Source organism: Microvirga sp. HBU67558 (assembly GCF_018069605.1).
In the GTDB taxonomy this organism is placed as follows: Bacteria; Pseudomonadota; Alphaproteobacteria; order Rhizobiales; family Beijerinckiaceae; genus Microvirga; species Microvirga terrae.
Genome location: NZ_JAGPUP010000563.1, coordinates 228,898 through 286,215, shown reverse-complemented (window position 1 = coordinate 286,215; position 57,318 = coordinate 228,898). Strand labels below are relative to the sequence as shown.

Sequence of the window (57,318 nt, the reverse complement as noted above, 5' to 3'; positions counted from 1 at the left end):
CTGGAGCAGGATCCCCATGGCGGCCGAGGACGCCACGATTCCCTTCGTGCCCATGCCGGCTTCGGTGAGCCCGAGATGGATCGCGTAGTCGGACCGGCGGGCGAGATCCTGATACACGGCGATCAGGTCCTGCACGGCCGAGACCTTGGCCGACAGGATGATCCGGTCGCGCCCGAGGCCGATTTCCTCCGCACGGGCGGCGGAGAGCAGGGCCGACTGGATCATGGCCTCGCGGGTAACCCAGCGCATGTCGCGCGGGTGCGCCGAGGCCGCGTTCTCGTTCATCAGGTGCGTCAGCAGCTCCTGGTCGAGGGACCCCCAGTTGGCCCCGATCCGCACCGCCTTGCCGTGCCGAATCGCCTGCTCGACGATGGCGCCGAATTGCCGGTCCTTCTTTTCCCGGAAGCCAACATTGCCCGGATTGATGCGGTACTTGGCCAGCGCCTCGGCACAGGCCGGATGATCCGCGAGGAGCTGGTGGCCGATATAGTGGAAATCGCCCACGAGCGGCACGTCGACGCCGAGCCGGTCGAGCCGCTCGCGGATCTTCGGCACGGCCGCGGCCGCCTCGTCCCGATCGACGGTGATGCGCACGATCTCCGAGCCCGCGCGGGCCAGCGCCGCCACCTGGGCGACGGTCGCGTCCACGTCCGCCGTATCCGTGTTGGTCATCGACTGGACCACGACCGGCGCGCCGCCGCCGACCATGACGGATCCGACGCGCACGCCCACCGTGCGGTGGCGCGGGGCGGGGCCGGCAAGGCTTTCGAAGGCGGGCTGAGAGGGCGAGATGAGGGACATGCTGCATTCCACGACGGCAGCTCCAGGCTGCCGCCGTTTAGCTGATGCCAAACACCCGCTTCGTCAAGCGCGGCTTAATGGAGCGGAGAAAGCCGACTCAGTGGACGTCCTGACATCTGGTGCAGCGACCGGTGATCTCCAGAACCTTCGTGCGGGGCTGGTAGCCCTGTTCCCGCAGGACCTTGAGCACGGTCTCGGCCACGTCCGGAGACGCGATTTCGTTCACGTCCCCGCATCCTTCGCAGATCAGAAACGCCGTCGTGCGTGTGCCGGCGACGGTCCCCGAGCTGGCGATGTAGGCGTTGCGGCTTGCGAGCCGATGCACCAGATCCTGCTCGATGAGGAAGTCCAGCGCGCGATAGATGGTGATGGGGGCCATGCGCCGACCCTGGGAGCCGAGCAGGTCCACCAGATCGTAGGCGCCGAGCGGCCCGTCGACCCCATGGAGAGCTTCGAGCACCCGGCGGCGGATCGGAGTGAGCCGCGCGCCCTTCGATCGGCAGACCGCTTCCGACTGGGCGATGGCGCGCGCCGTTCTTTCCGAGCCGATCGGAGCATCCGCGTGGGAAAGTCTGTGGTGAAGTGATAATGCATGGGCCATTGGATCACCCTTGGCTAAATGACTAAAGTTTGGCGCCCCCGCCATCTCCGCGTCCGGTCTGAGGGCGCGAAGCCACCTGATTCATATAGGTTATAACACTACATGAACGAAGTGGAAAATAGCTCCCGTTTCTGCAAGGAGTCGATGCAGAATTGCAAAGGGGCAAGCTAGGGCTGCCGGAAGCGCCAGACGCTGGACCGCTTGACGTCGGCATCCTCGAGGGTTCGGGTGACCGGCACTTGGTAAACCGCCAGGTTCTCCAGGCGATCCTTGGGAAGATAGCTGCGTCCCGGGTCGCCGATCAGGACCGCGGCGCCTCTCCGGGTCAGAGAGAACAGCCAGTCGGTCACCCGCTCGGCGAGGTCGCGCTCGTAGCAGATGTCCCCGGCGAGCACCGTGTCCCAGCCCCGATCCTGGCCGACGACGTCCTCCTGGAGCGGCATGATCGACGGAACGCCGTTGGCCGCAGCGTTGATGCCGATGGCCGCGACCGCGAAGGCATCGATGTCGCAGGCCGTCACCTCGGCGGCGCCGGCCTTCATGGCCGCGATGGCGACGAGGCCCGAGCCTGAGGCGAAATCCAGGATGCGCCGACCGCGGACGGTTTGCGGATGATCGAGGATGTAGCGGGCAAGGGCCTGTCCGCCCGCCCAGGCGAAGGCCCAGAAGGGCGGCGGCAGGCCGATCTCGCCCAGTTCCTCCTCGGTCTTCTGCCAGAGGTCCGTCGCTTCGTCGGCCACGTGCAGGACGATCTCGGGCGCGTGCGGCACGGGGCGGAGCCGGGTCTCGGACCGGATGAAGGCGGCGGGGTCGGAGATCATGAGGCCAGCATCGAGCGGTAGAGCCGTTTGACGCTCTCGATGACATCCCGTTCCGTGAAGCCGTCGAGGACGCGGGCGCGCGCCGCCTCGCCCATGCGGGCGACGAGGTCGGGCCTGCGGGACAAGGCGGCGAGCGTCTCCGCCAGGCCGGGCGCGTCGTCGGTGGGAACGATGCGGCCCTCGACCCCGTCGCGCACCAGGGTCCGGCAGCCGGGAACATCGGTCGTCACGATGGCGCGGCCGCAGGCGGCCGCCTCCAGAAGCGTCCGGGGCAGCCCCTCGCCGCCGCGCGAGGGCAGGCACGCTACGTGATGCGCGCGCCAGACGGCTGCCACGTCCCTGGTGGCCCCGTGCCATGAGATGCCGGGCTCGGCGCTCCAGGCCTTAAGGGTCTCTTCCGGAATCGCCTTCGGGTTCGAGGGATCCGGAGCGCCGTAGAGGGAGAGTTCGACGGCCACACCCTCTGCCCGTGCCTGGCGGACCGCCTCCACGGCCACGTCGATGCCCTTGGACCAGAGCATGCGGGCCACCACGGCGACCTTGAGCGGCGGCTGCGCGGGCAGGGGAGTGGGACGAAATTGGTCCGGATCGATGCCAGCCCCGCCAAGTATGGTGACGCGCTCGCTCGTGGGATCGAGGCCGAGGAGCTTGGGATCGTCCGTATTCTCGAAGACATAACGGGTCCGGCCGGTCTCGAGCCCGCGCACGAGCAGGCGCACGGCGCGCTGCGAGAGGCGCGCGACCCTGTCCGTCCGAGCACCGAGGAAGCCCGAGCCGGTCAGCGCATAGACCCGGCGCCCAATGCCCGCCAGGGCGGCCGCGAAGCCTCCGACCAGGATTCCCTTGAGGGCGATGCAATGAACGAGGTCCGCCTTCTCGGCCTTGAGGATCGCGGCGAGCTGTCCGGCCGCATAGCCGGCCGCCATCGGGTTCAGGCTGCGTCGCTCGGCTTCGAGCGGGATCACTTTCGCCCCCGCGGCCTCGATCGCCTCCCGGTGCGAGCGCACGCGCGTCACGACCGCGACGTGGAGCCCGAGTTCGCGGGCCGCCCTGGCCATGGGCAGGAAATGGGAGGCGAAGAACCAGTCCTCGGTGATCACGAAGACGATCTTGCGGCCTTGGACGTCAGGCAGGGACAAGGAAGACAAGGGACAATCCGGATGAAGGGGCTGCGCCCTTCTAACCTCCACCAGGGGCAAAAGGGAACTCCCCCGTCCGGGGCCCGTTGCCGTCATCTTGAACCATGGGAGACAACCGACATGCCGGAATGGCTGCCGACCGTCCTGGCCACGATCGCGGGCATCCTCTCGACCTCGAGCTTCGTTCCCCAGGTGGTGAAGGCGTGGCGGGAGCGGGACACACGGGCCATCTCGAAGCACATGTACATGGTCACGGTGACGGCCTTCGTCCTGTGGTCGGCCTACGGGTTCATGATCGGCAGTTGGCCCATGATGGTCTTCAACCTGCTGAGCCTGATCCTCAGCGCCATCATTCTGGCCTTCAAGATCCGGAACGACCGGGGCAAATCGCCCGGGGCGAGGTCGCCCAGGGAACCCGGGATGGCGCGGACCGGTTGACGTTCTGCTTTTTCAAAAGGCCTCCCATGACGGAACAGAACGCCACCGCCGAAAACGTCGTCGACCCGCGTGACGCCGCCGAGGCCGCGGGGCTGCGATACGTGTCCGACGAGGAGCCCGGCATCCGGCGCAAGAAATCCGGCAAGGGCTTCGCCTATACCGGACCCGACGGCAAGACGATCGGCGACACGTCGATCCTGGAGCGCATCAAGTCGCTGGCGATCCCGCCCGCCTACACGGACGTGTGGATCTGCGCGAAGGCGAACGGCCACATCCAGGCGACGGGCCGCGACGCCAAGGGCCGCAAGCAGTACCGCTACCATCCGGCCTTCCGGGAGGTCCGCGAGAGCACGAAATACGAGCACATGCTGGAGTTCGCCCGCGGGTTGCCGGCCATCCGAACGACCATCGACGAGCATATGAGCCTGCGCGGCCTGCCGCGCGAGAAGGTGCTGGCCACGGTGGTGCATCTGCTCGAGAACACGCTCATCCGCGTGGGCAATTCCGATTACGTCAAGCAGAACAAGAGCTATGGCCTCACCACCCTGCGCGACCCGCATGTGAAGGTGGACGGCGGCGAATTGCGCTTTCAGTTCAAGGGCAAGAGCGGCAAGACGTGGCGCCTGCAGGTCAAGGACCGGCGCATCGCCAAGATCGTCAAGGCCTGCCAGGATCTGCCCGGGCAGGATCTGTTTCAGTACCTCGACGAGAACGGCGAGCAGCAATCGGTCACCTCGGCCGACGTGAACGCCTATCTGAAGGAGATCACGGGAAGCGAGATCACGGCCAAGGATTTTCGGACTTGGGCCGGTACCGTTCTGGCGGCCCTCGCTCTGGCCGAATTCGAGGCGTTCGACAGCGACGCGAAGGCCAAGAAGAACATCCGGGCGGCCATCGAGAAGGTCTCCGCCCGCCTCGGCAACACGCCAAGCATCTGCCGCAAATGCTACGTGCATCCGGAAGTCTTCTCCTCCTATCTCGACGGAGGCCTCCTTCTGGATATCAAGGAAGAAATCGAAACCGAGCTGCGCGAGGATCTCGCCAGCCTCAAGCCCGAGGAGGCGGCCGTCCTGGCGCTGCTGGAGCAGCGCATCTCCCGGGAGGTCGAGAAGCAGCCGGAGAGGCAGCCCGCCAAGAAGCGCCGCAGCCCGTCGCCCAGGAAATCGGACAAGGCTCAGCCCGAGATGCGGGTTTGAGACGCTGATTGGTTCATCGTCTTCCCGGAACGGGCGAAGCAGCAGCCTGGGATCGGATGCAGGATCCGACGCGTCCTGGCCTTCTTCAGGTCGAGATCGTGAGCAGGTCGATGGGACCGGGTTTAGCCTCCAACGTCATGGCCGGGCTCGTCCCGGCCATCCCGATCCTGTGAGGCGCTAAGCCCTTCCAATCGAGATCACCGGCACAGGGCCGGTGATGACAGGGATGAAGGGTGGCGCATCCTCGGCCGAAGCCTTGACGCATCTCGCCTCCCGTGGTCCATCGCACCCGCATCGAACGGACGAGACTGTGATGGCACGTTGGACCATGGGGGTTGCCCTTGCGGCTTGCCTGGCATGCTTCGTGGCGGGCGAAACGGCGCCGGCCCGCGCGCAGGCAACCGAGCCCCAAAGCTGGCCCGAGATCAAGTGCGCCCGCTACAGGAAGGCGTGGTCGGACGCCCTTGCCCACCGGGGCACGAAGGGTCTGGGCCGGGACTTCCTCGAGCGCCATGAGGCCTTCCTGGCCTCGGGCTGCACGACGAAGGGCGATGTCTGCCCGCGCTCGGCGGAGGAACTCGACCTCGCCAACATGATGGTCGTGGCCGCCATGAATGCCGGAACGGCGAGCACGTTCCCGCCCTTCGCCTGCCGCAAGTGAGGGGCAGGCGGCCCTCTGCCGGCCCGTCCGGTGGTCGAACATTTTCCTGCCTGTCCCGTTAGGGCTTCGCCACTTTCATTCCAGCGAGGCCTCCGATGCGCATCCATCATCTCAATTGCGGCTGCATGTGTCCTGTCGGCGGACGGCTGTGGGATGGCGTCAGTCGGGGCCTGACGGGACGGCTGATCTGCCATTGCCTCCTGGTCGAGACCGACAACAGCGGGCTCGTCCTCGTCGATACGGGCTTCGGCTCCCGGGACGTGGAGGATCCCTACGGGCGGATCAGCCCGCTCTTCATCCACACGAACCGTATCCAGCTGGAGCATCGCTATACGGCGCTGGAACAGGTGAAGAGCCTCGGCTTCTCGCCCCGTGACGTGCGCCACATCGTGCTGACCCATCTCGATTTCGACCATGCCGGCGGCCTCGAGGACTTTCCGGACGCCGTCGTTCATGTCCTGCGCGCGGAGGTGGAGGAGGCCGAGGTGAGGCACGGCTTCATCCACCGGCGCCGCTACAGTCCTGGGCAATGGGACGAGGTGCGGGACTGGCGGTTCTACGATCCGACCGGGGAGCGCTGGTTCGGGTTCAGTTCCGTGCGAGATCTTCAGGGATTGCCGCCGGAGATCCTGATGATCCCCCTGCCGGGCCACACGATGGGCCATGCCGGGATCGCCATCGACACGCCGGAGGGATGGCTGCTCAATGCGGGCGACGCCTATTTCTACCGGCACGAGATGGACGCCGACCCGTCCTGCACGCCGGGTCTCGCGGCTTATCAGCGGCTGATGGAAGAGAACCGGCCGCTGCGCCTTCAGAACCAGGAGCGGCTGCGGGATCTCGCCAATGACGGGCGCAGCGACGTCAAGATCTTCTGCAGCCATGATCCGATCGAGTTCGAGGCCCTGCAGCGCCTGAGCACCGGATGGCGCCCGCTCCAGGCGGAATATGCTCCACCCTTGCGGGCTCATTGGGCCGTACTCCCCTGGTCCCTGCCTGCCGCCGCCCTAAAAGCAGGCAGGTAGGCCCACGAGGGGAAGCGGACATGGAATTCGACGCTCTGATGCTTTCGCGCATCCAGTTCGCGTTCACGATCGCCTTCCACATCATCTTTCCGGCTTTCACCATCGGTCTCGCCAGCTGGCTCGCGGCGCTCGAATTCAACTGGCTTCGCACGGGAAACCCGCTCTACCGCACGCTCTTCCGTTTCTGGGTGAAGGTGTTCGCGGTTTCCTTCGGCCTCGGCGTCGTATCCGGCATCGTCATGAGCTATCAGTTCGGCACGAACTGGTCGCGCTTCTCCGAATTCACCGGCAACGTGCTCGGTCCGGTCATCGCCTACGAGGTCATCACGGCCTTCTTCCTGGAGGCGGCCTTTCTCGGGATCATGCTCTTCGGCTGGGAGAGGGTCGGTGACCGGCTCCATTTCTTCGCCACCTGCATGGTGGCCCTGGGAACACTGATCTCCGCTTTCTGGATCCTGTCGGCCAATTCCTGGATGCAGACGCCCGACGGGTTCGCCATCGAGAACGGCAAGGCGGTACCGGTCGACTGGTTCAGGGTGGTGTTCAATCCGTCCTTCCCCCTGCGCTATGCCCATATGGTCATGGGCTGCTACCTGACGACGGCGTTCGCGGTCGCCGGCATGTCCGCCTGGATGCTGCTGCGCCATCCGCACGACGCCCCGGCGGCGAAGCTCGCGGGGTCGCGACGCTCCCTGTCCATGGCGTTGTGGTTCGCGACCATCTTCGTGCCGATCCAGATCGTCATCGGCGATCTTCACGGCCTCGGCGTGCTCAAGTACCAGCCGACGAAACTGGCCGCCATCGAGGGCAACTGGGACCGCATGGCGAACATGCCGCTTCGCCTCTTCGCCATTCCCGACGAGGTCGCGGAGACCAACCATTACGAGATCGGCATTCCGAAAATCGGCAGCTGGGTTCTCACGCATGCCTTCGACGGCGTCGTGCCCGGCCTGAAGGAGGTTCCCCGGGACGAGCGCCCGCCCGTCTGGCCGGTCTTTTTCTCCTTCCGCATCATGGTCGGCATCGGGTTCGCGATGCTCGGGATCGGCCTGTGGAGCCTGTATCTGCGCTGGAAGGGCACGCTGTTCAGCAACAGGCTGTTCCTGACCGCCGCCATGATCATGACGCCCTCGGGCTTCGGCGCCGTGCTCTTCGGCTGGTTCACCGCCGAGATCGGGCGCCAGCCCTGGGTGGTCTACGGGCATCTGCGGACGGCGGACGCGGTGTCGCCCATCGCGGCCGGCGCGGTGACCGCATCGCTCCTCACCTTCGTCGTCGTCTACGCCTTCGTGTTCGGCTTCGGCTCCTATTATCTCGCCAAGCTCCTGCGGCGCGGGCCCGATCCCGTCGAAGACATCCGCGGGGACGATCTCGACAAGAAGCCGAAGCGTCCGTTCTCGGTGCCGGACGAAGGGCTCGAAAGGCGCTCTGGACACCGTGCACAGCCAGCGGAATAGGAGGACGAGGCATGTTCGGCTTCGGGATGGACCATGAAGGACTGGCCTTCTGGCTGCCGCTGATCTGGTCGGGGCTCATCGCCGTAGCGGTGGCCATGTACGTGATCGTCGACGGGTTCGATCTCGGCGTCGGGATCCTGTTCAAGGCGGCGCGCAGCGAGAACTGGCGCGACCGCATGATGTTTTCGGTCGCGCCGATCTGGGACGGCAACGAGACCTGGCTCATTCTCGGCGGCGGCGGTCTGTTCGCCGTGTTCCATATCGCCTATGCGGTCCTCATGCCGGCCCTGTACGTGCCGATCATCCTCATGCTGATCGCGCTGATCTTCCGCGGCGTCGCCTTCGAATTCCGCTTCAAGGCGGATCGTTCGAAATTCCTCTGGGACAACGCCTTTTTCTTCGGTTCCCTGCTGGCGACCTTCTTCCAGGGCATGGTGCTGGGCGCCTTCGTTCAGGGATTTTCCACCGACGGGCGCCAGTTCACCGGCGGCACCTTCGATTTCCTCACGCCGTTCAGCGTGCTCACCGGCCTCAGCCTGATCTTCGGCTACGGGCTTCTCGGCGCGACCTGGTGCGTGATGAAGACCACGGGCGAACTGGAGATCTGGGCCCGGCGCATGGCGGTGCGCTTCCTCGTCGCCACGGTCGTCGCCATGGCGGCCGTGTCCGTGTGGGTGCCGTTCCTCGGACGGCAGATCGAGACGCGCTGGTTCTCATGGCCCAACATCGCGTTTCTCGCGCCGATTCCCCTGGTGACGGCCTATGTGGCCTACAGGCTCCTGCGCGATCTGGAGGAGGGACGCCATGTGCGCCCGTTCTTCCTGACGGTCGGTCTGTTCCTGCTCGGCTATCTCGGCCTCGGTGTCAGCCTCTTCCCGTACATCGTGCCGCCGAGCCTCACGATCTGGGACACGGCCAACACGGTGAACTCCCAGCTCTTCGCCCTGGTGGGCTTCGCGATCGTGCTGCCGATGACCTTCGCGTACACGGCCTATGCCTATTACGTCTTCCGCGGCAAGGTGGCGGACGAGATCTCCGGCGGCGGCTACGGCTATCACTGATGCGGCCCGAGACGCACCGTCCGCCGGAGCGGCGTTCGAAGCGCCTGCTCTGGTTCGTGGCCCTATATGGGGCAAGCCTCGCGGTGTTCGCGGGGCTCGTCTACGGGCTGAGAGCAATCATCCCACATTAGCGATAGGTGCCGATGAACCCCTTGTCGGTCACCACGACCCAACGGGCGCCCCGGCGCTCGATGCCCTCGATGCGGCCGACACCCGGGAGGATGCCGCCCGGCATGACCTCGTAGAGGCGTCGATTGCGGTTCTCGACCAGGGCCGCGCCGTCATAGACCTCGCGCAGGACCCATCCGTCGACCGGTTCGCTCCTCGCCGGCTTGGGAGCCGGGGATTCCGGCTTCAGCGCGACCGCTTCCGGCTTCGGGGCAGGGGCTTCCTCCTTGAGGGCCGCTTCCGTGACCGGAGGCGTCGTCGGCGCTGCCGGCTTCGCGCTCAAACCGGCCAGGGTGGTCAGGATCTGGCTCTCCATCCGGTCGAGCCGATCCTCGAGACCGGACATCTTCGTGGCGGGCTCCTGCAGGCTGGCGGTGAGGCGCTCGATCCTATCCGTGAGCTTCGTCTGCTCGGACGCGGAGGAGGTCGACGCGGTGTGCTCGACGTCCTTGAACGCGACCACCGTCTCCCGCAGGGCGTCGAGATCCGTGCTCAGCCGGGCGAGGATTTCCTGGCTGCGGGCCGTCTCGGCCTCGAGCCTGGCAACGGCATCCCGGTTGGCCAGGGTTCCCACGTAGGAGGCCGACCACCCGGCTCCGACGAGCACGAGGGCCACGGCGGCCTGGGTCAGGAAGCGGACCGGGGAGGATTTGGTGCCGGGCGGGACGTTCTCCCGGACCGGTACCTCGGGAGAGGAAGGTTTCGGGCGAAGCTTCGCGCTTCTGATGGCTTCTTCCAGGACCGCGCTGGCCGTGGGGTCGATCCGGGCGTCGCCGGCGGACGATGCGCCGGTCCGTTTCGCGGCTTCGCTGCCGTCCTGAGAACGTATGTTGATGTCCATATTCCGACCTCATTTCCAGGTCAGAGACCGTTAACCCTAAAAGTTTACCAAAGCGTTATCCTTGGCGTTAAGTCATTGCATTGCATAACCTCTCCGAACGAAGAGGGGCGTAAAATTCGCAGGCCGGTCTCGAAGTTTTTGTTGACAGTGTTACATATAATAGGGTTACAAAAGGTGTCGTTACGGAACGCGACCACCTTAGGGGCATCTCGATACCCATAAGAGTGCTGAGAAACCTGGCCTTCCAGGCCTAACTATAACGAGATACTCTTGTGGGGCCACAGCCCGACATCGCAGCCATCGTCAGATGGCAAACGTTGTGGTAAGGTATAACCTTACGCGGCGGCTCTACAATCATGATGGCGCCGGGTCACTGGTCCGCCTACTGGAAAGACAACATGAAGCAGGCATCGAGAAATCGGGAAGAAAGCACAGAGGTCCAAGACGCTCTGAAGTCCTGCCTTCCCTCCTTCACCGGGGTTGCCGCCTTCTCGGCAGTGGTCAACCTTCTGGCTCTCACGGGCTCCATCTACATGCTCCAGGTCTATGACCGGGTGCTGTCGAGCCGAAGCATTCCCACCTTGATCGGTCTCTCGCTGATCACGCTGGCGGCCTTCGCCCTCTCGGGCGGCCTCGACATGCTGCGCGGCCGGATGCTCGCCCGCATCGGGGCCCGTTTCGACGAGCTGCTGTCGCACCGCGTCTTCGACCTCGTGGCCACGATGCCGCTGAAGGGAGCCAAGCAGGCCGAGAGCATGCAGCCGATCCGGGATCTCGACACGATCCGCGGCTTCCTGTCGAGCCTCGGCCCCACGGCCCTGTTCGACATGCCCTTCATGCCGATCTTCCTCATCGGCTGCTTCATGATCCATCCCGGCATCGGCGTCATGTCGGTGGTCGGCGGCGTCGTCATCATCATCCTGACCCTGTACACGGACGCCAAGAGCAAGGCTCCCTCCTACGAGGTGACCAAGAGCGGCGCCGAGCGTCACGCCATGGCCGAGACCAGCCGCCGCAACGCGGAGGCCATCCGGGCCAACGGCATGCTGGGCTTCCTGGCCAAGCGCTACGACGAGGTGCATGTCCGCCACGTCAATGACGGCCTGCTCGCCAGCGAATCCTCGGCCGGCATCAGCGCCTTCGCCAAGGTATTCCGCATGGTGCTCCAGTCGGCCATCCTCGGCCTCGGCGCCTATTACGTGATCCAGGGCCAGATGTCGGGCGGTCTGATGATCGCCGGCTCGATCCTGATGTCCCGCGCCCTGGCTCCCATCGAGATCGCGGTCGCCCACTGGAAGGGCTTCACCGCCTCCCGCCAGGCCTACCGCCGCCTGCAGCACATCATGACCCTGGTGCCCGCCCAGGGCCAGCGCATGCCGCTGCCGGCCCCGAAGGCCGCCCTGTCGGTGGAGGAGGTCTATATCGGGGCTCCCGGCGCCTCGCTGCCGATCGTCCAGGCCGCCACGCTCCAGCTCCAGGCCGGCCAGGGCCTCGGCCTCATCGGGCCGAGCGCCTCCGGCAAATCGACCCTCGCCCGTGCCCTCGTGGGCGTGTGGCCGACCCTGCGCGGCGAAATCCGCCTCGACGGCGCGGCTCTCGACCAGTGGGAGCCGGATGCGCTCGGCCGCCACATCGGCTACCTGCCGCAGGACGTGGAACTGTTCGAAGGCACCATTGCCGAGAACATCTCCCGCTTCCAGCCCGATGCGAAGCCGCAGGACGTGATCGCGGCCGCCCAGACGGCTGGTGCGCATGAGCTCGTCCTCAACCTGCCCGACGGCTACGACACCCGGATCGGCGAGGGCGGAGCCTCCCTGTCGGGCGGCCAGCGCCAGCGCGTGGCCCTCGCCCGGGCCCTCTACGGCAACCCGTTCCTGGTCGTGCTCGACGAGCCGAACGCCAGCCTCGACGGCGCCGGCGACGAGGCCCTGAACCAGGCCATCCTGTCGGTGCGCAAGCGCGGCGGCGTCGTCGTGGTCATCACCCACCGCCCGGCCGCTCTCGGCCAGGTCGATCAGGTCGCCATCATGGAAGAGGGCCGCATCAAGGCCGCGGGGCCGCGCGACGAGGTTCTGCAGTCCGTCATGAAACGCAATGCGACGCCGGCACCCGCTCCGGTGCGGCCGCAGCAGGCCCCGGCCGCCCAGGCGGCGAACCTGCGAGAGGTTGGTTAAATGTTGGTCGTTCAAGCTCCCAAAAAACCCTCCGTCCACCAGCGGATCCTGCGTCAGTCCACCATCGGCGGCGTGGCGATGATCGCCCTCTTCGGCGGGACGATCGGCCTCTGGGCCGCGACCTCGACCCTGTCCGGCGCCGTGGTGGCCGGCGGCCAGTTCGTGGTCGACACCAGCGTCAAGAAGGTCCAGCACTCGACCGGCGGCATCGTCGGCGAGCTGAAGGTCAAGGAGGGCGACCGGGTCGCCCAGGGGGATCTCCTGATCCGCCTGGACGAGACGATGACCCGGGCCAACCTGCAGGTGGTGGCCAAGCAGCTCGACGAGTATCTCGGCCGTCAGGCCCGCCTCGAGGCGGAACGCGACGGCGCGACCGAGGTCAAGACGCCCGAGGAATTCGCCAACCGGTTCAACGATCCGGCCGTCCAGAAGATCATGTCCTCCGAGCGCACGCTGTTCACGGCGCGCGGCGCCTCCCGCGACGCGCAGAAGGACCAGCTCAGGAAGCGCATCGCCCAGTCCCAGGACGAGATCGTGGGATTGAAGGCGCAGCAGACCGCGAAGGCCCGCGAGGCGGATCTGATCGTGGCCGAACTGAAGGGCGTTCGTGATCTCTACGACCGGAACCTGGTCCCGATCACGCGCCTGAATGCGCTCGAGCGCGACGCCGCCAGCATCGAGGGCCAGCGCGGCCAGCTCATCGCGGCGGTCGCCCAGGCCGAGAGCCGCATCGCCGAGACCCAGTTCCAGATCATCCAGATCGACGAGCAGATGCGCGCCGAGGCCATGCAGGAGCTCCGCGAGATCCAGGGCAAGATCGCCGAGTACACCGAGCGGCGCGTGGCCGCCGAGGATCAGCTGAAGCGCATCGACATCCGCGCGCCCAGTGACGGCTTTGTCCACCAGCTCAACATCCACACGATCGGCGGCGTGATCTCGCCGGCCGAGCCGGTGATGAACATCGTGCCGGTGAACGACAAGCTCGAGCTCGAGGCCAAGGTGCTGCCCAATGAGATCGACCAGGTGAAGATCGGCCAGAAGGCGACCGTGAAGGTTCATGCCTCCAACGCCCGCATGGTTCCGGACCTGCACGGGGCGGTCCAGCGGATCTCGGCCGACGTGTCCCGCGATCAGCAGACCGGCGCGACCTTCTACACGATCCGGATCGAGCTGCCGCAGGACGAGGTCAAGAAGCTCGAGAACATCCATCTCATCGCCGGCATGCAGGCGGAGGTCTTCGTCGAGGTGAACCAGCGCACCCCGTTCGAATATTTCTTCAAGCCGATGCAGGAGCAGATCGCCCGCGCGTTCCGCGAGCACTGATCCCGCCTGTCCTGAAACGCCGATAGACCGCGGCCGGTGGCGACAGCACCGGCCGCGGTTTGCGTTTGAAGCATGCCTCGAACACCGTTCCTGTTCCGCTCAAGCCTGGAAAGTTCCGCCTTCGAGCCCATAACAGGGGCGAAGGCCGCGCACGCCTGCGGTCTTCCATCGAACCCGACGTCCGGCGGCCGGCCTGGCAGCCCGTCCCGAGGGACCCGATGGCACTGTCGAACATCTTGAGGAAGCTAGAGTTTTGAGGATCATCTTCCGCTTTGGCGGTATCGCAATGCTTGTCGCGGCCATCGTCATCCTGGCCGTGCTGCCCTTTGCTACATCCTTCGTGGAACAATGGTCGCGCCGCGATGTCGAGCTGCGATCCCGTCTCGTGTTCAATTCCGTCCGGGACCAGATCAGCGGGCTGCTCGCCCGGAATGACACGCAGCAGGCCGGCATCCTGTTCGAGCGCATCGCCTCGGACGAGCGCGTTCTCGCCATCGGCTATTGCGACGGGCAGGAGCTGCGCTTCCCCACCAGCAACATGCCGCCGTCCTTCTCCTGCGCCGAGGCGTCCCGATCCGATGCGGAAAGCTTTTCCGTGGTCCGGAACCAGGATCACAACGTCCTGGTCAGCTCCTTTCCCCTCAATGCCCCGAACCGTCCGGGCCATCTCGTGGTCCTGCACGACCTGAGCTATGCCGACCAGCGCGGTGGCGAGGCGAGAAACTATCTCTTCCTCGCCCTGGCCGGTGTCGCCTTCGGGGCCGCGGCGCTCGCCGCCATGATCGCGGCCATCATCATGCGCCGGTGGCTCGCTTCCATCCGGCAGGCCCTGGAGAGCGCCCGAACCGGCAATGCCAACCCGCCCGTCGAGGAGAACATCATCCCGCTGGGACAGGAGATCCGCGACGTCCTCCAGGAGCTCGAAGCCTCGCGGCGGACCATCGACGCGGCCCATACGGACTGGAGCCCGGAGACCTTGCGGGCGGCCCTGTCCAACGAGCTGTCCGGCTCCGAGGTCATCGTGGTGTCCAATCGCGAGCCCTACATCCATAACCGCACCGAGGGCGGCGAGATCTCCCTGCAAATCCCGGCGAGCGGCCTCGTGTCGGCCCTGGAGCCGGTGGTGCGCGCCTGCGGCGGCACCTGGGTCGCCCACGGCAGCGGAACGGCCGACCGGGAAACCGTCGACGCCAATGACCGGGTCCCCGTTCCCCCGAACCACCCGTCCTATACCCTGCGCCGCGTCTGGCTCTCGGAAGAGGAGCAGGACGGCTATTATTACGGCGCGGCCAACGAGGGCCTCTGGCCCCTGTGCCACATCGCCTTCGTGCGGCCGATCTTCCGGGAGGCGGACTGGCAGTTCTACCGGTCCGTCAACGAGAAGTTCGCAGACGCGATCGTGGCCGAGGCCAAGCGCGAGGACCCGATCATCCTCGTGCAGGATTACCATTTCGCGCTGCTGCCCAGGATGATCCGCGACCGGCTGCCCCGGGCGACCATCGTGACCTTCTGGCACATCCCCTGGCCGAACGCGGAAACCTTCGGCATCTGTCCCTGGCGGGAGGAGATCATCGACGGGCTCCTGGGCTCGTCGATCCTCGGCTTCCACACCCAGGCCCACTGCAACAATTTCCTGGATGCGGTCGATTCCTACGTGGAGAGCCGCATCGACCGGGAGAAGGACTCGGTGTTCTTCGGCGGCGAGGAAACCCTGATCCGGCCCTATCCGATCTCCATCGAATGGCCTCCCACCGCCATGGAAGGGCAAAAGCCCGTGGAGGAATGCCGCAGGATCGTGCGTGAGCGTCTGGGGTTGTCCCAGGACATGCGCATCGGCGTCGGCATCGAGCGCTTCGACTACACGAAGGGCATCATCGACCGCATGCAGGCCATCGACGCGCTCCTGACCGAACATCCGGAATGGCACGGAAATTTTGCTTTCGTTCAGGTGGCGGCGCCTACCAGGAGCAAGCTGTCCAACTACCGCCAACTCCAGGAAGAGGCCGAAGCCTTGGCGCGCGAGATCAACGAGAAACACGGCAGCGACGACTACGAACCGATCAAACTCCTCATTCGCCATCACGAACCCGACCAGGTCTTCGAACTCTTCAGGGCGGCGGATCTGTGCATCGTGTCGAGCCTGCACGACGGCATGAATCTCGTGGCCAAGGAATTCGTGGCCGCGCGGGACGACGAGCAGGGCGTGCTGATCCTGTCGGCTTTCGCCGGCGCGTCCCGCGAATTGTCCGAGGCGCTGATCGTCAATCCCTACAATGCCCACGCCATGGGAGAGGCCATCAACCGCGCGCTCACCATGCCTCAGCCCGAACAGCGCGAGCGGATGCGGCTGATGCGCGATCAGGTCAAGGAGCGCAATGTCTATCGCTGGGCAGGCCAGATGCTGCTGGCCGCCTCCCGCCTGCGCAAGCAGCAGCGGATCCGGCGACTGATCGCGAAGGGACGGAGGCTTGCGCCAGCCAATGCGTGAGGCTCCTGCAGGACAAGGCCCGATGCCCGACATGAACGAGCGTTACGCCCTCTTTCTCGATTTCGACGGAACGCTGGTAGACATCGTCGAGCGCCCGGATGCGGTCCGGGTGGACCCGTCTCTTCCCGCCGTCCTGACCACGCTTCAGGAGCGGCTCGGCGGGGCGCTCGCCATCATCAGCGGCCGTCCCGTCGAGTTCCTCGACGGACGCTTCGTGCCCCACGCTTTCGACATGGCCGGACTTCATGGGCTCGAGCACCGGATCGCCGGGAAAATGTCCATGTGCGATCCCGACGAGCATCCGGCCCTGCGCGCGACGGTCGAGCGCCTGAGCGCGATCGTGTCAGGCAAGGAGGGCGTCCTCATCGAGGACAAGGGCTGCTCGGTCGCGGTTCACTGGCGCCTCGCTCCCCACGAGAAGGACTTCGCTATCGCCACCGCCCACGCGGCCGTGGAGGCGCTTGGCGCGGATTACCGTGTTCAACACGGGAAAGCTGTGGCAGAAATCCTTCCCTCGGCGGCGGGGAAGGGCAAGGTGATCGAACGATTCCTTCAGGAAGCTCCCTACAGGGGGCGGCGCCCGATCTTCGTCGGCGATGACCTGACCGACGAGAACGGATTCAAGACCGTGAATGCGCAGGGCGGCCTGTCAGTGCGCATCGGTGCTGGAGATACCATTGCCAAGGTTCGCCTTGGAACGCCTGCGGATCTGCGACATTGCCTGTCCACGTGGGCTTTCGAGGGAACCCTGCCTTTCAAAGGGGATGATTGCTGACATGAGTTCGCTTGATCTTGCCGTTATCGGCAACTGCACGATCTCGGCCCTGGTGGACCGCCGTGCCCAGATCGTCTGGAGCTGCTTTCCGCGCTTCGATGGCGATCCGGTCTTCTCCGCCCTGCTCGACAGCCCCGAGGGCCAGACCGATGCGGAGCAGAAAGGCGTCTTCGCCATCGACATGGTGGGCATGGTGTCGTGCGAGCAGACCTATCTCGAGAACACGGCGGTTCTCGTGTCCAGGATGACCGATTCCTTCGGCAACATCCTCGAGGTGACGGACTTCGCCCCGCGTTTCAAGCATTACGACCGCACATTCCGGCCGCCGATGCTCATCCGCCGGGTCTACCCGGTGAAGGGCCGCCCGCGCATCCGCGTGCGGCTGCGCCCCCATTACGACTGGGGCGGCTGCCCGCCGAGCCTGACCCGCGGCAGCAACCATCTGCGCTTCGTCGGCCCGGCCTATTCGCTGCGGCTCACCACCGACGCCTCCGTGTCCTACGTGCAGGACGAGCGCCCCTTTGTGGTGGACCGGCCCCTGTCGTTCTTTTTCGGCGAGGACGAGCCGCTGCGGTCCGAGACGGATTCCACAGCCCGCGCGTTCCTCGACAGCACGGTGGATTTCTGGCGCGACTGGGTGCGCTCGCTCTCCATCCCCTTCGACTGGCAGGAGGCAGTGATCCGCGCGGCGATCACGCTCAAGCTGTGCAATTACGAGGAGACGGGCGCCATCGTGGCGGCACTCACCACCTCGGTGCCGGAAGCGCCGCACACCAAGCGCAACTGGGATTACCGCTATTGCTGGCTACGGGACGCGTATTTCGTCATCCAGGCCCTGAACCGGCTCGGCACCACCAAGACGATGGAGGAATACCTCACCTACATCACCAACATCGTCGACGACATGGAGGCCATTCCCGACCAGAAGGACATGCCGCCGCTCTTCAGCATCACGCGCTCGCCGGACCTGGAGGAGCGCGAGGCGACGGCGCTCGCCGGCTACCGCGGCATGGGGCCGGTGCGCGTCGGCAACGCGGCCTATACGCAGATCCAGAACGACGCCTATGGCAGCATCGTCCTGGCGTCCGTTCACGCGTTCCTGGACAAGCGCCTGATCCGCACCGGCAACCGGGCCCTGTTCTCCCATCTGGAGAAGCTGGGGCAGCGCGCCCTCGAGGTCTTCGACCAGCCCGATGCCGGCCCGTGGGAGCTGCGCACCAAGGCGGCCGTGCACACGTTTCCGAGCGTGATGTGCTGGGCCGCCTGCGACCGCCTCATCAAGATCGCCGAGGCCATGGGCCGCGAGGACCGGGCCGCGTTCTGGCGCGAGAACGCAGACCATATGCACCGGGTGATCAACGAGCGCGCCTACAATCCCGAGAAGGGCACCTTCGTGTCGTCCTTCGACGGCGAGGATCTCGACGCCACGCTCCTGCTGCTCGCCGAGCTCGATTTCGTGAAGCCGGACGATCCGCGCTTCATCGCCACCGTGGAGGCCGTGGGCTCGAAGCTGCGGCGCGGCGATCTTCTGCTGCGTTATGATGTGGAAGACGATTTCGGCCTCATGCATACGGCTTTCATGATCTGCGGCTTCTGGTACGTGGATGCCCTGAACGTCATCGGGCGCAAGGACGAGGCGAAGGAACTGTTCGAGCACATTCTGAGTTTGCGCAATTCGTTCGGACTCTTCTCCGAGGATGCGGATTTCACGACCGGAGAGCTGTGGGGGAACTTCCCTCAGACCTATTCCATGGTGGGTCTCATCAACTCCGCGGTTCGCCTGAGCCGGAGCTGGGAAGAGGCGTTCTGATCATCGGGATCGGGCGCGTGACGCGGAAAGGACGATAGGTTTCGATGTTCGCATTTCCTGTTCTGCTCGGGGATATCGGCGGAACCAATGCCCGCTTCGCCATGCTGCCGGCGCCGGGTGCCGCCGTCCGGCTGCTGCCCAGGACCCTGACGGCGCAGACCCCGGACCCCGTGGGGGCGATCAGGATCGCGCTCGAGGCCTATGACGGGCCGGCGCCCCGCTCCGCCATCATCGCGGTGGCGACCCGGGTGGATGCGCCCGCGATCCGTCTCACCAACGCCCATTGGGTGATCGACGCGCAGGCCATCGGCCGGGCGCTCGAGCTCGAGCGGGTGACCCTCGTCAACGACTACACGCCCGTCGCCGCCTCGGTGACGGTGCTCGACGAGGCCAGGGGCGATCTTGCGCCGATCGGCAGCTTCCCTGCGCCCAAGCCCGGCGCGCAGGTCGTGCTCGGACCCGGAACGGGCCTCGGGGCGGGGGCGCTCGTTCCCGTGGAGGACCGCCTGGCGATCCTCGCCACCGAGGCGGGCCACATGGAGTTCGGGCCGACGAACGCCGAGGAGACCGCGATCTGGCCGCATCTGGAGCAGGTCGGCGGGCGGGTCTCGGGAGAGGTCGTGCTGTCCGGTCCCGGCCTGTTTCGCATCGCCAAGGCGCTCGCCGCCCATCGCGGCGTCGATTGCCCCTTCACGATTCCCAACGACGTCCTGGCGGCAGCCCGCGAGGGCGATGCGCTCGCCAAAGACGCGCTGGCGCATTTCGCGCGCTTCCTCGGGCGCTTTGCGGGCGATCTGGCGCTGACCTTCGAATCCTCCGGCGGCGTCTTCATCGCGGGCGGCATCGCGCCCCGCATGGTCGACATCCTCCAGGCGGGCGATTTCCGCGAGGCCTTCGACCGCAAGGCTCCGCACGACGACTGGGCCCGGAAGGTGCCGGTCTACGCCATCGTCAATCCGGAGCCGGCCCTGGAGGGGTTGGCCGCCATCGTGTCGAATCCGCAGCGTTTCGTCTTCCAATCGCAGGGGTGGCAGGCTACCTGACGGGGTCAACCCGACCCATGGGGCCGTGTCGCCCTATGGCCGCCACCGATTGTCGAGTCATGAAAACAGAACAGATTGCCCTGTCCCCCCTGGCGCCCGGAGCGGACCTGTCGCTGACGGTCCAGCGCTTCGGCCCCGCGGGTGCCCGGCCCCGCATCTATGTCCAGGCTTCGCTCCATGCGGACGAGATCCCCGGCATGATTGCCGCCCATCACCTGCGCGAGCGCCTCGGCGCACTCGAGGCCGAGGGCCGGATCAGGGGCGAGATCATCCTGGTGCCGTCCGCCAATCCCATCGGCCTCGCTCAAAGGGTCATGGGCGACCATATCGGCCGCTTCCACCTGGCCGACGGGGTCAACTTCAACCGCGGCTATCCTCACCTCGTGCCCAATGTGGCCGAGCGGGTCGAGGGCAGGCTCACGCAGGACGGGGAGGCGAATGTCCGCGTGATCCGGGAGGCCCTGCGGGCCGAGCTCGAAGCCTGGCGGCCGTCGAACGCCGCCGAGGTCATGAAGAAGACCCTGCTGGGGCTCGCGCAGGAAGCCGACATCGTGCTCGACCTGCACTGCGATTCGGAAGCCGTGGTGCATCTCTATACCCACGGCCGCTCGGAGGAGGAGTTCGCCCCACTCTCGGCGCTGCTTGGCGCCCACGCCTATCTCCTTGCCGACGTCTCGGGCGACGAGCCGTTCGACGAGGCCTGCAGCCGGCCCTGGGCGGAACTGGCCGAGCGCTTCCCCGATCATCCGATTCCGTTCGCCTGCCACTCGACGACCCTCGAGTTCCGGGGCGAGCGGGACGTCACCCATGAGACGGGTCGGGCCGATGCGGCCGCGCTGATCGACTACCTGACCCTGCGCGGCGCCATTGCCGGCGAGGCTCCCGTCGTGCCCGAGGCGCTCTGCCGGCCGACGCCGCTCGCCGCTTCCGAGCCCGTCCAGGCCCCGGCCAACGGCATCCTGGTGTTCCGGACCGAGGTCGGCACGACTGTGGAGGAGGGCGAGGTGATCGCCGAGGTCATCGATCCGCTGACCGGGGCCGTGACCCCGGCCAAGGCTCCGACCGCCGGGGTGATGTTCGCCCGCATCGCCGTGCGCTTCGTGACCCAGGGCATGCGGCTCGCCAAGGTGGCCGGCACCACGGCGAAGCGCACGGGCAAGCTGCTCGGGGCTTAGTATCTCAAGGGCTGACGAAAACGCATTGTCGTCATCACCGGCTTCGTGCCGGTGATCCCGATCGGAAGAGCGCCGCGCCTCACCGGATCGGGATGGCCGGGACAGGCCCGGCCGTGACGTGAAGGGGAATTGCTGATCGGACCCCCGCTGAGCCAGACCCGAGACAAAAAGAAAGGCCGCCCCGAGAGGCGGCCTTTCCATTGTCGGTTCCACGGCCCGTTAGAGCCGGCCATAGGCATCGGACCCAAAAGTGGACCCCACTTTTGGGATCCATTCGATGCCCCTTCTTCAAGGGCGCATCGTTGGGTGCGGAAAACCGGATTCCACTTTTCCGCTACGATGCGTGTGCGTTACGCACCGATCTCGACAGAGGCCAAGATCCAGGTCACGGCAACCGGGGACCGTAGGGTATGACAATGAGACACTGGATCACCTCCTTTCGCTGTTGACGGGAAACCCCCATATGGGGTCAGAAGAGCCCAGCGAAAGGGCGGGGCGCTGCGGCGTTCTGTCCCTTAACCGTCATTCCCAGAGAATTCTTTGAACGCCATGACCGATCTTCCGGCCCCCGTGGGCCGCCGCCGCACCTTTGCGATCATCTCCCACCCGGACGCGGGCAAGACCACCTTGACCGAAAAGCTGCTGCTCTTCGGCGGCGCGATCCAGCTCGCCGGCGAGGTGAAGGCCAAGAAGAACCGCGTCTCGACCCGGTCCGACTGGATGGGGATCGAGAAGGAACGCGGCATCTCGGTGGTGACCTCGGTCATGACCTTCGAATACGGCGGCTGCGTCTTCAACCTGCTCGACACGCCGGGCCACGAGGACTTCTCGGAGGACACCTACCGGACCCTGACGGCGGTCGATTCGGCCATCATGGTGATCGACGCCGCCAAGGGCATCGAGGCGCGCACCCGCAAGCTCTTCGAGGTCTGCCGGATGCGCGACATCCCGATCGTGACCTTCATCAACAAGATGGACCGCGAGGCGCGCAATCCTTTCGATCTGCTCGACGAGATCGAGAAGACGCTGGCCCTCGACACGTCGCCCGTCACCTGGCCGATCAGCCAGGGCCGGAGCTTCGCCGGCACCTTCGACCTGCACCGCAACATGGTCCGGCGCATCGATACGGACGAGGAGCCGACCGCCGTGTCCGGTCCGGACGATCCGAAGCTCGTGACTCTGCTGCCGCCGGAAGAAGCCGATGCATGGCAGGAGGAGGTGATGCTGGCCCAGGAGGCCTGCAAGCCCTTCGACCTGCAGGCCTTCCGCGAGGGACATCTGACGCCCGTGTTCTTCGGCAGCGCCTTGCGCAATTTCGGCGTCCGCGACCTGATCGACGCGCTGGCTGCTTACGCGCCCCCGCCTCGCGGCCAGGAGGCCGACAAGCGCCTCGTCGAGGCGGGCGAGGGCCGCATGACCGGCTTCGTGTTCAAGATCCAGGCCAACATGGATCCGAACCACCGCGACCGCATCGCGTTCATGCGCATCTGCTCGGGCAAGCTCCAGCGCGGCATGAAGGCGAAGCTCGTGCGCACGGGCAAGCCCATGAGCCTGAACTCGCCGCAATTCTTCTTCGCCCAGGACCGCGCCATCGCGGACGAGGCCTGGGCCGGCGACGTGGTCGGCATTCCCAACCACGGAACCCTGCGCATCGGCGACACGCTGACCGAGGGTGAGGACATCGTCTTCCGCGGCGTGCCGAGCTTCGCGCCGGAGATCCTGCGCCGCATCAAGCTGCAGGACGCCATGAAGGCGAAGAAGCTGCGAGAGGCGCTGCAGCAGATGGCGGAAGAAGGCGTGGTGCAGCTCTTCGTGCCGCAGGACGGCTCCGGGGCCATCGTGGGCGTGGTCGGCGCGCTCCAGCTCGACGTGCTGAAAGAGCGTCTGGGCGCCGAATACGGCCTGCCGATCGACTACGAGCCAACCCGCTTCTCCATCTGCCGCTGGATCACGGCGGACGATCCGAAAGAGCTCGACAAGTTCATCGACAGCCATCTCTCGTCGATGGCGCGGGACCTCGACGATGCGCCGGTCTTCATGGCGCCGAACATGTTCAACCTCCAGTACGAGGTCGACCGCTACAAGGCGATCCAGTTCTCGGACGTGAAGGACTATCAGAAGAAGGCGGCCTGAGGGACGAAACCTCGCCGCGGTCGTTCCCGCCCATGCGGGGCGACATCCCCCGTGTCATGGCCGGACTCGTGCCGGCCATCCCGGTTGCTTGAAGCGCGGCGCTTCTCATCATCGAGATCACCGGGACAAGCCCGGTGATGACTGAGGGGAGGCGAACGGGAAACGCGCGTGCCTACGCCGCCAGCTTGCGCTCGGCGTAAAGCTCCTGCACCTGCACGATGTTCTCGATGGACGGCAGGCTCGCCTCGTTGCCCAGGTGCTGGATGGCATGGGCCGAGGCCGCGCGGGCGAAGATGAAGTGCTCGCGCCAGGGCAGGTCGGGGCGGGCCATGGCGGAATACACGTAGGCGCCGTGGAAGATGTCGCCGGCCCCGTTGGTGTCCACCACCTTGTCGCCTGGCACGTTGAGCGCCGGCAGGACGCTCTCCTGGCCGGTCTCGTCGTACCAGACGAGGCCGCGCTCGCCGAGGGTCACGCCGCCGATCCGGCAGCCGCGGCCCTTGAGGTAGTCCAGCATTCCGGACGGGCTCAGGTCCATTTGCTCGCAGAGGCGCTCGGCCACGATGGCCACGTCGATGAATTCCAGGAGCTCGTGGGTGTTGGAGCGCAGGCCGCCGCCGTCGAGGGAGGTGAGGATGCCGGCTTCGCGGCAGATCTTGGCATAGTGCATGGCCGCGTCGGCCTGGTGGCCGTCGAGATGCAGGGCCTTGCAGCCCTGGAGGTTCAGGGGCGGCACCGGGTGCAGGTAATGGTCGTCGCGGCAGCGCACGATGGCGCGCTTGCCGCCCCGCGGCATGATGAAGGACAGGGACGATTCGTGGACCTTCCGGTGATGGACCGAGATGCCGTATTTCGCCGCCATGTCGATGAACATGCGGCCGAGCCAGTCGTCGGCAATCGAGGTCAGGAGATCGGGCGGCAGCCCGAGCTTGGCGCACGCGAAGGCGGCCGTGACCGCGTTGCCGCCGAACGAGATCGCATAATCCCGCGCCACGGTCTTCTCGTCGCCGGTCGGAAGCTCGTCCGCCAGGAAGGTCACGTCGATATAGGTCTGGCCCACGAAGAGAGCATGCATCGGAGATACGTCTTGGATCTGATTTCGCCGCTGAAGTCTTGGACGAGCGGGGCTGATTAGGCAAGCTCTTCCGGGTTGCGCAGAGCAGGGCAGGCTGGTGGAGCTGGACCGCAAAGGGATGACGCTCGCCTTCCACGTCATCACCGGCCTTGTGCCGGTGATCCCGCTTTGGTGAAGCGCGCCGCTTTTCATCATCGGGATGGCCGGGACGAGCCCGGCCATGACGGGTGGCGGTCATTCCCGGGGTGACAAGGTGAAGGGTCGGGACGTGAGCCAGCCCCTGGGAACCCGTCACATCCGGTTGAGCGTGGCCGCGAGCCGGGCTGCCGTGAGCGCCGCGTCGAGGTCGGTCGCGATGAACTCGACGGGCGCCACGAGCTGCTTCCTGAAGGCCGCGGCCAGGACGGGGTGGAGCCGGGCGGAGCCCCCCACCAGGGCCACCGGCCGGGGACCCAGGCGCCGGATGAGGGCATTGGCCAGGCGGGCCAGTTCCTCGCCGGCGTCCTGCAGGATGTGGAGCGCGGTGCCGTCGCCGGCCTGGGCGGCCTCGCCCACGGCCCGGGCCAGCGAGCCGATCTTGCCGCGGTCGCCGCCATAGACGAAGGAGCGCACGAGGTTCCAGTCCGTGCCGCCCAGCGCCTTCGCGAGGCACGTGCCGAGCAGGGTCGTCCAGCCGGCGCCGGGGTTTTCCTCCTCGGTGCGCAGGATCGCCTTGAGAGCCTCGCGGGCGATCCAGAAGCCGGAGCCGCCGTCGTCGATCAGGTTGCCGCGCCCGCCGACCCGGATGACCTCCTTGTCCTCCGACAGGTAATAGCCGATGGAGCCGGTGCCGCTATAGACCAGGATGCCTTCGCCGAGCGCGAAATAGGACAGGTAGGCGATCCACATGTCCTCCGCGACGAAGACCTTGTCGGAGGGCAACTCGAAGGTTTCCGCGAACAGGGCCCGCATGGTCGCTTCCGCGGGTGTGTCGCGGGTCAGCCCCGTGATGCCCGCGATGATGCCGAGCGGCCGGCCCTGCTTCATCACGGCCTGGGCCATGTCGAGGACGATCTGCCGGGCACGCTCCTCGGCGGCGGCGGAGAAGAGGTGGCCGGTCAGGGGAGCGACCGAACCCTGGGCCATGCAGCGGCCGCCTGCATCCGCCAGCCGCCAGCGCGTGGCGGTGCCGCCCGCGTCGATGCCAAGCCCCAGCCCCATGACCCTTCGCCTCTTGTTTCGGCCACCCATCCGGTTGGCCGCTCTGCCGTCCTCGTCGGTCAGGACGATTCCTTATCAGGAGGACGTGGAGAAGTCTGCCAGGGCTTTGCGCAGATTGCCACCATGTCGCTCGAGCGCATCGCGCGCTTCCGCGACGCCCGCCCCCAGGGCGATCAGGACGGCCGTCTTCAGGTCGCCGTCCGCCTGCCGGATCGCCTCGACGGCGGTGGCGTCGTCGCAATCGGTGATCTGCGAGACCATGATCTCGCTGCGGCGGCGCAGCTTGGCGTTCGTCGCGCGCATGTTGACCATGAGGCCGCGATAGACCCGGTCGAGCCGCACCATGATCAGGGTGGAGAGCAGGTTGAGGATGATCTTCTGTGCCGTGCCGGCCTTCATGCGGGTGGAGCCGGCGATCACCTCCTCGCCCGTATCGGCGAGGATCGGGTGGGAGCAGGCCTCGAGGATCGGCGTGTCCGGATTGTTCGAGATGCCGATGGTCTGCGCCCCGCGGGAGGCGGCCTCCTTCAGGGCCGCGATGGTGAAGGGCGTCCGGCCGCTCGCCGCGACGCCGATCACCACGTCGTCGGGACCGACATCGTTGCCGCGGATCCCGGCGATGCCTTCCTCGACCGAATCCTCGGCGTTCTCGACCGCCTGCATGATGGCGCCCGTGCCGCCGGCGATCAGGTAGACCACGCGGTCGTCGGGCCAGTTGAAGGTCGGCGGCAGTTCCGTCCCGTCCTGGACGCCGATGCGGCCCGAGGTGCCGGCCCCCGCATAGACGAGCCGCCCGCCGCGGCGCAGGCGCCTGACCGCTTCTTCCGCGGCTGCCGCGATCGCCGGCAGGGACGGCCGGACGGCGGACACCGCCGAGAGCTGGCCCTCATAGAAGGCCGCAAGGATGTCGAGGCTGGGCCAGGTGTCGAGATCCTGGTAGCGGGTACTGAAATGTTCTGTCGCCATTCTGCCAACTTTCTTCCAGACCAGTATAGGACCAGTTGATGGCCGCAACAATGGTCCGCAGAGGGTTCAGGCAAGGGAGGCGGTCAGGTTTCTGTTGGCATCCTTAAAGCGGCTCCCGTTGGTCGAACAACGCGATCACCTGCTCGCCCGTTGCACGGCGCAGGCCGAGGATGCCGCTGTCCTTGTGCCGGCTCGGATGGACCCGGTTGGTGAGAAGCGACCAGGCGAGACCGCGCCTGAAATCGAGCCACAGGCCGGTGCCGGTGAAGCCCGTATGGCCAATCGTGTCGGACGAGCAGGCATCGCCCCCGTGCCAGCCGGGATAGAAGCCCTCCCAGCCCGTTGTGCGCTTCTCCGATTCGCGGGTGCGGATCGCCGCCATGGAGGCAGGCGAAAGGCCGGAGCCGTCGAGGAGCCCATGGGCGAAATCGAGCACTCCGTCGATGGTGCCGAACAATCCCGCATGGCCCGAGGCGCCGCCGAGCGCGAAGGCGTTCTCGTCATGCACCTCGCCGCGGATGACGCGCCCGCGCCACGTGTCCCGCTCCGTCGCCGCGCAGAGCGCCGGATCGGGCCGGAACGAGAATCGTTCGGGAAGCAGCTGATCGATGAGCGCCCGGCCGGTGATGCGCTCGATGGCGATGCCGAGCAGCATGAAGTTGATGTCGGAATAGACCGGTGGTCCGGGCTGCCAGACGCGCTGCAGGATGAAAGCCCGCAGGGTGTTCGGATCCTGGCCGTAGGTGTAGAGCGGCTCGACGGCCGGCAGATGCGTCTGGTGCGCCAGGCATTGCCGGAACGTCAGGCGCCGCTCGGCGGCGTTCATGTCGTACTGGCGCAGATCCGGAATGACCGTCACGAGCGGATCGTCGAGCGCGATCCTGCCGGCCTCGACCAGCTGCAGAATGCGCGTCGTCGTGAAGATCACCTTGGTGAGCGAGGCGAGGTCGAACCAGGTGTCCCGTGAAACGCTCTCGCGCTCCGGCTCGATCTGCGCATGGCCGGCCCATCGCACGGCGCGTTCGCCATCGGCCGTCACGATGCCGAGCACGGCTCCGGGAATGGCGCCGCTCTCGACGGACGCGGCGGCAGGCGCGAAGGCCCGGTTGATCAATGTGTCGAGCGCCATGGCGGGATCACGCGGCGCGGTGCAGTTCGCCGCCCGGCATGGGATGTGGCACCCCCGTCGTGGTCGGAAGGCTCAGCGGAAGACCGAGCGTAGAGCGCACCGCGAGATAGCCGAAGGCCTGCGCTTCGAGGAAGTCCCCGTCCCAGCCGACGCTCTCGACCGGATCGACCGCGACGCGCAGCTCCTCGTGCAGGCGCTTCATGAAATGCGCGTTGCGGCGCCCGCCGCCGGTGACGAGCCAGCGCTGCGGCGCGCGCGGAACGTGGCGCAGGGACGCGACGACCGACTGGATCGTGAACTCCGCGAGCGTCGCGGCGCCGTCCGCGTCGGACAGGGCTTCTACGCCCTTGGCGCGGGCATGGAAATCCTGGCGATCGAGGGATTTCGGGGCCGGGCGGTCGAAGAACGGGTTGCTCATGAACGCCGCGACGAGCGCCGCATCCGCCCGGCCGGAGGCCGCCAGCTGCCCGTTCTCGTCGAAGCCCAGGCCGCGCCGGCGCAGGACGAAATCGTCGAGGAGCGCGCTCGCCGGGCCCGTGTCGAAGGCGATCACCGTGTCGCCGTCGATATAGGTGACGTTCCCGACGCCACCGAGATTGAGGATCATGACCGGCTGGGGGAGCCGGCTCGCCAGGGCGCGGTGATAGAGCGGCACGAAGGGCGCGCCTTCGCCGCCCGAGGCCACGTCCGCGTGGCGGAATCGGTAGACGGTGTCGATGCCCAGCCCCGACGCCACCCTGTCGCCGAGGCCGAGCTGGCGCGTGAAGCGCACCTCCGGCCGGTGATAGACCGTCTGGCCATGGAAGCCGACGAGGCTCACTTCGCCGGCGGGGATTCCGGTCTCCGCCATGAAGCGCCGGATCGCCGCGATATGGGCGTCCGTCACCGCCTGCTCGAGATCCTCGAGCGGCTCGCTCTGCGCCCGCGCCGGCTCGGCGATCAGCGCCTGGAGGGTTCGCCTCAAATCGTCCGGGTACGAGAAGGTCCGGCCGGGGCCGGGCCTCACGATCGCATCGCCGTCCGTCTCCACGACGGAAACGTCGATCCCGTCCATGGACGTGCCGCTGATCACGCCGATGGCTTTGACGATGGGGCGCTGCGACATGGACGGCTCCGAGGCTGGTCTGGTTGTGCGCGAACCATAGCACAGGCGCTGAACTGGTCCAGAGTGGTATGAGATTGGACCATGACAGGGTCCCGTCGATGGCCTATAAATCCCTGCGGCTTCCAAGGGAGACAGAACGACAATGGTCAGGTCAGCACTGCGCACCGCTCTGGGTGCAGGTTTCATGGTGGCGGCGATGGCCTCCGCCTCGGCTCAGGTCCTCGAGATCGGGGTGGATAACGGCCCCACGGGGCTCGATCCGCATCTCATCACCGCCTTCCCGAGCTTCATGGTGGTGAACGGCACCATCTACGAGGGACTGACCGCCATCGACAAGGACCTGAAGATCGTCCCCGGTCTCGCGGAATCCTGGACCGTCGCGCCGGACGGCAAGACCTACACCTTCAAGCTGCGCCCGGGCGTCAAATTCCATGACGGCTCGGCCATGGAGGCCGAGGACGTGGCGTCCACGATCAAGCGCGTGCTGAGCAAGGACATCGCGTCGCCCCTGGCGAGCCGCCTGTCCGCCGTCGAGAGCGCCAGCGCGGTCGACGCCGCGACCGTGGAGCTGAAGCTCAAGGAGCCGTCCGCCGCGCTCCTGAGCTCGCTCGCCACCATCGCGGTCGTGCCGAGCGCCATGGAGGCGAACAAGGACGCCCTGCAGAAGGCGCCGGTCGGCACCGGCCCGTACAAGTTCCAGGAATGGCAGCCCAACGGCTTCATTCTGCTGACCAAGAACGAGGCCTATTGGGACAAGGGCCTGCCGAAGCTCGCTGGCCTCAAGTTCAACATCGTGCCGGAATCGGCCACCCGCCAGGTTGGCCTGAGCAACGGGCAATACGCGCTTCTGCCCAACATCGACGCGGCGACCGCGCTGCAGCTCAAGGGCAAGCCGAACGTGAAGCTCTCCGAGACGATGGATCTCGCCTACACGCTCGTCGGCATGAACGTGTCGAAGCCGCCCTTCGATAACCCGAAGGTGCGCGAGGCGGTCAACTACGCCATCAACCGCCAGGAGATCGTGGACGCGGCCTTGTTCGGCGCCGGCGTTCCCGGCGGCCCGCTGTCGCCGGCGCTCAAGTCCTGGGCGGTCGATGTGAACCAGTTCGCCTGCTACAAGCCCGACCCGGCCAAGGCGCAGGCGCTCCTCAAGGAGGCGGGCGTCGCTGTGCCGGTCGCCGTCACCATGAAGGTCCTGCCGCGCCAGGACGTCAAGGACATCGCCCAGGTGGTGCAGGAGCAGCTGAACAAGGCCGGCTTCAAGGTCGAGCTGGTCAACCAGGAGCAGGGCCAGTTCATCCAGGATTGGCGCAACAGCAACTTCGACCTGTTTGCGTCGATCAATGCCGGACAGCCCGATCCGGACGACTACTTCTACCGCACCTTCCGCACGGGCGGCTCGACCAACGTGTTCAAGTATTCGGATGCGGAGATCGACGGGCTGCTCGATCAGGCCCGCACCCAGCAGGATCAGGCGGCCCGCAAGGCGGCCTACGACAAGGTGCAGCAGAAGCTCGCCTGCTCGGGCCCGGTGGCGCACCTGACCTACGGCATCCTGTTCTCGGCCATGAACGGCAAGCTGCAGGGCTTCGACACGATGCCGAACCGCTCGCTCCTCATGCTGCGCAACGCGTCCTACTGAACACCATCGATCATCCCGGCGGCGTCTTCGTGCGGCGCCGGGATCGTTTTTCGAAGAGCCCGCCCGCATGAACCGCGTCCTGCTCGCACGCCTCGTCGACCTCGTCATCGTCCTCTTCGGGGTGTCGATCATCGTGTTCCTGATGATCCGGATGATCCCCGGCGACGCGGTCGCGATCATGCTCGGGGCGAACACCGAGATCACGCCCGAGCGCATGGCGGAGCTCAACCGCCGCGTCGGTCTCGACCGCCCCATCGTCGAGCAGTATCTGGTCTGGGCCGGATCGGCCCTTCGCGGCGATTTCGGGACCTCCCTGTGGACAGGCCGGCCGGTCTCGACCGAGATCCTGCTGCATCTGTGGCCGACTCTCGAGCTCACGTTCCTGTCGCTCGTCATCGGTGCGGTGCTGGCCGTGCCGGTCGGCTGCCTGATGGCGCAGACCCGCGGCGGCGCGGCCGATGTGGCCATGCGCATCACGGCCATCGCCGGCCTGACGATCCCGTCCTTCTGGCTCGGGATCGTGCTGATCCTGCTTCTGTCCACCTGGGCGCCGGGCTTCGCGTCGTTGGGCTATGTGCCGTTCTCCGAGGATCCCGTCGGCAATCTCCAGCGCATGGCGCTGCCCGCCTTTGCGCTCGCCCTGCCGATCCTCGCCAACCTGTCGCGCCTCGTGCGCTCGGCCATGCTCGACGCGCTCGGGCAGGATTACGTCCGCACCGCCCGGGCCAAGGGCCTGCCGGAGCGGCGCGTCGTCTACAAGCATGCCTTGCGCAACGCCCTGATCCCGTTCCTCACCAGCGTCGGCATCATGACCGGCTATCTGCTCGGCGGCGCCATCGTGGTCGAACAGGTCTTCGCCATTCCCGGCCTCGGCCGCCTGATCCTCGGGGCCATCGCCGAGCGCAACTATCCGCTGATCCAGGCCACGATCCTCGTGGTGACGGCGGGCTTCGTCCTGGTGAACTTCCTGGTCGATTTCCTCTACATCGTCGTCGATCCCCGGGTGAGGGCCTGATCCGTGTCGCGTCTCGCCAAGAACAAGCTTCTCGCCTTCGCGGTCGCCTTGGTGGCGATCCAGCTCATCCTTGCTCTCGGGGCGCCGCTCTTCGCACCCTATGATCCCATGGCGCAGAGCGTCGCCAGGCGCCTGCGGGCGCCGTCCTGGCTGAACTGGTTCGGCACCGACCAGCTCGGCCGGGACGTGCTGACGCGCATCCTCTACGGCTATCGCACCTCGCTCATCGCCTGCCTGCTTGCCGTCGGCATCGCGCTCCTCGCCGGCGGCGCGCTCGGGCTCGTGGCCGCCTATTACCGCGGCTGGCTCGACCGCATCATCATGCGCGTCATGGACGTGCTCTTCGCCTTCCCGGTGATGCTGCTCGCCATCGGCATCATCGCGGTGCTGGGGCCGCATACCTACAGCGCGGCCGCAGCCATCGCGGTCGTCTACACGCCGATCTTCGCCCGCCTCCTGCGCGGCCCGGCGCTCGTCCTGTGCGAGAGCGAGTATGTGGCGGGCGCGAAGGCCATCGGTGCGTCGGACGCGCGCATCATCTTCCTGCACATCCTGCCGAACCTCGCCTCCGTGATCCTGGTCCAGACGAGCCTTCTGCTCTCGGCCGCCATCCTGGTCGAAGCCTCGCTGTCGTTCCTCGGACTCGGCACGCAGCCGCCGACGCCGTCCCTGGGCCTGATGCTGTCGGAGGGCCGCAACTTCCTCATGCTTTCTCCGTGGAGCGCCGTCTTCGCGGGCTTCGCCATCCTGTTTCTGTCCTTCGGCTTCAACCTCCTGGGCGACGCCCTGCGCGACACCCTCGATCCGCGCCTGAGGGGACAGCCGTGATCGTGCGGCCGGCCGGACCTGCGGACATCCCGGCCCTGGCGGCCTTGGCCGAGCGCTCCTATCGGGCAGCCTTTGCGGATATCCTGGAAGAGGAGGTGCTCGCAGGCCGCGACGTCGCCTTCTTCGCAGAGCGGTTTTCCGCCTCGTGGGAGCGCATGCTGGTTGCGTTGTCCGGCGAGATGCCCGTCGGCTTCCTGCTCATGACCGACGGGCACATCGACATGCTGTTCATGGATCCCGGTGCGGGCGGCCGGGGCGGCGGCGCACTTCTCCTGCGGGAGGCGGAGGTGCAGGGCGCGAAAAGCCTCGAATGCTTTCGCGACAATCACAGCGCCCGGCGCTTCTACGAGCGTCACGGCTGGCAGGTGACGCGGGCCTACGACCGCGAGTTCGCGGGGCGCAGCCGCAGCTTCGCCTTTTACGAGAAGGGCTGATCGCTCCCGGCGACAGCTATCACCCCCTCCATGTCCCCCTCCACGTCATCACCGGCCTTGTGCCTGTGATCCCGATCGCTTGGGGCGGCGCCTCACCCGTCATGGCCGGGACAAGCCCGGCCATGACGGGTGAGGAGGATGAAGGCCCGCGAGCCTACAGCGACACGACCCGTCCCGTGCGCACCGCCTCGTCGGCCGCCAGCACGATGCGAAGCGACCGGACCGCATCGTTCATGTGGTCCGTCAGATCCGCGTCCTCCCGGATTGCCCGCAGGAGAAAGCGCTGCTCCCGTTCGCAGAGGGCGTCGTGGTCCGGCTCGTCGGTGGTGCTGATGCGCTCGTCCGCCTTCGCGAAGCTCCCGTCGTCCCTGAGCGCGGCGTGGTGGAGCAGGATCTGGTTGGTCTTGGTGTGGGCGTTGATGTCATCGGAGCGGATGTCGCCGGCGGTCTCGGCCATGACGATGCTGACGCTGCCCTTCGGGCCGATCACGTCCTTCACGAAATAGGCCGTCTCGCTCATCATCGGGCCCCATCCGGCCTCGTACCAGCCGACGGAGCCGTCGTCGAAGGTCACGTGGAGATGCCCGTAATTGTAAATGCCGGCCGGCATGTCGTCGGTGAGCCGCGTGCCGACGCCGTGGACCTGCACGGGGTTCGCCTTCGTGATTTGGCACATGACGTCCACGTAGTGCACGCCGCAATCGACGATCGGCGAGAGGGATTGCAGCAGGCGCTTGTGCGCCTCCCAGGCGGCTCCGCTCGACTGCTGATTGAGGTTCATGCGGAAGACGTGGGGCGTGCCGAGCGTCCGGGCGATCTCGATGAACTTGATCCAGGAGGGATGGTGGCGGAGGATGTAGCCGATGACGAGCTTGCGCTTCGTGCGGATCGCCGTCTCGACCACGCGCTCGGCATCCGTCACGGTATCGGCGAGCGGTTTCTCCACGAAGACGTGCGCGCCCGCCTCCATGGCCCGGATGGCATAGGCGGCGTGCGTGTCCGACCAGGTGTTGATCGACACCACGTCCGGACGCACGGCCTCGAGGGCTTCGTCGAAATCGGAAAAGCGCGGGGCGTCCTGCAGGGTGGCGGGAAGGCTCATGCCGTCGATGTTGCGCGTGCAGAGCCCGGCGATCTCGTATCCGTCGATCCGGCTGTAGGCGAGGGCATGGGACAGGCCCATGTTGCCGAGTCCGACCACGAGAACCTTTTGTGCGCTCATCGGAAGACTCCGTTCAGTTGCCGTTGCCGCCGATCCAGGTCTCGCGTACCTCCAGACTCTCGTCGAGGAGAACCAGGTCGGCGCGATAGCCCGGGGCGATGCGGCCCATTTCATGATCGAGACGCAGGAACCGGGCCGGGATCAGCGAGGCCATCCGCAGCACGTCCGGCAGGGCAAGGCCTAGGCGCTCCACGCTGTTGCGGACGGCGCCCGCCATGTCGAGATCGGACCCGGCGAGCGTCCCGTCCGCCGTGGTGAGCCGGCCGTCCCGGCGGTAGATCGTGCGGCCGTGCAGCTCGAAGCCGGTCAGGTCCGTGCCGGTCACCGCCATGGCGTCGGTCACGAGCATCATGTGCTCCTTGCCCTTGGCCGCGATGGCGACCCGCAGGGCCGCGTCGCTCACGTGGTGTCCGTCGACGATGAGCCCGCACCAGGTGTCCGGGCTGTCGAGGGCGGCGCCCACCGGGCCCGGATCGCGTCCGGCCAGCGGCGGCATCGCGTTGTAGAGATGGGTGAAGCCGCGCAGGCCGTGGCGGACGGCCTCCATGACCGTGGCATAGTCGCTCGCCGTATGACCCGCGCAGACGAGCACGCCCGCTTCCGACAGCCGCGCGATCGCCTCCAGGCTGTTGCGCTCGGGCGCCAGCGTCACGAGGGTGCGGCCCTCGGTGAGCGAGGTCATGATCGCGATGTCCTCGTCCTCCATCGGGCGCATGAAGGCGGGATCGTGCACGCCCTTGCGCTCGGGGCTGATGAACGGGCCCTCGAGGTGGATGCCGAGAACGCCCGGGACGCGGGCGGCCAGAGCGGCGCGCATCGCCTCCACGGCCTCGGCCATTGTCTCGCGCGTATCCGTGATGAAGGTCGGCAGGAGGCCGGTGGTGCCGTAGGCCCGGTGCGCCTCGGCGATCGTCCGGATGCCGTCCACGCTGCGCACGTCGTTGTAGAGCACGCCGCCGCCGCCATTGACCTGAACGTCGATGAAGCCTGGGGCGAGCAGGCCCTCGATCCGGCGGCGCTCGATGCCGGTGCCGAGATCCCGCTCAAGCGGAACGCCGAGGACGCGGCCGTTCCCGACCACGACGGCGCGGCCGTCGAGCATGTGCGCGCCGTCGAAGACGCGCGCTCCCACGAGAGCGATGGACATCAGACGGTCTCCGTCACCTTGCGCAGGCGCGGCGGGTTGTCGGGATTGCGGCCGCGCGCAAGGGCAATGGCGTTCACAAGCGGATAGAAGCTCTGGATGAGCGCGATGGGGGCGAGATAGGGATGCGCGTCCTCGACCCCCGGCAGCGCCACGGTGGCGGGGCCTTCGGCGGCGCCGGCGACGATCACCGGGACGCCCTGCTCGTTCAGCTTCGTCACCAGGTCGTTCACGCCGCTCAAGGTCTCGTCCTGCTGGCTCAGCACCAGGATCGGGAAGTGATCGCCCGCGAGCGTCCAGGGACCGTGCATCAGCTCGGCGGCGCTCATCGCCTCCGCGTGGACGCCGGACGTCTCCTTGAGCTTGAGGGCCGCCTCCTGGGCGACCGCAAAGCCGACGCCGCGCCCGACGACGAACAGGTTGTTGGCGTCGGACAGTTCAGGCAAGGCCGCCGACCAGTCGGTCGCGGACGCCCGGGCGAGCACGTCCGGCAAGGTGTCGAGAGCCTCCAGAAGCGCCCGGTCCTGCGACCAGTGCGCCACGAGCTGCAGGCCCGCCGCGAGCGCCGCGATGAAGGATTTCGTGGCGGCCACGCTCTTCTCGGGCCCCGCATGGAGCGGCAGCACGATCTCGCAGGTTGAGGCGAGCGGCGAAGTCGTGTCGTTCACGAGCGCCACCGTCAGCGCCCCGTCGTCCCGACCGGCCCGGGCGAGGTTGAGGATGTCGGGGCTGCGGCCCGATTGCGACACGGCGAGGAACAGGGCGTCGCGCATGCGCGGGCGCGCCTCGTACACGGAGGTCACCGACGGGCCGACCGACGCGGTCACGAGGCCCGAATGGATCTCGAGCAGGTATTTGACGAAGGTCGCCGCGTTGTCCGAGCTGCCGCGCGCGCAGGTGACGGCGAAAGGCGGCGGCGCGGCGCGCAGGCGCTCGCCGAGGTCGCGGCACAGGGGGGCGTTGCTCTCGAGCAGGCGTGCGACCACCTGCGGGGCTTCCTGCGCCTCGCGCAGCATGGCCGTCAGGACGTTGGCATTCGTGTCAGGCATCATCATGGTGCATCCGTTCGGGCTGGCTGATGGTCAGCTCGGCCACGAAATCATAGGCGTCGCCCCGGTAATAGGACGAGGTGAACTCGACCACCTCGCCCGAGGCGGTGAAGGAGCGTCGTTCGATGTAGAGCGCCGGGCTCTGAGGCGGAACGCTGAGCAGGGAGGCCTGTTCCTCGTTCAGGAGCACCGCGTGCAGCCTTTGCAGGGCGCGGGCCGGCATGAAGCCCTGCTCGTGCAGCACCGCATAGAGCGATTGCTTGACGAGGGACGGATCGGGCAGGACCCTCGACGGCAGGACCGCATTCTCGATCGCCATGGGGATGCCGTTGGCGAGGCGCAGGCGGTTGACGCGGCTCACCAGGTCGCCCGGCGAGAGACCGAGCGCCATCAACTCGTCGGTGGAGGCGGGCCCGGTCGAACGGCTCAGCATCACGGCCGAGGATGTCAGGCCGCGAGCCGACATGTCGTCGGTGAAGCTCGACAGGCGGGAGAGGGGCTGTTCGAGGCGCATCTGCGGCGCGATGAAGGTGCCCGAGCCCCAGCGCTGGACGAGCACGCCCTTCTGCACCAGTCCGGTGATGGCCTTGCGCACCGTGACGCGCGAGATGCCGAGCTGCTTGGCGAGATCGCGCTCCCCGGGCAGGGCCGCATCGGCCTTGAGCGCGCCCTTGCGCACGGCGTCCTCGATGGATTGCTGGAGCTGGAGATAGAGCGGCGTGGGATTGCCATCGTCCAGTGGGACGAAGGCGAGCGGATCGCCGGTCGGTTCACTCATGGCCGTCTCTCCGGCGAGCCATGCGGGCCAGGAGAATGGCGCCGTCGAGCGCGTCGGCCATGGGCGCCGCGATGGTGCGCTGGACCGGCGGCGACAGCCAGGGACGAAGCGGTTCCGCCAGGCCCCCGAACAGGCAGATGGCCGGGGCGCCGAGGTCGAGCAGGCGCGTGCCGATCGCGCTCAGGCCGGCGGCCGCCCCCTCGATGATCGCGATGCCGAGCGGATCGCGCTTCTCGGCATGCCGCAGGACGAGGGGGGCATAGCGGCCGTAATCGGCCGGACGGGCCTTGCCGACCCAGTCGACCAGGATTTCGAGATCGTTGTCGAACTCGGCGAGAACCGCGTCCGAGAGCGGCGTCGAGGCGGTCCGGCCGTCATGGGCCCAGATGCAGCGGCGCAGGAGTTCGCGCCCGATGGCGGCCCCGCTGCCTTCGTCCGAGATCTCGTAGCCCCAGCCGCCCACGTAGTGGCATTGACCGCTGGTGCCGCCATAGCCGCAGGAGCCGGTGCCGACGATCAGGATGGCGCCGTCGCCTCCGTTGAAGGCTCCGAGCCAAGCGGTGTGGGCATCGGTCTCGATTTCGAAGGACGCGAAGGGGTGAGGGCGCGCCAGGAGGCGTTCGACCGCGCTGGTCTGCCCGGCGCCGGCGGCGCCCATCCCGGCGTGGATCCGCGCGAGATCCCCGTCGGAGAGCCCCGCCTGGGCGAGGGCCTCGCGGCAGGCGGTGAGAATCGACGTCCAGACCACGTCGGGATCGAGACGGATGTTGGACGGTCCTCCTGTTCCTTCGCCCAGCAGCGTTCCCCGCGCATCGCGCAGCCGAGCCCGGCACTTGGTGCCGCCGCCGTCAATGCCAAGGAACAGGAGGTCTGACATGCGAAACGGGTCTCATGGAGCGATCTTACGGACAGGCACCATGCCACTTAATGTCCAGTTCGGGAAGAGGCGCGGTCCGCAATACTCACGCCCTTTGTCCACAGCCTGCGACGGCCTCTTCGCGACAGAGCGCAAAGATTTCAAAAAGAGGAGCCGGCAAATTGTGGCCGGCGGCGCCAAAGAGGAGTTGTCTTTGAATTTTGCCGATACCAATATGAGGTCACTTGTCCCATGAGCCTTCCGGTGGAACAGTGTCGCTGGCCTGCCGGAATGCGCAGAATGCAAACAAGAACGGCACGGGACAATCAGTGGGACATAAGAGCAGGGGCGTTCCTGAAGGCTCCTTGCGGTCACGGAGGATGAACACGATGACGACACCTCAATCGAAAGCGTTCCTGCGCCGTGCAGGACAGTTGCTCGCGACCGCCTCGGTGGCCGCGGCGGCTCTTGCTTTCGCCAATGCCGCGTCGGCCCAGACGCTCACCATCGAGAGCTGGCGCAACGACGATGCGGATGTCTGGAACACCAAGATCATTCCGGCCTTCAACAAGAAGCATCCCGATATCAAGGTCCAGTTCAAGGCCGATCCGCCGACCGAGTACAACGCCGCTCTCAACGCGCGCCTCGCCGGCGGCACGGCCGGCGACCTCATCACCTGCCGCCCGTTCGACGCCTCCCTCGACCTGTTCAAGAAAGGCAGCCTGGTTTCCGTCAACGACGTGAAGGGCATCGAGAACTTCTCCGACGTGGCCAAGAGCGCCTGGTCGACGGACGACGGCAAGACCACCTTCTGCATGCCGATGGCCTCGGTGATCCACGGCTTCGTCTACAACAAGGAGATCTTCGACGAGCTGAAGCTCACGCCGCCGAAGACGGTGGCCGAGTTCCACGCGGTGCTCGACAAGATCAAGGCCGACGGCAAGTACACACCCATCGCCATGGGCACGGCCGACCAGTGGGAAGCCGCCACCATGGGCTTCCAGAACATCGGCGTGAACTACTGGAAGGGCGAGGAAGGCCGCAAGGCGCTCATCGAGGGCAAGCAGAAGTTCACCGATCCGGCCTATGTGGACGTGTTCAAGGAACTGGCGAGCTGGGCTCCCTACATGGGCGACGGCTACAAGTCCCAGAAATATCCGGACACGCAGAACCTGTTCACGCTCGGCCGCGCGGCGATCTATCCGGCCGGCTCCTGGGACGTGCCGATCTTCCGCAAGCAGGCCGATTTCGAGTTCGACGCCTTCGCGCCTCCGGTGGTGAAGGCCGGCGACAAGTGCTACATCAGCGACCATACGGACATCGCGATCGGCATCAACGCCAAGTCGAAGAACATGGAAGCCGCCAAGACCTTCCTGTCCTGGGTGGCCTCGCCTGAATTCGCCGACATCTACGCCAACGAGCTGCCGGGCTTCTTCCCGCTCTCGAAAGCGAAGGTCGACGTGAAGGATCCGGTGGCGGCCAAGTTCGTCGGCTGGCGCGGAACCTGCGACAGCTCGATCCGCAACTCCTACCAGATCCTGTCCCGCGGCACGCCCAATCTCGAGAACGAGCTCTGGAACGTGAGCGCCCAGGTGATGAACGGCAGCATGAAGCCCGAAGAGGCGGCCAAGAAGGCCGAGGACGGGCTCGCCAGCTGGTACGAGCCGCACAAGAAGTAAGGGCTGAAAGCATCAAGGCGGGCCGCTCATCGAAAGCGGCCCGCCCTCCATTCTCCTTCGGCCTGGAGCAGCATGACGGATCTTACGGCATCACAGGTTCAATCGGCCGAAGCGGTGCCCGCCCGCTCGCGCTTTCCTGTCCATATCGCGGTGTTCCTGGCGCCGGCGCTTGCGATCTACACCCTGTTCTCGATCTACCCGCTGATCGACACGATCCGCCTCAGCCTCTACGCGGGCGACGAGACCGGAGCGCGCAGCTTCGTCGGCCTCGAGAATTTCCGGACGCTCCTGAGCGATCCCAACTGGTCGGGCCAGTTCTGGAACGCGTTTCGCAACAACCTGATCTTCTTCCTGATCCACATGGTGGTGCAGAACGGCATCGGGCTCGGGCTCGCCATGCTGCTCAGCCTGCCGCGGCTCACCGGCGGCAGCGTCTACCGCACGCTGATCTTCCTGCCGACCATGCTGTCCGTGGTCATCATCGGGTTCATCTGGCAGCTCATCCTCAATCCGCTCTGGGGCATCGCGCCGAGCCTTCTGAAGGCGGTCGGCCTCGGGAGCCTTTTCGGCCCCTGGCTCGGCCAGGAATCGACCGCCCTGCTGACGGTCTCGCTGATCTCGGTCTGGCAGTTCGTCGGCATCCCCATGATGCTGATCTATGCGGCTCTCCTGAACATCCCCGACGATCTGCTCGATGCCGCCACCGTCGACGGGGCCGGGCCGTTCAGCGTGTTCTGGTTCGTGCGCCTGCCCCTGATCCTGCCGACCCTCGGCGTCGTGTCGATCCTGACCTTCGTGGCCAATTTCAACGCCTTCGACCTGATCTATGCGATCAAGGGCGCGCTCGCGGGTCCGAACTTCTCGACCGACATCCTCGGCACGTTCTTCTACCGCACCTTCTTCGGCTTCCAGCTTCAGGTCGGCAGCCCGACCATGGGAGCCGCGGTGGCGACCGCCATGCTGATCATCATCCTGGTGGGCGTGCTGATCTATCTCTTCGGCGTGCAGCGGCGGCTGCAGCGGCATACCTTCTGAGGACGCCATGGGACCAGCCATCCGACCAACCATCCGACCAACCATCCGACCTGGCCGCATCGCCGTCCATGTCGCGCTGATCCTCTACACGATCCTGGCGCTCGGGCCGATCCTCCTCATCCTCGTCAACGCCTTCAAGACCAGGCGGGCGATCTTCGCCGACCCCCTCGGCCTTCCCAACGGCCAGACCTTCACGACGATCGGGTTCGACCGGGTCTTCGCCAATGCGGATTTCGGCCTCTACTTTGTCAACAGCCTGACCGTGACCCTGGTCTCGCTGGTGCTGATCGTCCTCATCGGCGCCATGGCCGCCTGGGCGCTGACCGAGTACAGGTTCCCCGGCAACACGCTGATCTCACTCTACCTCGCCGTCGGCATCATGGTGCCGATCCGCCTGGGCAGCGTCAGCATCCTGCGCATGATGGTGGAGCTGAACCTGGTCAATACGCTGACCGCGCTCATCCTGGTCTATGTGGCGCAGGGGCTGCCGCTCGCCATCCTGATCCTCGGCGAGTTCATCCAGCAGATCCCCAAGGACCTGCGCGATGCCGCCCGCTGCGACGGGGTGAGCGAGTACCGGATCTTCTTCAGCATCATCCTGCCGCTGATCAGCCCGGCCATCGCGACGGTCGCTGTGTTCACCATGGTGCCGGTCTGGAACGATCTCTGGTTCCCGCTGATCCTCGCTCCCGGCGACGGCAAGCAGACGATCACGCTCGGCGTGCAGCAGTTCATCGGCCAGTACGTGACGGATTGGAACGCGGTTCTCGCGTCTCTCACCCTGGCGATCGCGCCCGTTCTCGTCCTCTACCTTCTCTTCTCGCGCTACCTCGTGCGCGGCCTCACGGCCGGCGCCGTGAAGTGACGCCCTACCTCAGGAATTGACCGCGATGGCCGACGTTTCCCTGCACGGTGTTGCCAAGTCCTTCGGAGCGACGGAGATCCTGCGCGACATCGATCTCTCGGTCGCGGACGGGGAGTTCGTCGTCTTCGTCGGCCCGTCCGGCTGCGGCAAGTCCACCCTTTTGCGCATCATCGCCGGGCTGGAGACCGTGAGCGGCGGCGAGATCCGGATCGACAGCCGGCGGGTGAACGAGCTGCCGCCCGCGGACCGCAAGATCGCCATGGTGTTCCAGTCCTACGCGCTCTATCCGCACATGAACGTCTACAAGAACATGGCCTTCGGGCTGAAATTCGCCAAGACGAACAAGGCCGAGGTGGACCGCCGGGTGCGGCAGGCGGCGGAGATCCTGAAGCTCACGCCGCTCCTCGACCGGAAGCCGCGGGAACTGTCGGGCGGCCAGCGCCAGCGCGTCGCCATCGGCCGCGCCATCGTGCGCAACCCGAGCGTCTTCCTCTTCGACGAGCCGCTCTCGAACCTCGATGCGGCCTTGCGCGTCAACACGCGGCTGGAGATCGCCAAGCTCCACCGGGATCTCGGCGCGACCATGATCTACGTCACCCACGATCAGGTGGAGGCCATGACGCTCGCGTCCAAGATCGTGGTGATGAACCACGGGCGGATCGAGCAGGTCGGCGCGCCGCTGGAACTGTATCGCCATCCCCGCAACCTGTTCGTGGCGGGCTTCATCGGCTCGCCGCGGATGAATTTCATCAAGGGGCAAGTGCTCCGCCGCGAGGGCGACAGCGCCACCATCGGGTTCGCCGGCACGGAAGCCGTCGTGACGGTCAGGACAGGCGCTCTGGCTCCTGGCGACTCCGTGACCGTCGGCATCCGGCCCGAGCACATGGAGGAGGGGGGAGCCGACGCCGCGCCCCTGCGCGGCACCATCGATGCCGTCGAGCAGCTGGGCGAGTCGAGCTACGTCTACATGAGGCTCGCCAGCGGCGACGACGTGATCGTCCGCGCGCCGGGCGAGACCGACGCGATGCCCGGCGGTTCCTACACGGCCCATGTACCGACCCGGGCGCTCCACGTCTTCGATGCGTCCGGCGTGTCGGTCCTGGCGAGCCGGGCGTAACCCACTCCCCGTCATGGCCGGCAAGAGGCGGGTGATGACCGGCCGGCCATCCCGATCCGGTGAGGCTCGGCGCTTCAGACAATCGGGATCACCGGGACAAGCCCGGTGATGACGGATAGAGCGATAAGCTTCTCACGAATTCGAAACGGCCGCCGCGATCCTGGGCGCGAGCGCGCTGCCGAGGATCTCCGCGGGCGGTCCCGACGCCACGACCCGGCCGCCGGCCACGAAGGCCATCTGGTCGGCGAGATCGGCCACGTCCTCGGGCGTATGGATGGTCATCAGGATCGTGACGGAACGCCTGCGCCGCAAGGCGTCGACGAGCAGGATCATGTCCCGGCGCAAGGCCGGATCGAGGCTGCTGAACGGCTCGTCGAGCAGGATGAGCGGACGGCCGGACACGAGCGCCCGCGCCAGGGCGACCCGCTGGCGCTGCCCGCCCGACATCTCGCCCGGCCTGCGGTCGTCGAAGCCTTCGAGGCCGACGGCATCCAGCATCTCGCCCACGAGAGCCTTCTCGTCCGCGCTCAGGCGAAGGGACGGGCGCAGACCCAGGCCGACGTTCTGCGCGACGCTCAGGTGCGGAAACAGGTTGTGGTCCTGGAACACGATGGCGGTCGGCCGCCGGGCCGGGTCGAGGGGCAGGAGATTTTGTCCGTCGAAGGTCAATGTGCCGCTTTCGGGCCGCTCAAAGCCGGCGATCATGTGGAGCAGGGTCGTCTTGCCGCCGCCCGACGGGCCGATGACCGCGCACAGGTTTCCGGTCGGCACGGACAGGGAGTAATCCGCCGTGAAATCGGGCCAGGTCAGGCGGCAGTTGTCAATCACGAGCATCGGACAGGCGACCTGAAGCGTGAGCGAGGATGACGGCGACGAACACGATGACGAGGCCGACGCTTGATGCCTCGTCCATCCGGTAGGCCCCCAGGCGCTCGTAGAGCAGATAGGGCAGCGTGACCAGTTCCGTGCCGCCGAAGAGCGCGACGATGCCGAAATCACCGAAGGACAACGCCATGGCGAGGGCGAAGCCCGCCGCGAGCGGCCGCTTGAGCTCCGGCCAGTCCATGATCGCGAGCTTCGACCAGCCGGTGATCCCGAGCGATGCCGCGACGCGGCCGTAGCGCTCCTCCGTGGTGAGGAGACGGGGTGCCACATAGCGATAGGCGAAGGGCACGGCGGCCAGCCCGTTGATCAGCGGCAGAAGGACGAAGCCGGCCGTCGACGGATCGCCGAAGCGCCGGATCAGCAGGAACAGGCCTGCGGTCAGGGCGAAGGGCGGCACCGCGAGCAGCGCGTCGGGCAGGAGATCGTAGAGTGCCGCGAGGCGCGGGGAGCGGAGCACGATGCGTCGCCGCCGCGCCGCGGACGCGAGGGCCAGCGCCAGGCCGCACGCCAGGATGGCCGCCGCACCGGCGATGGCGAGGCTCGTGACGAAGGCTCGCAGCAGATCCGCGTCGATCACGGCGGGCAGGCTGCGGAAGCCCGTCAGCACGCTGAAGGCGAGCGGCGCGATGAACAGGGCGCTGACGACGAGCACCATCGCATCGAGGATCTTCAGGCCCCTGTTCTTCGCATCGGGGCGATGGACGAGGCTGCGGATCGTGTGGCCCACGGGCGGGCGCGTGAAGGCCCAATGGAGCAAGGCCGTCATGGACAGGCAGATGGCGAGCTGGATCAGGGCCAGCCAGGCGACGCGGCCGAAATCGAGATCGATCTTGAGCGCCTCGAAGATCGCCACCTCCAGGGTGGATCGGCCAGGCCCCCCGCCGAGCGCCAGCACGATCGCGAAGCTCTTGAAGCACATCAGGAAGATGAGACCGGCGACGCCGGGCAGCTCCCCGCGCAGCACCGGCCAGTCGAGATGGCGGAAGATCTGGACGGGCGTGAAGCCGAGAGCGGCGGCAAGACGCCAGTGCTCGGCCGGCACCTGATTCAATCCGTCGAGGGTGATCCGGGCTACGAAGGGCCCGTTCAGGAACACATGGGCGATGAGGATGCCGGGATAGCCGAAGATGCTGAAGCCTCCGGCCCACCCGAGGACGGCCAGCACGTCGGCGAGCCATCCGCTGCGGCCGTAGACCGCGAAGACCGCGAACACCGCCACGATGGTCGGCATCACCATCGTGGAGCCGAGGATGGCCAGGACGACGTCGCGTCCCGGAAACCGGCGGCGGGCGAGGGCGAGCGCCAGGCCGATGCCCAGCGCCAGCGACAGCGCGGCCGACAGCGTCGCCTGGATGAGCGAGAAGGCGAGCACGCGCCAGAGATAGGGACCGATGGAGAGGAGCGACGGCGTCCCCCCGCCGACGGTCGCGAGAGCGATGAAGCCGCCCGCCACGAGAGCCAGGATGGCGATGGCCACGAGGCTTCCGGGATGGGGCGGCTTCAGGGTCATGGTCGGCGATCAGCGGGCCGTGGCGTTGAGCCAGGCATCCGTGAAGGCGCGGCGATTCTGCTGCACCTCCTCGGGCGTGAAGAGGAGCGCCCGGCTCGGTTGCACGAGATCCTTGAAGGCGGCGGGCAGGCCGGCGGCCGGGGTCTTGGCCGGCATCATCCAGTTGCCCTCGGGCATGGCCGACTGGAATGGCTCGCTGAGGATGAAGGCCATGAATTTCTTGGCAAGGTCCGGCTGCTTCGAGGTGCGGGTCATGCCGGCGAGCTCCACGTGAAGGTAGTGGCCCTCGGAGAAGGCGGCGGCCCGGTAATTGTCCTTCTTCTCCGCGACGACGTGATAGGCCGGCGAGGTGGTGTAGGACATCACCATGTCGGCCTCGCCCTTCAGGAACAGGCCATAGGCCTCGGACCAGCCCTTGGTGAAGGTCACGATGCGGGGCTGGAGCCTGCCCCAGGCCTCGCCGGCCTTGTCGCCATAGACCTTCTGCATCCAGAGCAGCAGGCCGAGGCCCGGCGCGCTGGTGCGGGGATCCTGCAGGACCACTTTCGGACCATTGGGATCGTCGACGAGCTCCCGCAGGCTCTTGGGCGGGTGGGCGAGCTTGCTGGCGTCGTAGACGAAGGCGTAGTAGCCCCAGTCGAACGGGATGAAGGTGCTGTCAGTCCATGTGATAGGAAGTGTCAGATCCTTCTCATCCACCCCGTGCGGCGCGAAGAGGTTGAGCGAGCGGGCCTCGGCGACGAGATTCATGTCGAGGCCGACCACCGCGTCGGCCTTGGTGTCCTCGCCCTCGAGCCGCAGCCGCCCGAGCAGGCTGCCAGCATCCTCGGCGGTGACCCAGTTCAGTTCGCACCCGCAGGTCGCCTCGAAGCGCTCCTTGACGGTCTTGCCGGGCCCGTATTTTCCGGCAAACGAGCCGTAGGTGTAGACGGTGAGCGTCGGCTTGGTCTGGGCCTGGGCGAGGCCTGTCGCCAGCCCGAGCGACACGAGGGTGAGAAGCAGTCGGCGTAACATCAGGGGCGCTCCCATGCATGAGGCAGGCCGGACTGGCGGCGCAGGTTGCACGAGGCATGGCTTGTGTGGCGATGTCGCATGCTCATTCCCTCCGCCGGCATGACCCGGATCAGGTTCGACGGGTCGGTGGCCTCGCCACCTCTCAGCCTCGTCTCGAGGCTCCCCGTGAGACGCTTTGCTTCTAGAGCAGTTCAGGGGCGGCCACAAGCCGCCCCGTCAGGATCACTTCCGGCTGCCCTTGTCCTTGCCGCCCGCCATCGCGGCCCGGCGCAGGGCATCGGCCAGGGCGCCGCCGGCGGCGGGAGCCTGCGGAGCGGGTTTCCGCTCGGTCTGCGCGCGGTGCTTCTGCAACGCCGCCCGGTTGTCGTCCTGCCGACCGGCGGACCGCTTCTCGGCCGGGTCGCTCATGCGCATGGACAGCGAGATGCGCTTCCGCGGAACGTCGACCTCGAGCACCTTCACCTTCACGATATCGCCCGGCTTCACCACGGTGCGCGGGTCCTTCACGAAGGTGTCGGCCAGGGCCGAGATGTGCACGAGCCCGTCCTGGTGGACGCCCACGTCGACGAAGGCTCCGAAGGCCGCCACATTGGTGACCACGCCTTCCAGAACCATCCCGGGCTTCAGGTCGCTGATCTTCTCCACGCCTTCCATGAAGGTGGCGGTCTTGAATTCGGGGCGCGGGTCGCGACCGGGCTTTTCCAGCTCGCTCAGGATGTCCTTCACGGTGGGAACGCCGAATTTCTCGTCCGTGAAGCTCTGCGGGTTGAGCTTCTTCAACACGGCGCCGTTGCCGATCACCACCTTGATATCGCTCTTCGTGGCCTCGAGGATGCGGCGCACGACCGGATAAGCCTCCGGATGGACGCCTGAGGCATCGAGCGGATCGTCGCCGTTCGGGATGCGCAGGAAGCCCGCCGCCTGTTCGAAGGTTTTCGGCCCAAGACCCGAGACCTTGGTGAGCGCCTTGCGGGTCTTGAACGGCCCGTTGGCATCGCGGTGGGAGACGATGTTCTGCGCCACCCATTCGCCGAGGCCCGAGACGCGGGCGAGAAGCGGCGCCGAGGCGGTGTTGAGATCGACCCCGACCGCATTCACGCAATCCTCCACCACCGCGTCGAGGGAGCGCGAGAGCTTGAATTCCGCGAGATCGTGCTGGTACTGCCCGACGCCGATGGATTTCGGGTCGATCTTCACGAGTTCTGCCAGCGGATCCTGCAGGCGGCGCGCGATGGAGACGGCGCCACGCAGGGAGACGTCGAGATCCGGCAGCTCCTGGCTGGCAAAGGCGGACGCGGAATAGACGGAAGCGCCGGCTTCCGACACCATGATCTTCGTAAGCTTCAGATCCGGGTGCTTCGCCACCAGCTCGGCCGCGAGCTTGTCGGTCTCGCGCGAGGCCGTGCCGTTGCCGATGGCCACCAGCTCGACCCGGTGCACGCGGCAGAGCCGCGCCAGCGTCGCAAGGGCTTCGTCCCATTGGCGCTTCGGCTCGTGCGGGTAGATGGTATCGGTCGCCACCACCTTTCCGGTCGCATCCACCACGGCCACCTTGACGCCGGTTCGGTAGCCGGGATCGAGGCCGAGGGTCGGGCGCGCGCCGGCGGGAGCCGCGAGAAGCAGGTCGCGCAGGTTGCCGGCGAACACCTTCACGGCCTCGTCCTCGGCCAGCTGCCAGAGCTTCATCTTCATGTCGAGTTCGATGGAGAAGCGCAGCTTCGTGCGCCAGGCCCAGCGAACCGTGTCCAGAAGCCACTTGTCGCCGGGACGGCCCTGATCGACGATGCCGTAGGCGAGCGCCGTACGGCCCTCGTAGCGGCTGACATAGCCGGGCTCTGCGGCGTCCTTGTCCTCCTCCATGCGCAGATCGAGGATCTCCTCCTTCTCGCCCCGGAACAGGGCGAGGATCCGGTGGGAGGGCAGCTTCGGCAGGGGCTCGGCGAAGTCGAAATAGTCGGCGAATTTCGCGCCTTCGGTCGCCTTGCCGTCGCGCATCTTGGAGGTGAGGCTGCCCCGCTCCCAATAGATGTCGCGCAGCGCTCCCAGAAGTTCGGCATTTTCCGCGAAACGCTCGACGAGGATCGAGCGGGCGCCCTCGAGGGCCGCCTCCGGGGTGGCGACTTCCTTCTCGGCATTCACGAATCCGGAAGCCGCTTCCTTGGGCTCGCGGCCCGGCTCGCCCAGAAGCAGGTCGGCCAAAGGCTCCAGGCCCGCCTCCCTGGCGATCTGCGCCTTGGTCCGCCGCTTGGGCTTGTAGGGCAGGTAGAGGTCTTCCAGGCGCGCCTTGGTGTCGGCGGTGTTGATCTGGAGCGCCAGCTCGTCGGTGAGCTTGCCCTGCTCGCGGACGCTGTCCAGGATCGTCTTGCGGCGGTCCTCCAGCTCGCGCAGGTAGCGCAGGCGCTCGTCCAGGGTGCGCAGCTGAGCGTCGTCCAGGGTGCCGGTGACTTCCTTGCGGTAGCGTGCGATGAAGGGGACGGTCGACCCGCCGTCCAGCAGCTCGATGGCTGCCTTGACCTGCCACTCCTGAACACTCAGTTCGTTCGCGATGCGCTGACCGATGGATAGCATGGAAGTCTCCGAATAAGGCGTAAGGCGCGGCTTCTACGGTGCGGGACGCCACCGGGTCAACGGCCCGTCCACAGCCCCGGGGTCGCAGTGCCGTTAGGGAAAGCGGCGTTTCGACATTTCTGCTTGGCAGGCGAAGCCTCGGCGTATAGACCGTCCGGCCCTTTCGCCCGCTCCCGAGGTCTCCATGCCCCTCTCCGACGATTTATCCATCGGCATCGATTTCGGCACCAGCAACACGGTCGTGGCCCTGGCGGACCGGAACGGGAACGTGGAGGCGCTGACCTTCGAGCACGGGGGCGAGCGTCTCAAGGTCTACGTCACGGCGCTCTGCTTCTGGGATGAGCGGCACGGCAACGGCCTGCGCACCGAAGTCGAGGGTGGCCCCTGGGCCATCGAGCAGTTCCTGGACGGGCTGCATGCCCACCGCTTCATCCAGTCGTTCAAGACCTTCGCGGCCAGCGCGACCTTCAAGGAAACCCGGATCTTCCGCGAACGCTATGCCTTCGAGGACCTGCTGAGCGCCTTCCTGCGCACGCTCGTGCGCCATGGCGGCTCTCGGCTCGATTGGGGGGCACGGAACGTCGTCATCGGGCGGCCGGTCCAGTTCGCCGGCTACAATCCGGACGACGATCTCGCCATGCAGCGCTACCGGACGGCCTTCAGCCGGCTCGGGGCGGAGCAGGCCCGCTACGTCTACGAGCCCGTGGGGGCCGCCTTCTTCTACGCGCGCCAGCTCGATCATGACGCCACCGTGCTGGTGGCGGATTTCGGCGGCGGCACCAGCGACTTTTCGGTCATGCGTTTTTCCCGACAGGGAGGCGTGCTGCGGGCCGAGCCGCTGGGGCATGCCGGCATCGGGATCGCGGGAGACGCCTTCGATTACCGGATCGTCGACAAGGTCGTGTCCCCGCGCCTGGGAAAAGGTGGGCTCTATCGCTCCATGGGAAAGATCCTGTCGATCCCCAACCACTATTATGCCAATTTCGCCCGCTGGAACCATCTCGCGATGATGAAGGGCAGCGGTGACCTCAAGGAGCTGCGGGAACTGGCCCGCGTCGCCCTGGAACCGGAACCGCTCGAGAAATTCATCGACATCATCGAGTACGATCTCGGCTTTGCCCTCTACCGGGCCGTTTCTTCGGCAAAGGTTGCGCTTTCGAACCAGGAGGAGACGACGTTCCAGTTCCAGGGCGAGAGCGTCGATATCGAGGCGAAGATCACGCGCGCCGATTTCGAATCGTGGATCGCGGAAGATGTAAAGCGGATCGCCGGAACGGTCGACGAGGCTCTTTCCAGGGCTGGCGTCAGACCCGAGGAGATCGAGCGCGTGTTCCTGACAGGCGGCACCTCGTTCGTTCCAGCCATCCGTCGCCTGTTCGTCGATCGCTTTGGCGAGACCCGGCTGACTTCGGCAGACCAGTTCGAGTCCATCGCCTATGGGCTGGCGCTCATCGGTCAGACGGACCGGCCGGAGCGGTGGGCCGTCATGAATTAGGCGGATTCTAAAATAAAATTACGCTTGCCGTAGGGTGATAAAGGGTTTTATTTCGCAGTGCAGCAAACGCGCCAAGCGGGAGCCCTCCCATGTCTCTGATCAACCCCGACGTCACGCCCGAGAAGGACCTTCCCCTTCGCGACGATATTCGGCTTCTGGGGCGAATCCTGGGTGACACGATCCGCGAGCAGGAGGGCGAGGCTGCCTTTGAGATCGTGGAACGCATCCGCCAGACCTCGATCCGTTTCCACCGCAATGAGGATGACGCGGCCCGCCGCGAGCTCGAGACGACCCTGAACAGCCTCTCGCGGGGACGCAGCAACCAGATCATCCGGGCCTACAGCTATTTCTCGCATCTGGCGAACATCGCCGAGGACCAGCATCATGTCCGCCGCTCCCGCGCCCATGCGATGGCGGGCGCTCATGCCGTGGAGGCTGCGGCGCCACGCGAGGGAACGCTGGCACGAGCCCTCAAGCTCATCCAGGATGCCGGCGTCAGCCATTCGGCCCTCCAGGCCGTTTTTGCCTCCGCGCTCGTCTGCCCCGTTCTCACGGCGCACCCGACAGAGGTGCGCCGCAAGAGCACCATCGACCGCGAAATGGAAATCTCCCAGATTCTGGCGCAGCGGGATCGGCAGCATCTGACACCAGACGAGGAGGCGGCCTGCCAGGAAGCCCTTCGTCGTGCCATTCTCACACTTTGGCAGACGAGCATTCTTCGGCGTAACCGGCTCAAGGTGATCGACGAGGTCAACAACGGTCTTTCGTACTACGACTACACTTTTTTCAAGGAGTTACCCCGGGTCTATGCCTCCCTCGAGGATCAGCTTGCGGCCTTGGATCCCCTATGGGAGAGCATTGAGCTGCCCTCCTTCTTACGTATGGGCAGCTGGATCGGCGGAGACCGCGACGGCAATCCTTTCGTGACCGCGGATGCCCTGCGGCAGGCCCTTCTGCTGCAGAGCAAGCACGCTCTCAGCTTCTATCTGGAAGAGCTCCATTGCCTGGGCGCTGAACTGTCGCTCGATGGGCGTTATGTGAACGTCTCCGACGAGATCCAGGAACTCGCCAAGGCCTCTCCCGATCCCTCTCCCCATCGTCAGGACGAGCCTTATCGCAGAGCAATCACAGGCATCTATGCACGCCTTGCCGCAACCGCAGCCCGGCTTGGGCACGGCGATGTGGCGCGCCATGCGGTGGGCGAGGCACCGGCCTATGACAGCATCGAGGAGTTTGAGGGTGAACTCTCGGTCCTTCACCGCTCCCTGCGCTCGAACGGATCGGGATCGCTGGCACGTGGCCGCCTGCGCAAACTGCGCCGTGCCGTCAGCGTCTTCGGGTTCCATCTGGCCAGCGTCGACATGCGCCAGAATTCCGACGTTCATCAGCGTGTCGTGGCCGAGCTTTTTGAGAAGGCCAATCCCGGAACCGCCTATGAAGGGCTGCCGGAGGATAAGCGCGTCGCCCTGCTCCTGGAAGAGCTTCGCACGCCGCGCCTCCTCATGTCGCCCTATCTCGACTATTCGCCTGAGACCGCATCCGAACTGGCCATCGTTCACGAAGCCGCCGAAGCCCATCGGCGCTATGGCCGCGCGGCCGTGCCGAACTACGTCATCTCCAAAGCGAGCGATCCATCCGACATCCTAGAGGTGGCTCTTCTCCTAAAGGAGGCGGGCCTCCTGCGTCCGCGCGACGGCGAGATGGATGTGAACATCATCCCGCTCTTCGAGACCATCGCGGATCTGCGCAATTGCAGCGGCGTGATGGATGCTTTGTTCTCCTTGCCGGATTACATGCGCCTGTTGCGCAGCCGCGGGCAGGCCCAGGAGGTGATGCTCGGCTATTCTGACAGCAACAAGGACGGCGGCTTTCTCACCTCCGGCTGGGAGCTCTACAAGGCGGAGATCGAGCTGATCGAGGTGTTCAAGCGCCACAGCGTCGCCCTTCGGCTGTTCCATGGCCGTGGCGGATCCGTGGGCCGCGGCGGCGGACCGAGCTATCAGGCGATCCTGGCGCAGCCGGGCGGGGCCGTGCAGGGCGCCATTCGGATCACCGAACAGGGCGAGGTGATTGCCGGCAAATACTCGAATCCGGATCTCGGGCGCCGCAATCTTGAAATCCTCGCCGCGGCCACTCTCGAAGCTACGCTTCTGCATTCAGGCCAGTCCGCCCCTCGCGACGAGTACCTGAAGGCGATGGACGAGCTTTCGAACAGCGCCTTCAAGACGTATCGGGCGCTCGTCTATGAGACCGAAGGGTTCGAGCGCTATTTCTGGGAATCGACTGTCATCGGCGAGATCGCCAATCTGAATATCGGCAGCCGGCCGGCATCGCGCACGAACTCCCGGCGCATCGAGGATCTGCGCGCCATCCCATGGGTGTTCGGCTGGGCGCAGTGCCGCCTCATGCTGCCGGGCTGGTACGGCTTCGGCTCCGCGGTGAACGAGTGGCTCGACAAGCGGCCCGACACCGGCATGGCGCTGCTGCAGGAGATGTATCGCGACTGGCCGTTCTTCCAGGCGCTGCTCTCGAACATGGACATGGTCCTGGCGAAGAGCAACATCGCGATCGCCTCACGTTATGCGAACCTCGTCGCGGACGACGCCTTGCGCGAGGCCATCTTCCCGCGCCTGCGCCGTGAATGGGAGGATTCGATCAGGCAGCTGCTTGCCATCATGCGGCAGCAATCCCTGCTCGACGGCAATCCGCTCCTGGCCCGCTCGATCCGAAACCGCTTCCCGTATCTCGATCCGCTGAACCACCTGCAGATCGAACTGCTGAAGCGTCACCGCTCCGGCGATGCGGACGAGCAGGTCGTGCAGGGCATCCACCTGTCCATCAACGGCATCGCGGCGGGTCTGCGCAACAGCGGCTAAGAAACAAAGTTGCGGAACCGTGCTCCGGCTTCCCGGTTGAGTCTTCAGCATGCATCCCCTGTCGGATGCATCTGATGAACCCAGCCCGAGAGGAAAATGCCATGTCCCGCGGTGACAAGTCCGCCTATACCGACAAGCAGAAGCGCAAGGCCGAGCATATCGAGGAATCCTACGAGAGCCGTGGACTCTCGGAAAAGGAGGCCGAGAGGCGCGCTTGGGCCACCGTCAACAAGCAGGATGGCGGCGGCAAGAAGAGCGGATCCGGACGCAGCTAAAGGCGAAGAGCCGGCTGCAGCTAAGATAGTGCGCCGGGCGCAAAGCGGGTGTATGGAGGTTCCTGTTCTCTTGCCCGCTTTGCCGAGGAGGAAGTCTTGCTCACGAGTTCTGCCGCCGGGGTCTACGTCATCTGCCCCACGCCCTTCGAGAGCGACGGACGGGTCGACGTCGCCTCGACCGACCGGATGGTCGAGGCCTATCTGAAAGCCGGCGCGACCGGACTGACGATTCTAGGCATCATGGGCGAGGCACCCAAGCTCGCGGCCGATGAGGCCCTGGCCTTCGCCCGACAGGTGATCGCCACGGTGGCGGGCCGCGTCCCCGTCATCGTCGGGGTATCGGCGGCCGGCTTCGCCGCCATGTCGGGCCTGTCGTCCAAGGTGATGGATGCGGGCGCCGCCGGCGTCATGATCGCGCCGCCCTCGACCTTGAAGACCGACGACCAGATCGTCTCCTATTACGCGGATGCCGTGGAGGCCATCGGCCCGGATGTTCCGTGGGTGATCCAGGACTATCCCCTCACCACCAACGTGGTCATGACCCCGAAGGTGATCATGCGCATCATCGAGCAGAGCCCGTCCTGCGTGATGCTCAAGCACGAGGATTGGCCCGGCCTCGACAAAATCACGGCGCTGCGCCGCGCAAGCGATACGGGCCAGGTGCGCCGCGTGTCCATTCTCTGCGGCAATGGCGGGATGTTCCTCCCCTTCGAGATGGAGCGGGGCGCGGACGGCGCCATGACGGGCTATGCCTACCCGGAGATGCTGGTCGGCGTGGTCGAATTCATCAACCAGGGCAAGCGGGCGGAGGCGCACGATCTCTTCGACCGCCATCTGCCGCTGGTGCGCTACGAGACACAGCCCGGCGTGGGCCTCGCCGTGCGCAAGTACGTGCTGAAGCGGCGCGGCATCATCGCATCCGATACGCTGCGCAAGCCGGGGCCGAAGCTGAGCCCGGAAACCATTGCCGACATCGAATGGCTGATGCAGCGCATCGAGCGCTCGTGAAGCAACAAGGGGAGTTTTCACGCATGGAAACAGGATTGAAGGGAAAGCGCGCGCTCGTTCTCGGCGCGAGCAAAGGGTTGGGCTTCGGCATCGCGCAGGGCTTGGCCGAGGAGGGCGCCCGGGTCGCCATCGCGAGCCGCAGCATGGACGGGTCGAAGGCGGCTGCCGACAAGATCGGCAGGGACGTCCTGCCGTTCATCTGCGATACCGGCAAGGTCGATCAGGTCGATGCCCTGGTCAAGGATGTGACGGAAGCGCTCGGCGGCGTCGACATTCTCGTGCTCAACAGCGGCGGTCCGCCGCCCGGCAAGGCGCAAGGGGTGTCGTCCGATCAGTGGCGCCAGTCGTTCGAGGCGATGTTCGTCAACCTGGTGCGGATTGCCGACCAGCTTCTCCCCGGCATGATCGAGCGCAAGTTCGGCCGCATCATTTCGGTGATCTCGTCCGGCGTGATCCAGCCGATCCCGAACCTCGCGATCTCGAACGCGATCCGTCCCGCGCTCGTCGGCTGGGGCAAGACGCTCGCGAGCGAAGTGGCCTCCTCGGGCGTGACCGTGAACGCCGTCGCGCCGGGCCGCATCGCTACCGATCGCCTGAAGCAGCTCGATGCCGCCAATGCGGAGCGGACCGGCCGTTCCGTCGAAGATGTGGCGAACGCTGCCCGCGCGGGCATTCCGGCAGGTCGCTACGGCGAGATTGAGGAGTTCGCGGCTGCCGCCGTCTTCCTGGCGAGCGAGAAGGCCTCGTTCATGACGGGCTCGATCCTGCGCGTCGATGGCGGGCAGATCTCGTCGACCACCTGATCCGGTTCGACACGGGGGGAGGCGGCCTTCCGCCTCACCCCGTTCAAGCGATCATCCCCGCCCAGTACAGGATGACCCCTGCGATGGACGTCGCTGCAAGCGTCGGCAGCATCCCGATCTTGAAGCGGAACATGGCGATGACGGCCGCCCCTGCGAGCAGCAGCGCCCATTCATCGACACTTTTCCATTCAGGCATATCGAAATCGAGCGGCCCCCATTCCATCGCTCGAACGCGGCCGAAGATCGTGTGAATCCCGAACCAGACGGCAAGGTTCAGGATCACGCCCACCACGGCAGCCGTGATGGCGGTGAGGGCGCCGCTCAGGGCCTTGTTGCCACGTAACACTTCGATGTAGGGCGCCCCGAGGAAGATCCAGAGAAAGCAGGGAGTGAAGGTCACCCATGTGGCAAGGAGGCCGCCGAGCGTGCCTGCCAGGAGCGGAGGAAGCGAGCCGGCGTCCCGGAACGCCGCCATGAACCCCACGAATTGGAGCACCATGATCAAGGGCCCTGGCGTGGTTTCCGCCATGCCGAGTCCATCGAGCATCTCGCCCGGCTGCAGCCAGCCATAGGTTTCCACGGCCTGCTGAGCCACATAGGCCAGAACCGCGTAGGCGCCCCCGAAGGTGACCATCGCCATCTTGGAAAAGAAGATCGCGATCTGGCTGAAGACGTCGTTGCGGCCGAGGATCAGCAGGAGAGCCAGAACCGGCACCAGCCAGAGCGCAAGCCAGATCGCCGCGACGCGCACGCTTCGTCCCGTGCTGGGTGTGGCGTGGGCGGGACGGTGCTCCCCGAGAAGATTGTCGCCGTCCTGCGCGTCCGCGCCGTGTCCGCCGGCTTCGAACTGCGGGAGACCCGCCCGCGCACCGACAAAGCCGATCACCGCGGCCGCGAGAATGATCAGAGGAAAGGGCGCGCCGAGGAAGAAGATCGCCACGAAGGCCGCCGCAGCAATCCCGATCAGGATGCGGTTCTTCAATGCCCGCCTGCCGATCCGGACCACGGCCTCGAGCACGATGGCCAGCACGGCTGCCTTCAGGCCGAAGAAGAGCGCCGCCACGATGCCGATCTTGCCGTAGAGAGCATAGACCCAACTGAGGCCCATGATGGCCATGATCCCGGGCAGGATGAACAGCCCTCCCGCCATGATGCCGCCGAGGGTGCGGTGCATGAGCCAGCCCACATAGGTGGCAAGCTGCTGGGCCTCCGGACCCGGCAGCAGCATGCAGTAGTTGAGAGCATGGAGGAAACGTCCTTCGGAGATCCAGCGCTTCTCCTCCACCAGGATCCGGTGCATCACGGCGATCTGCCCGGCCGGCCCGCCGAAGCTCAGGGCCGCCACGCGCAGCCAGACGCGGAACGCCTCGCCGAGAGAGACACCGTGATCGGGCAGAGCTTGCCCCTTGGATTCCCTGGGTTCTCGCACTGTTTCGTTCACGTCATGCCCCTGACTTTCTCGTGGGCCAATTGTGCGTTTCGTCGGTCGCGTCCCGGCACCAGCGATAGAAGGCATCATAGAGCAGAAGCCCGGCTTCGACCTGTGCGAGGTCGTCCGCATACATCCGGGATAATCCCAGCGAGGCGGCGAGCAGACCGGGCGCTTCGGGCGCCAGGTCGAGCCGCGCCGTGTCGGCGCCTCTGACGATGGTGGCGAGCCGCTTCAGCGGCTCGGTGGACAGCCCGAATTCCTCGACCATGACATCGAAGGTGCAGAGTTCACCACGATGGCTCCAGAATATCTCATCGCCTTCGACGTCGAAGGGGATCGCCGAGAAGCGCTCTGCCACACCCTGCACCTCCGAGGTCGGAACGAACAGGAAGACGGCGTCGCGGTCGACGAAACGGCGGATCAGCCAGGGGCAGGCGATCCGGTCGATCTTGGGTCGCGAGCGGGTGACCCAGACCGTCCTTCCTTGCCGATCGAGCGGTGGAATCCGATCTACCGCGACCATGGGCAAACCAGCCTGCGCCCAGGCCAGCGCTCCACCTTCAAGGGAGTCCGCCGGCACCCCTGCGTGGCGCAGCCAGGCCGCCACCCCATGGCTGAGCTTCAGGCCCTTCTGACAGATCACGACGGCAATCCGGCCCTCAAGGTCAACGGACCAGTCGGCAACGGTCTCGAAAGACCTCCGCCGGGAGCCGGGGATCAGGCGGGGGTCGCCTGCAAAATCCTCATCGGTGCGCACATCGATGAGGACGGGGCATCTGGGCGTGCCGACAAGGCGCGACAGCTTTTCGGGAGAGATGGTGTTGAATGACGACATGGTGCATCCGTGATGGTTGAGAGCGGATGCGATGCTTGGGCATGTCGCCTCGTGGGGAGATCGCGATCCCCATAGGGCGGATCACAATTCAACCCTCCGGTTTTGTCAAATCAAATCGATCCGGGTCTGGCCCTCAGAAATCCGGCTCGGCATCCCTCTCCAGGGTCTGAACGACAAGGCCGTTCGCGATGAGAGACCCCCACACATCCTCGGCTGTCTCCGCGAAGTTCACGAGCTTGCGGTCGTGCTCGCTCACCATGCCATGCTCGAGCAGGGCATCGAACTTGATGACCGATTGCCAATAGGCCTTGTCGAAGAGGACGATCGGCAGGGGTGGGGCTTTGCCGG

Annotated in this window: 50 protein-coding genes and 1 riboswitch (2 of these 51 cut by a window edge); of the genes, 28 read left to right on the top strand and 22 right to left on the bottom strand. The window is 66.4% G+C overall.

Annotation, left to right across the window (positions count from 1 at the left end):
• From ispG to KBI52_RS32290, 4 genes are all read right to left on the bottom strand, one after another.
• Window positions 1–801: the 5' portion of a flavodoxin-dependent (E)-4-hydroxy-3-methylbut-2-enyl-diphosphate synthase gene (gene ispG / locus KBI52_RS32305; protein ID WP_210812856.1), read on the bottom strand. It extends 480 nt beyond the left edge of the window; only the first 801 of its 1,281 coding nucleotides appear in the window; the start codon lies at window positions 799–801; its stop codon lies beyond the left edge, outside the window.
• 97 nt (window positions 802–898) lie between these two features.
• Entirely contained in the window at window positions 899–1,402 is a 504-nt protein-coding gene (locus KBI52_RS32300; RefSeq protein ID WP_210812855.1) for a Fur family transcriptional regulator, read from the bottom strand.
• 167 nt (window positions 1,403–1,569) lie between these two features.
• A complete protein-coding gene (locus KBI52_RS32295; protein ID WP_210812854.1) occupies window positions 1,570–2,223 on the bottom strand; it encodes a methyltransferase in 654 nt (217 codons plus the stop codon).
• A complete protein-coding gene (locus tag KBI52_RS32290) occupies window positions 2,220–3,371 on the bottom strand; it encodes a glycosyltransferase family 4 protein (protein ID WP_247654776.1) in 1,152 nt (383 codons plus the stop codon). Before KBI52_RS32290 ends, KBI52_RS32295 begins: the two co-directional genes overlap by 4 nt.
• A gap of 111 nt (window positions 3,372–3,482) precedes the next feature.
• Between KBI52_RS32290 and KBI52_RS32285 the strand changes: the two genes are divergently transcribed.
• From KBI52_RS32285 to cydB, 7 genes are all read left to right on the top strand, one after another.
• Window positions 3,483–3,800 (top strand): SemiSWEET family sugar transporter, encoded by a 318-nt coding sequence (locus KBI52_RS32285; protein ID WP_173949961.1) that lies wholly within the window; start codon window positions 3,483–3,485, stop codon window positions 3,798–3,800.
• Between the two features lie 26 nt (window positions 3,801–3,826).
• Complete coding sequence (locus tag KBI52_RS32280) at window positions 3,827–4,996, top strand: DNA topoisomerase IB (RefSeq protein WP_210812852.1); 1,170 nt, start codon at window positions 3,827–3,829, stop codon at window positions 4,994–4,996.
• An 8-nt stretch (window positions 4,997–5,004) separates the two neighbouring features.
• Complete coding sequence (locus KBI52_RS32275; protein WP_210812851.1) at window positions 5,005–5,169, top strand: hypothetical protein; 165 nt, start codon at window positions 5,005–5,007, stop codon at window positions 5,167–5,169.
• A gap of 140 nt (window positions 5,170–5,309) precedes the next feature.
• Complete coding sequence (locus KBI52_RS32270) at window positions 5,310–5,657, top strand: hypothetical protein (RefSeq protein WP_173949963.1); 348 nt, start codon at window positions 5,310–5,312, stop codon at window positions 5,655–5,657.
• A 95-nt stretch (window positions 5,658–5,752) separates the two neighbouring features.
• Entirely contained in the window at window positions 5,753–6,682 is a 930-nt protein-coding gene (locus KBI52_RS32265; RefSeq protein ID WP_210812850.1) for an MBL fold metallo-hydrolase, read from the top strand.
• A gap of 20 nt (window positions 6,683–6,702) precedes the next feature.
• Window positions 6,703–8,139, top strand: coding sequence for a cytochrome ubiquinol oxidase subunit I (locus KBI52_RS32260; protein WP_210812849.1), 1,437 nt, complete (start codon window positions 6,703–6,705; stop codon window positions 8,137–8,139).
• Window positions 8,140–8,150: 11 nt separating this feature from the next.
• On the top strand, window positions 8,151–9,200 hold the full coding sequence (cydB, locus tag KBI52_RS32255) for a cytochrome d ubiquinol oxidase subunit II (protein ID WP_173949966.1): 1,050 nt from the start codon (window positions 8,151–8,153) through the stop codon (window positions 9,198–9,200).
• A 127-nt stretch (window positions 9,201–9,327) separates the two neighbouring features.
• Here the strand turns inward: cydB and KBI52_RS32250 are convergent, their stop codons facing one another.
• Complete coding sequence (locus KBI52_RS32250; protein WP_210812848.1) at window positions 9,328–10,209, bottom strand: hypothetical protein; 882 nt, start codon at window positions 10,207–10,209, stop codon at window positions 9,328–9,330.
• A 398-nt stretch (window positions 10,210–10,607) separates the two neighbouring features.
• On the opposite strand from KBI52_RS32250, the gene KBI52_RS32245 reads away from it, so the two are divergent.
• The 8 genes from KBI52_RS32245 (at window position 10,608) to KBI52_RS32210 (ending at window position 23,130) form a co-directional block, all read left to right on the top strand.
• Window positions 10,608–12,383, top strand: a complete 1,776-nt coding sequence (locus KBI52_RS32245; protein WP_173949968.1) for a type I secretion system permease/ATPase — start codon at window positions 10,608–10,610, stop codon at window positions 12,381–12,383.
• The gene (locus KBI52_RS32240; RefSeq protein WP_173949969.1) at window positions 12,384–13,706 is read left to right on the top strand and encodes an HlyD family type I secretion periplasmic adaptor subunit; all 1,323 of its coding nucleotides are present in this window, start codon (window positions 12,384–12,386) and stop codon (window positions 13,704–13,706) included. It begins immediately after the preceding gene.
• 253 nt (window positions 13,707–13,959) lie between these two features.
• A complete protein-coding gene (locus KBI52_RS32235; RefSeq protein ID WP_173949970.1) occupies window positions 13,960–16,194 on the top strand; it encodes a trehalose-6-phosphate synthase in 2,235 nt (744 codons plus the stop codon).
• Window positions 16,195–16,216: 22 nt separating this feature from the next.
• Window positions 16,217–16,969, top strand: a complete 753-nt coding sequence (gene otsB, locus KBI52_RS32230) for a trehalose-phosphatase (protein ID WP_247654775.1) — start codon at window positions 16,217–16,219, stop codon at window positions 16,967–16,969.
• Between the two features lies 1 nt (window position 16,970).
• Entirely contained in the window at window positions 16,971–18,779 is a 1,809-nt protein-coding gene (locus KBI52_RS32225) for a glycoside hydrolase family 15 protein (protein ID WP_173949971.1), read from the top strand.
• 101 nt (window positions 18,780–18,880) lie between these two features.
• Window positions 18,881–19,822, top strand: coding sequence for a glucokinase (locus KBI52_RS32220; protein ID WP_371823237.1), 942 nt, complete (start codon window positions 18,881–18,883; stop codon window positions 19,820–19,822).
• A 59-nt stretch (window positions 19,823–19,881) separates the two neighbouring features.
• Entirely contained in the window at window positions 19,882–20,997 is a 1,116-nt protein-coding gene (locus tag KBI52_RS32215) for a succinylglutamate desuccinylase/aspartoacylase family protein (RefSeq protein WP_247654774.1), read from the top strand.
• Between the two features lie 549 nt (window positions 20,998–21,546).
• Window positions 21,547–23,130, top strand: coding sequence for a peptide chain release factor 3 (locus KBI52_RS32210; RefSeq protein ID WP_210812846.1), 1,584 nt, complete (start codon window positions 21,547–21,549; stop codon window positions 23,128–23,130).
• A gap of 172 nt (window positions 23,131–23,302) precedes the next feature.
• On the opposite strand, the gene KBI52_RS32205 is transcribed toward KBI52_RS32210, so the two are convergent.
• The 5 genes from KBI52_RS32205 to KBI52_RS32185 all read right to left on the bottom strand — a co-directional run bounded on the left by KBI52_RS32205 (window position 23,303) and on the right by KBI52_RS32185 (window position 28,605).
• Window positions 23,303–24,205, bottom strand: coding sequence for a sugar kinase (locus KBI52_RS32205; protein WP_173949975.1), 903 nt, complete (start codon window positions 24,203–24,205; stop codon window positions 23,303–23,305).
• A gap of 291 nt (window positions 24,206–24,496) precedes the next feature.
• Complete coding sequence (locus tag KBI52_RS32200) at window positions 24,497–25,405, bottom strand: N-acetylglucosamine kinase (RefSeq protein ID WP_210812845.1); 909 nt, start codon at window positions 25,403–25,405, stop codon at window positions 24,497–24,499.
• 75 nt (window positions 25,406–25,480) lie between these two features.
• Window positions 25,481–26,371 carry an N-acetylmuramic acid 6-phosphate etherase gene (locus tag KBI52_RS32195; protein WP_173949977.1) on the bottom strand — a complete coding sequence of 297 codons (891 nt, stop codon included), beginning with the start codon at window positions 26,369–26,371 and terminating at the stop codon, window positions 25,481–25,483.
• Between the two features lie 103 nt (window positions 26,372–26,474).
• The gene (locus KBI52_RS32190) at window positions 26,475–27,500 is read right to left on the bottom strand and encodes a serine hydrolase (RefSeq protein ID WP_210812844.1); all 1,026 of its coding nucleotides are present in this window, start codon (window positions 27,498–27,500) and stop codon (window positions 26,475–26,477) included.
• Window positions 27,501–27,507: 7 nt separating this feature from the next.
• Complete coding sequence (locus KBI52_RS32185; RefSeq protein ID WP_210812843.1) at window positions 27,508–28,605, bottom strand: anhydro-N-acetylmuramic acid kinase; 1,098 nt, start codon at window positions 28,603–28,605, stop codon at window positions 27,508–27,510.
• Window positions 28,606–28,747: 142 nt separating this feature from the next.
• Between KBI52_RS32185 and KBI52_RS32180 the strand changes: the two genes are divergently transcribed.
• The 4 genes from KBI52_RS32180 to KBI52_RS32165 all read left to right on the top strand — a co-directional run bounded on the left by KBI52_RS32180 (window position 28,748) and on the right by KBI52_RS32165 (window position 32,524).
• Complete coding sequence (locus tag KBI52_RS32180) at window positions 28,748–30,247, top strand: ABC transporter substrate-binding protein (RefSeq protein ID WP_210812842.1); 1,500 nt, start codon at window positions 28,748–28,750, stop codon at window positions 30,245–30,247.
• A 67-nt stretch (window positions 30,248–30,314) separates the two neighbouring features.
• Entirely contained in the window at window positions 30,315–31,262 is a 948-nt protein-coding gene (locus KBI52_RS32175; protein WP_173949981.1) for an ABC transporter permease, read from the top strand.
• Between the two features lie 3 nt (window positions 31,263–31,265).
• Window positions 31,266–32,090 (top strand): ABC transporter permease, encoded by an 825-nt coding sequence (locus KBI52_RS32170; protein ID WP_173949982.1) that lies wholly within the window; start codon window positions 31,266–31,268, stop codon window positions 32,088–32,090.
• Entirely contained in the window at window positions 32,087–32,524 is a 438-nt protein-coding gene (locus KBI52_RS32165; RefSeq protein WP_210812841.1) for a GNAT family N-acetyltransferase, read from the top strand. The genes KBI52_RS32170 and KBI52_RS32165 overlap by 4 nt, the downstream gene beginning before the upstream one ends.
• Window positions 32,525–32,678: 154 nt before the next feature.
• Here KBI52_RS32165 and KBI52_RS32160 read toward each other — a convergent pair whose 3' ends face one another.
• The 5 genes from KBI52_RS32160 to KBI52_RS32140 are packed head-to-tail and all read right to left on the bottom strand — an operon-like array spanning window position 32,679 to window position 37,594.
• Window positions 32,679–33,746 (bottom strand): Gfo/Idh/MocA family protein, encoded by a 1,068-nt coding sequence (locus tag KBI52_RS32160; protein WP_210812840.1) that lies wholly within the window; start codon window positions 33,744–33,746, stop codon window positions 32,679–32,681.
• A gap of 13 nt (window positions 33,747–33,759) precedes the next feature.
• Entirely contained in the window at window positions 33,760–34,893 is a 1,134-nt protein-coding gene (nagA, locus tag KBI52_RS32155; protein WP_210812839.1) for an N-acetylglucosamine-6-phosphate deacetylase, read from the bottom strand.
• Window positions 34,893–35,939 (bottom strand): SIS domain-containing protein, encoded by a 1,047-nt coding sequence (locus KBI52_RS32150; protein WP_247654773.1) that lies wholly within the window; start codon window positions 35,937–35,939, stop codon window positions 34,893–34,895. Before KBI52_RS32150 ends, nagA begins: the two co-directional genes overlap by 1 nt.
• Entirely contained in the window at window positions 35,932–36,717 is a 786-nt protein-coding gene (locus tag KBI52_RS32145) for a GntR family transcriptional regulator (RefSeq protein WP_173949987.1), read from the bottom strand. The genes KBI52_RS32150 and KBI52_RS32145 overlap by 8 nt, the downstream gene beginning before the upstream one ends.
• On the bottom strand, window positions 36,710–37,594 hold the full coding sequence (locus KBI52_RS32140; protein ID WP_210812838.1) for a BadF/BadG/BcrA/BcrD ATPase family protein: 885 nt from the start codon (window positions 37,592–37,594) through the stop codon (window positions 36,710–36,712). The genes KBI52_RS32145 and KBI52_RS32140 overlap by 8 nt, the downstream gene beginning before the upstream one ends.
• A 368-nt stretch (window positions 37,595–37,962) precedes the next feature.
• Between KBI52_RS32140 and KBI52_RS32135 the strand changes: the two genes are divergently transcribed.
• The 4 genes from KBI52_RS32135 to KBI52_RS32120 all read left to right on the top strand — a co-directional run bounded on the left by KBI52_RS32135 (window position 37,963) and on the right by KBI52_RS32120 (window position 42,269).
• A complete protein-coding gene (locus KBI52_RS32135) occupies window positions 37,963–39,252 on the top strand; it encodes an ABC transporter substrate-binding protein (RefSeq protein ID WP_173949989.1) in 1,290 nt (429 codons plus the stop codon).
• A 72-nt stretch (window positions 39,253–39,324) separates the two neighbouring features.
• Window positions 39,325–40,287: a carbohydrate ABC transporter permease gene (locus KBI52_RS32130; protein ID WP_173949990.1), complete on the top strand. Its 963-nt coding sequence runs from the start codon at window positions 39,325–39,327 to the stop codon at window positions 40,285–40,287.
• Window positions 40,288–40,294: 7 nt separating this feature from the next.
• Window positions 40,295–41,152, top strand: a complete 858-nt coding sequence (locus KBI52_RS32125) for a carbohydrate ABC transporter permease (RefSeq protein WP_210812837.1) — start codon at window positions 40,295–40,297, stop codon at window positions 41,150–41,152.
• 25 nt (window positions 41,153–41,177) lie between these two features.
• A complete protein-coding gene (locus KBI52_RS32120) occupies window positions 41,178–42,269 on the top strand; it encodes an ABC transporter ATP-binding protein (RefSeq protein WP_210812836.1) in 1,092 nt (363 codons plus the stop codon).
• Window positions 42,270–42,401: 132 nt separating this feature from the next.
• Here the strand turns inward: KBI52_RS32120 and KBI52_RS32115 are convergent, their stop codons facing one another.
• The 4 genes from KBI52_RS32115 to KBI52_RS32100 form a co-directional block, all read right to left on the bottom strand.
• A complete protein-coding gene (locus tag KBI52_RS32115) occupies window positions 42,402–43,103 on the bottom strand; it encodes an ATP-binding cassette domain-containing protein (RefSeq protein WP_210812835.1) in 702 nt (233 codons plus the stop codon).
• Window positions 43,090–44,664 (bottom strand): ABC transporter permease subunit, encoded by a 1,575-nt coding sequence (locus KBI52_RS32110; RefSeq protein WP_210812834.1) that lies wholly within the window; start codon window positions 44,662–44,664, stop codon window positions 43,090–43,092. The genes KBI52_RS32115 and KBI52_RS32110 overlap by 14 nt, the downstream gene beginning before the upstream one ends.
• Before the next feature lie 9 nt (window positions 44,665–44,673).
• Complete coding sequence (gene thiB / locus KBI52_RS32105; RefSeq protein ID WP_210812833.1) at window positions 44,674–45,678, bottom strand: thiamine ABC transporter substrate binding subunit; 1,005 nt, start codon at window positions 45,676–45,678, stop codon at window positions 44,674–44,676.
• A gap of 68 nt (window positions 45,679–45,746) precedes the next feature.
• A riboswitch (TPP riboswitch) is annotated at window positions 45,747–45,854 on the bottom strand.
• Between the two features lie 46 nt (window positions 45,855–45,900).
• On the bottom strand, window positions 45,901–48,246 hold the full coding sequence (locus tag KBI52_RS32100) for a Tex family protein (RefSeq protein WP_210812832.1): 2,346 nt from the start codon (window positions 48,244–48,246) through the stop codon (window positions 45,901–45,903).
• A 184-nt stretch (window positions 48,247–48,430) separates the two neighbouring features.
• On the opposite strand from KBI52_RS32100, the gene KBI52_RS32095 reads away from it, so the two are divergent.
• From KBI52_RS32095 to KBI52_RS32075, 5 genes are all read left to right on the top strand, one after another.
• On the top strand, window positions 48,431–49,741 hold the full coding sequence (locus KBI52_RS32095) for an Hsp70 family protein (RefSeq protein WP_210812831.1): 1,311 nt from the start codon (window positions 48,431–48,433) through the stop codon (window positions 49,739–49,741).
• Window positions 49,742–49,830: 89 nt separating this feature from the next.
• Window positions 49,831–52,617, top strand: a complete 2,787-nt coding sequence (gene ppc, locus KBI52_RS32090) for a phosphoenolpyruvate carboxylase (protein ID WP_210812830.1) — start codon at window positions 49,831–49,833, stop codon at window positions 52,615–52,617.
• Window positions 52,618–52,718: 101 nt separating this feature from the next.
• Window positions 52,719–52,892, top strand: coding sequence for a hypothetical protein (locus tag KBI52_RS32085; RefSeq protein WP_173949999.1), 174 nt, complete (start codon window positions 52,719–52,721; stop codon window positions 52,890–52,892).
• A gap of 96 nt (window positions 52,893–52,988) precedes the next feature.
• Window positions 52,989–53,900, top strand: coding sequence for a dihydrodipicolinate synthase family protein (locus KBI52_RS32080; RefSeq protein WP_210812829.1), 912 nt, complete (start codon window positions 52,989–52,991; stop codon window positions 53,898–53,900).
• Window positions 53,901–53,923: 23 nt separating this feature from the next.
• Entirely contained in the window at window positions 53,924–54,703 is a 780-nt protein-coding gene (locus tag KBI52_RS32075; RefSeq protein ID WP_173950001.1) for an SDR family oxidoreductase, read from the top strand.
• A gap of 43 nt (window positions 54,704–54,746) precedes the next feature.
• On the opposite strand, the gene chrA is transcribed toward KBI52_RS32075, so the two are convergent.
• The 3 genes from chrA to KBI52_RS32060 form a co-directional block, all read right to left on the bottom strand.
• A complete protein-coding gene (gene chrA / locus KBI52_RS32070) occupies window positions 54,747–56,144 on the bottom strand; it encodes a chromate efflux transporter (RefSeq protein WP_262265611.1) in 1,398 nt (465 codons plus the stop codon).
• A gap of 1 nt (window position 56,145) precedes the next feature.
• Complete coding sequence (locus tag KBI52_RS32065) at window positions 56,146–56,970, bottom strand: sulfurtransferase/chromate resistance protein (RefSeq protein ID WP_210812828.1); 825 nt, start codon at window positions 56,968–56,970, stop codon at window positions 56,146–56,148.
• Between the two features lie 133 nt (window positions 56,971–57,103).
• On the bottom strand, window positions 57,104–57,318 hold the 3' end of the coding sequence (locus tag KBI52_RS32060; protein WP_173950003.1) for a TIGR00730 family Rossman fold protein. It continues 574 nt past the right edge of the window; the window shows 215 of its 789 coding nt (coding positions 575–789); its start codon lies off the right edge, out of view; its stop codon occupies window positions 57,104–57,106.

Excerpts from the sequence above, each read along its gene's own strand:
- KBI52_RS32245 (WP_173949968.1), top strand. The coding sequence starts at position 10,608 with ATGAAGCAGGCATCGAGAAATCGGGAAGAAAGCACAGAGGTCCAAGAC.
- KBI52_RS32205 (WP_173949975.1), bottom strand. The coding sequence starts at position 24,205 with ATGCATGCTCTCTTCGTGGGCCAGACCTATATCGACGTGACCTTCCTG.
- KBI52_RS32270 (WP_173949963.1), top strand. The coding sequence starts at position 5,310 with ATGGCACGTTGGACCATGGGGGTTGCCCTTGCGGCTTGCCTGGCATGC.
- KBI52_RS32225 (WP_173949971.1), top strand. The coding sequence starts at position 16,971 with ATGAGTTCGCTTGATCTTGCCGTTATCGGCAACTGCACGATCTCGGCC.
- KBI52_RS32300 (WP_210812855.1), bottom strand. The coding sequence starts at position 1,402 with ATGGCCCATGCATTATCACTTCACCACAGACTTTCCCACGCGGATGCT.
- KBI52_RS32185 (WP_210812843.1), bottom strand. The coding sequence starts at position 28,605 with ATGTCGCAGCGCCCCATCGTCAAAGCCATCGGCGTGATCAGCGGCACG.
- KBI52_RS32265 (WP_210812850.1), top strand. The coding sequence starts at position 5,753 with ATGCGCATCCATCATCTCAATTGCGGCTGCATGTGTCCTGTCGGCGGA.
- KBI52_RS32065 (WP_210812828.1), bottom strand. The coding sequence starts at position 56,970 with ATGTCGTCATTCAACACCATCTCTCCCGAAAAGCTGTCGCGCCTTGTC.
- KBI52_RS32195 (WP_173949977.1), bottom strand. The coding sequence starts at position 26,371 with ATGGCGACAGAACATTTCAGTACCCGCTACCAGGATCTCGACACCTGG.
- KBI52_RS32110 (WP_210812834.1), bottom strand. The coding sequence starts at position 44,664 with ATGACCCTGAAGCCGCCCCATCCCGGAAGCCTCGTGGCCATCGCCATC.
- KBI52_RS32200 (WP_210812845.1), bottom strand. The coding sequence starts at position 25,405 with ATGGGGCTGGGGCTTGGCATCGACGCGGGCGGCACCGCCACGCGCTGG.
- KBI52_RS32250 (WP_210812848.1), bottom strand. The coding sequence starts at position 10,209 with ATGGACATCAACATACGTTCTCAGGACGGCAGCGAAGCCGCGAAACGG.
- KBI52_RS32085 (WP_173949999.1), top strand. The coding sequence starts at position 52,719 with ATGTCCCGCGGTGACAAGTCCGCCTATACCGACAAGCAGAAGCGCAAG.
- KBI52_RS32075 (WP_173950001.1), top strand. The coding sequence starts at position 53,924 with ATGGAAACAGGATTGAAGGGAAAGCGCGCGCTCGTTCTCGGCGCGAGC.
- KBI52_RS32140 (WP_210812838.1), bottom strand. The coding sequence starts at position 37,594 with ATGTCAGACCTCCTGTTCCTTGGCATTGACGGCGGCGGCACCAAGTGC.
- KBI52_RS32175 (WP_173949981.1), top strand. The coding sequence starts at position 30,315 with ATGAACCGCGTCCTGCTCGCACGCCTCGTCGACCTCGTCATCGTCCTC.
- KBI52_RS32125 (WP_210812837.1), top strand. The coding sequence starts at position 40,295 with ATGGGACCAGCCATCCGACCAACCATCCGACCAACCATCCGACCTGGC.
- KBI52_RS32285 (WP_173949961.1), top strand. The coding sequence starts at position 3,483 with ATGCCGGAATGGCTGCCGACCGTCCTGGCCACGATCGCGGGCATCCTC.
- KBI52_RS32180 (WP_210812842.1), top strand. The coding sequence starts at position 28,748 with ATGGTCAGGTCAGCACTGCGCACCGCTCTGGGTGCAGGTTTCATGGTG.
- KBI52_RS32095 (WP_210812831.1), top strand. The coding sequence starts at position 48,431 with ATGCCCCTCTCCGACGATTTATCCATCGGCATCGATTTCGGCACCAGC.
- cydB (WP_173949966.1), top strand. The coding sequence starts at position 8,151 with ATGTTCGGCTTCGGGATGGACCATGAAGGACTGGCCTTCTGGCTGCCG.
- nagA (WP_210812839.1), bottom strand. The coding sequence starts at position 34,893 with ATGTCCATCGCTCTCGTGGGAGCGCGCGTCTTCGACGGCGCGCACATG.
- KBI52_RS32150 (WP_247654773.1), bottom strand. The coding sequence starts at position 35,939 with ATGCCTGACACGAATGCCAACGTCCTGACGGCCATGCTGCGCGAGGCG.
- ppc (WP_210812830.1), top strand. The coding sequence starts at position 49,831 with ATGTCTCTGATCAACCCCGACGTCACGCCCGAGAAGGACCTTCCCCTT.
- KBI52_RS32215 (WP_247654774.1), top strand. The coding sequence starts at position 19,882 with ATGAAAACAGAACAGATTGCCCTGTCCCCCCTGGCGCCCGGAGCGGAC.
- KBI52_RS32135 (WP_173949989.1), top strand. The coding sequence starts at position 37,963 with ATGACGACACCTCAATCGAAAGCGTTCCTGCGCCGTGCAGGACAGTTG.
- KBI52_RS32240 (WP_173949969.1), top strand. The coding sequence starts at position 12,384 with ATGTTGGTCGTTCAAGCTCCCAAAAAACCCTCCGTCCACCAGCGGATC.
- KBI52_RS32295 (WP_210812854.1), bottom strand. The coding sequence starts at position 2,223 with ATGATCTCCGACCCCGCCGCCTTCATCCGGTCCGAGACCCGGCTCCGC.
- KBI52_RS32100 (WP_210812832.1), bottom strand. The coding sequence starts at position 48,246 with ATGCTATCCATCGGTCAGCGCATCGCGAACGAACTGAGTGTTCAGGAG.
- KBI52_RS32280 (WP_210812852.1), top strand. The coding sequence starts at position 3,827 with ATGACGGAACAGAACGCCACCGCCGAAAACGTCGTCGACCCGCGTGAC.
- KBI52_RS32115 (WP_210812835.1), bottom strand. The coding sequence starts at position 43,103 with ATGCTCGTGATTGACAACTGCCGCCTGACCTGGCCCGATTTCACGGCG.
- KBI52_RS32260 (WP_210812849.1), top strand. The coding sequence starts at position 6,703 with ATGGAATTCGACGCTCTGATGCTTTCGCGCATCCAGTTCGCGTTCACG.
- KBI52_RS32190 (WP_210812844.1), bottom strand. The coding sequence starts at position 27,500 with ATGGCGCTCGACACATTGATCAACCGGGCCTTCGCGCCTGCCGCCGCG.
- KBI52_RS32120 (WP_210812836.1), top strand. The coding sequence starts at position 41,178 with ATGGCCGACGTTTCCCTGCACGGTGTTGCCAAGTCCTTCGGAGCGACG.
- KBI52_RS32160 (WP_210812840.1), bottom strand. The coding sequence starts at position 33,746 with ATGAGCGCACAAAAGGTTCTCGTGGTCGGACTCGGCAACATGGGCCTG.
- KBI52_RS32210 (WP_210812846.1), top strand. The coding sequence starts at position 21,547 with ATGACCGATCTTCCGGCCCCCGTGGGCCGCCGCCGCACCTTTGCGATC.
- thiB (WP_210812833.1), bottom strand. The coding sequence starts at position 45,678 with ATGTTACGCCGACTGCTTCTCACCCTCGTGTCGCTCGGGCTGGCGACA.
- otsB (WP_247654775.1), top strand. The coding sequence starts at position 16,217 with ATGCCCGACATGAACGAGCGTTACGCCCTCTTTCTCGATTTCGACGGA.
- KBI52_RS32130 (WP_173949990.1), top strand. The coding sequence starts at position 39,325 with ATGACGGATCTTACGGCATCACAGGTTCAATCGGCCGAAGCGGTGCCC.
- KBI52_RS32145 (WP_173949987.1), bottom strand. The coding sequence starts at position 36,717 with ATGAGTGAACCGACCGGCGATCCGCTCGCCTTCGTCCCACTGGACGAT.
- KBI52_RS32220 (WP_371823237.1), top strand. The coding sequence starts at position 18,881 with ATGCTGCCGGCGCCGGGTGCCGCCGTCCGGCTGCTGCCCAGGACCCTG.